Consider the following 57,537-nt stretch of genomic DNA (forward strand, 5'->3'; position numbering starts at 1 on the left):
TGACCGAGCATGCTGCGTCCGCACAGCTCGTGCAGGACCTTGGACTTGCGGGACTTCATGCGGGTGCCCTCACCCGCGGCGAGGACGATCACGGCAGCCGGGCGGCGCGCACTCACGGAGGCTCCTCGGCATCGCGGACTGGGTCGGATGATCGGGCACCGGCGAACGCTATGGAGCTGAAACACTCACGACCTGCATCGACGCAGGCGACCAGCACAGGCCCGACAGCTGCAGGATACCGCCCCGCCTCGTCCTGTCACCCCCGCGGGGTTCCCGGCCCCGCCAGGCCGGGCGTCGCCTGGCGGGGCCGCTCTTCGTCCTGCTCCCGGGGAAGGAATCGAACCCTCATTAGAGCAACCAAAATGCCCTGTCCTGCCGTTAGACGACCCGGGAAGGACCGGTCCCTGTCATCGAGACCGACGTGTCCAAGGATACCGACTGACGCTGCTCGCGGCCTCCCCTTAAAACAGCGCCTCCCGCGGCGGCGGGCGCCGCCGGAGGCGCGGTCCGGTCCGTTCGCGGACGTCTTGCGGACATGCCGTCGGCGCCGTGCCGCGGTGCGGGCGAAGAAGCGGACGACGATGCGGGCGGAGAAGATCGCGGCGGGTCTCCTCGATGCGCGGATCCCCCTCTCCACGACGCCGTTCCCGGCGTCCGCCGCGGTGCCCGGGCGTGTTCGCTCCGCGGTCCGCGGCGTCCGTGGGCGAAGGCGCCGAGGACGGCCCCTCCGGCCCGTCGCCGCCTCCGCCGGAGCCCGTGGGACGGGCTCGCCGCGCCCTCCCCGATCTCCCCGGCCGCGAAGGGACGGAGATTCCTTCTCGCCACCCCTTTCTCCCCGGTTTCTCATCCGCCGTGTCGGCCCGAGGAAAGGACCCGGTCGACGGCGACGCGTCGTCGACCGGGAGGCTCCGGTTTCGCGCATCGCCACCGTTTTCCGCCCATCAGCGGACGAGTGCCGAGATATCTCGCTATCCAGGACTGAGAAGAAGCATTTCACATGCGGTCTCCCGCGCCGATCGGGCGTCGGAGGGCTCAGGGCCCGCCGGACCCCTCGGTCCCGCCCTCCGGTCGCCGGCCGGCGCACCACCGGCCGGCGCCGCGCGGCCCCTGCGCCCCGTCCTCCCCGGAAGTGCCCGTCACGCGCGCGGCCTCCCGGGTGCTCTCCCGGCGGCCCCATGGGCCGCCTCCGACGGGTGGGCGCCCGTCCCGGCGGCGCCGCACCGACGCCCTCCGCGTCCGGCCGCGGGCCGATCCGCAGCCGCCGATCGGGCCGGCGCTCATCGCCGGATGCGCTCCGGAAAGGTCTCCGCCGAACCCCTCTGTGGACCACCCTGTGGATAACACTTTCTCGATTGTGGAAAACCTTCCTCTCAAGGGATCGACGGGCTTTCCGGCGAAGCCCTCTGCGGTCACCGGGGATCCCGGCGCCCGCCCTCATGGCGCGGCGCCGGGATCCCGCGGACCGAAAAGGCGCGCGCCGTAGGAAGAGAACACGGCGGCGGCTCTCTCGGCCGGCCCGCTTTGCAGTCGATCTCCCGTTTCGAAGGAGGAAACGGCCCGGCTCCCGCCTCGTCACCGGTCCGCGCACGAAAGGTCGCCGGTCCGTGCGCGAAAGGCGGCCGTCCGCCGTTCCCGCCGCCGTGCGCCCGGACGCCATAAGGCCTTCCCGATCCGAGCCGAAGGTGCGTCGGATCCCCCGCCGTTCGCCCGCCCGGACCGATCTGGAATCCACGACGCGGAAGGCGAGCGTCACCGGGCGCGCACATCCGGTAGCCGGCGGGCCGGATATGTGTGCGCAATGTCATAGCGCCATGGCGGACCGGGGCCTTCTCCGGATCGGCTCCGGCCGCGCCGGTGCCCTTTCCGGCGCCGTGACGGCGCGGTCACGGCAATGCGGAGCAGGGCGGTTCAGAACGCGCCTCATCGAGCACGCCGTCTGCACCGTCCGCCGTGGGGCGGGCGGCGGGAGGACGAAGGCGTGCGGTTTCGGATGTCCCACAGGAGGTATCGATCCCCGGCATGCGAGCGATCGGCGAACTCGGGACGCCCGCCGGGCGTTGGCCTCAGAGAGGTCGGCCCCGCCGGGCGCAGGCCCGTCCTCGGCGTCGTCGGGGCCGCCGGCCCGGAGTCGGCGCGCGAGGGGCGGGCGGGTGGATCGCTCGCACATGTGACCGGGAAGACAGCACCGGTTTTACCGACGAGGTCTGTCCAACCTACGGATCCGTAGGTTACGGTGGCGTAGGTAAGGGTTCCCGACATGGAGAGCGTTCGTATGACTACTGCCCCGGTTCTTGACCGGCCACGCGCCGGCTCACGGCCCGAACTCGAGTCCGAGCAGACCCCCTTCGGCAAGAAGGTGCTCGTCGCCGTCTTCACCGGCGTCCCGTTCCTGGCCCTGCTCGCCGCGGTCCCGATGGCCTGGGGGCGCGTCCTGGGCTGGACGGACGTGGCGCTGGCGGCGGTGTTCTACCTGGTGACGGCGGCCGGCATCACGATCGGCTACCACCGGCACTTCACGCACGGCTCGTTCAAGGCCAAGCGACCGCTGCGCATCGCGCTGGGCATCGCGGGGAGCATGGCCATCGAGGGCCCCGTCATCACCTGGGTGGCCGACCATCGGCGGCACCACAAGCACTCCGACAAGGAGATGGACCCGCACTCGCCCTGGCGGTTCGGCGACGACTGGAAGGCGCTGGCCAAGGGGCTGGTGTGGGCGCACTACGGCTGGCTGTTCGACGGCGCCCAGACCTCCAAGCGGCGGTTCGCCCCGGACCTGCTGGCCGACAAGGACATCGTGCGGATCCACAAGGCGTTCCCCGCGCTGGTGGCGGTCTCGTTCCTGCTGCCGGCGGTGCTCGGCGGCCTGCTGACCATGTCCTGGCAGGGCGCGCTGACCGCGTTCTTCTGGGCCGGACTGGTGCGGATCGGCCTGGTGCAGCACGTGACCTGGTCGATCAACTCCATCTGCCACACCTTCGGCAAGAAGGACTTCGAGGCCCGGGACGAGTCGCGGAACGTCTGGTGGCTGGCCATCCCGTCGCTGGGCGAGTCGTGGCACAACCTCCACCACGCCGACCCCACGTGCGCGCGTCACGGCGTCCTCAAGGGTCAGGTGGACGTCTCCGCCCGGGTCATCTGGGCGTTCGAGAAGCTGGGGTGGGCCTACAACGTCCGCTGGCCGAACCAGGAGCGGTTGGCCGCCAAGAGGCTGAGGTGATCCCGTCTTCGCGGGATGATTGATGAGTGACTGAACCCGCCCCACGGTCCCGCCGCAAGAGGATGACCGGTAAGGAACGACGTGAGCAGCTTCTCGAGATCGGGCGGACCCTGTTCGCCGAGCGAGGACTCGACGGCACCTCGGTAGAGGAGATCGCCGCCGCGGCCGGGGTCTCCAAGCCGGTGGTGTACGAACACTTCGGCGGCAAGGAGGGTCTGTACGCGGTCGTGGTGGACCGCGAGTTCGAGAAGCTGCTCCGCCTCATCACCGATGCCCTGATGGCGGGCACGCACTATCGGCAAAAACTGGAGAAGGCGGCGCTGGCGCTGCTGGAATACATCGAAGAGTGCAGCGACGGGTTCCGCATCCTGGTGCGCGATTCGCACGGCGGCACCGGCACCGGCAGCTTCGCCAGCCTGCTCAGCGAGATCGCCAGCCAGGTCGAGCACGTGCTGGCCGAGGAGTTCGACCGGCGCGGGTACGACGACAAGCACGCTCCGATGTACGCGCAGATGCTGGTGGGCATGGTGGCGCTGACCGGCCAGTGGTGGCTGGACGTGCGCAAGCCCAAGCGCGCGGAGGTCGCCGCCCACGTGGTGAACCTCGCCTGGAACGGCCTGTCCGGGCTGGAGCCTCGCCCGACCCTGGACCCCAAACGCCGTCACAAGGAGCGCGAACGCCTCAGGCGTCTCCGCGAGAAGGAGGCGGCCAAGGCCCTGAAGGCCGAGGAGAAGGCCGCCGCCCGGGCCGAGAAGGCCCAGCGCAAGGCACGCCGCGAACAGGCCGAACGCGAACAGGCCGAAGAGGACGCCCCGTCCGCCGAGCAGCCGTTCGCCCCGTCCTCGGACCTCTCCTAGCGATTTCGGGTCGCCCCCGCGGCCCGGCCCGCCGGTCGGCGGCGACCGGGGCAGGGTCCCCGCGGCCGGGCGGGAAGGTCGAGGGACGAGCGGCGGATCGACGGGCGCGATCTGAGACGCGATCTGGGACGCGGTCGCACGGGCGGGCCTCAGCGCTGTATTCCGTCACTTCCCCTCTCTAGATTCGAACATACGTTCGACATCGAGAGGAGGGATCCCGATGATCTCGCTCATGGACACCGGGCCGGCGACGTCCTGGCGCCGTCGAGCACGGCGTTCCGGCGACCGGGACCGCCCGGGAGGACGACCGCCCTGGGGAGCGGGCGCACGAAGAGGGGCGAGGAGAGGGGCGACGGCCTCCGACACCGTCGCCGACGAGCGCATCGCCGAGTCCCTGACCGCGCTGGAGGACGCCCTCTGGCTGCTGACGGAGAGCGAGCGCACGCCGGCCTGCGCACTGGAGAACGCGGTCCGGCGCCACGACCACGTCGCGGATCTGCGCAGGCTCGTGCACCGGCTGCAGGAGCTGTTGCTGCGCTGGGAGGGGACTCCTCCGTGAAGTGCGGATCGCGGCGGCCGTCCGGAGTTCGTCCGGACGGCCGCCGACCAGGGCCACCGGCTCGGATCACGAGACCGGAGCTCGACACGGGTGTCGCCCGCCGCATGGAAGTCGCACCGCAGGGGAACGAGAACGCCTTGTTCACACGGCGGGCGGCACCCCGCTCAGGGAGGCGGCTCGCCGCCGTCCTCGGGGCGGCGGGCCACCACGAAGATCCGCCGGAAAGGGAAGACCGTTCCGTGCGGGCCGGGCGGATAGGCCGCACGGAGGGCGGCGCCGTACTCGGCGAGGAAGTCGCGGGCGGCCTCGGGGTCGAGGGCCGAGAGGACCGGACGCAGGGTGGTGCCCTTGACCCACTCCAGGACGGCGTCGTCGCCGCCGAGCACCTGGATGTAGGTGGTCTCCCAGGCGTCCACCGCGCAGCCCAGGTCGGCCAGCAGCGTGAGGTAGCCGGCGGCGTCGCGGACCGGCTCGGCCTCCAGCAGGCCGCCCAGCCGGTCGCGCCAGCGCGGCGACTCGCACAGCTCGCGCAGCAGGACGTGGCTGGGCGCGGCATGGTTGCCGGGCACCTGGAAGGCCAGGCAGCCGCCCGGGGCCAGATGGTCCGCCCAGCGGGCGAGCAGCTCCTCATGGCCGGGGATCCAGTGCAGGACCGCGTTCGAGATGATCACGTCCACCGGGCGGGCGGGGCGCCACCGCCGGACGTCCTGCACGGTGAAGCGCACGGATGCGCCGGCGGCGGAGGCGGCCCGCCGGGCGGCGGCGATCATCTCGGGAGAGGAGTCGAGCCCCTCGACGACGGCGCCGGGCCAGCGCCGGAGCAGCGTCACGGTGCGCTCGCCGGATCCGCAGCCGAGGTCGACCACATGACCGGGATCTCGGACGGGGACCCGCGCGAGGAGCTCGTCGAACGGACGGCCGCGCTCGGCGCCGAAGACGCCGTACTGCGCGGGGTCCCAGACGGCGGACCCGCGTGCGGCGGCCAGTTCTCTCGACATCAAGACATATCATGGCCGGAAAATATCTTGATGTCAAACATTCCGCCGCGTCCCGCCCGCGTCGCCCCTGCGGACCGCCCCTCCGGCCCCGCCCGCGACCAGGTCGCGGCGCCGTCGGACCAGACATCTTGATGTCGAGAAAGGTAGGCTCCTGCCATGGAGGATGAGGTCGATCGGCTGGTCGCGGCATGGCGGGCCGAACGCCCGGACCTGGACGTGCAGCCGCTGCACGTCCTCAGCCGCATCTCCCGTCTGGCCCGTCACCTGGACCGCGCCAGACGCGCGGTGTTCGCCGCCCATGACCTGGAGCCCTGGGAGTTCGACGTGCTGACGGCGCTGCGCCGCGCCGGCCGTCCCTATCAGCTCAGCCCCGGCCGGCTGCTGCGCGCCACGTTGGTCACCTCCGGCACCATGACCAACCGGATCGACCGGCTGGAGGCCGCCGGGCTGGTCCGCCGACTCCCCGACCCCACCGACAAACGCGGCGTCCTGGTGCGGCTCACCGACAAGGGCCGCACCCGGGTCGACGCCGCGTTCGCCGACCTCCTCGCCCGCGAGCACGACATCCTCGCCGGCCTGTCCCCCGCCGAACGCGACACCCTCGCCGGTCTCCTCCGCACCCTCCTGGCGCCCTTCGACCTGTGACGCCCTCCCGGCCCGCGGACCGGAGCGCTCAGCCGGCGGACGGGGTCACTCCACGTCCTCGGCCAGCAGGAGCCACTGCTCCTCCAAGGCGGCGACCTCGGCCTGGACCTCCTTGAGCTGCTCGTTGAGCTCGGTCAGCTTCTCGTAGTCGGTGGCGTGGGCGGCCAGCAGCTCGTGGAGCTCGGCCTCGCGCCGAGCGAGCTTGTCCAGCCGGCGCTCGATGCGGTCGAGCTCCTTGCGGACCTTCCGGAAATGGGCGGCCGGCTTGGGCTTGTCCTGGACGGTCTTGGGCCGGGCCGCGGCGCGGGAGGCCTCGGCGGCGCGGCGGCGGGACAGGTACTCCTCGACCCCGCCGGGCAGCAGGCTGACCCGGCCGTCGCCGAGGAGGGCGACGACGTGGTCGGTGACGCGCTCCAGGAAGTAGCGGTCGTGGCTGACCACCACGAGGGTGCCGGGCCAGCCGTCGAGCAGGTCCTCGAGCTCGTTGAGGGTCTCGATGTCGAGGTCGTTGGTGGGCTCGTCCAGCAGCAGCACGTTCGGCTCGTCCATCAGCAGCCGCAGCAGCTGCAGACGTCGACGCTCGCCGCCGGACAGATCGCCGACGGGGGTCCACTGGGCGTCGCCGCGGAAGCCCAGACGCTCCAGCAGCTGGCCGGCGGTCCACTCGCGCTTGCCCACGGTGATGCGGCGGCGGACCTCCTCGACCGACTCCAGCACACGCCGGGTCGGGTCCAGCTCCGCGAGGTTCTGGGACAGGTGGGCGAGCTTGACGGTCTTGCCGCGGACGACGCGGCCCGCCGAGGGGGCGAGGCTTCCCTCGAGCAGCCGCAGCAGGGTGCTCTTGCCGCTGCCGTTCACGCCGACCACGCCGACCCGGTCGCCGGGGCCGAGCCGCCAGGTCATGTTCCGGAACAGGGAACGGCCGTCCAGCTCCAGCGTCACGTCCTCCACGTCCAGGACGGTCTTGCCGAGCCTGGCGGTGGCGAAGCGGGTCAGCTCGACGGTGTCGCGAGGCGGCGGCTCGTCGGCGATGAGGGCCTGCGCGGCCTCCAGCCGGAACTTGGGCTTGGAGGTGCGGGCCCGCGGGCCGCGACGCAGCCACGCCAGCTCCTTGCGGAGCAGGTTCTGCCGCTTCTCCTCGGCGGCGGCGGCGAGCCGCGCACGCTCGGCCTTGGCCAGCACGTACGCCGAATAGCCGCCCTCGTAGCGTTCGACCCGACCGTCCACGACCTCCCAGGTCAGCTCGGTGACCTCGTCGAGGAACCACCGGTCGTGGGTGACGACCACCAGCGCGCCGCGGCGGGCCTTGAGGTGGCGGGCCAGCCAGTCGATCGCCTCGATGTCCAGGTGGTTGGTGGGCTCGTCCAGGATCAGCAGATCCGAGTCGGGCACCAGCAGCCGGGCCAGCGCGACCCGGCGCCGCTCCCCGCCGGACATCTCCTCCAGCGGGGCGTCCAACGACAGCTCGCCGAGCAGCCCCGACACGATGTCGCGGATCCGGGTGTCGCCGGCCCACTCGTGCTCGGGACGGTCCCCCAGCACCGCGGAACGCACGGTCGCCCCCGCGGGGAACTCGTCCCGCTGCGCCAGGTGCCCCAGCCGCAGCCCGCGGGCGTGCGTCACCCGTCCCGCGTCGGGCTCGATCCGCCTCGCCATCAGGGCGACCAGGGTGCTCTTGCCCCCGCCGTTGCGGCCGACGATCCCGATCCGGTCGTCGTCGTCCACACCGAGCGACACGGCGTCCAGCAGCGGCTCGGGCCCGTAGGCCTTGGTGACTGTCTCCAGATTGATCAAGTTCACGGCAGCACCAGGCTAGTGGCTCCCCGGCGCCGACCGGCCATCCGCGGACCGACCGGCACGAGCGGAGGCCCCTGCCCGCAAGGCGCCGACGCCCGCACGCGGCATCCCGGAAGCACGATCCCCGAACACGCCGGCTGCCTCTCTTCGGGCGGGACGGCCGCCGGGGCGCGCCTCACCCGGCGCGTCGCGTCCTCATGTCGCCGTCGGGGCCGGACCCGCCGTCACCACGACGAGGAGCCGCTGTCGGACCCGGAGGACCCGCTGTCGAACCCCGACGAGCCGCCGGAGGAGCCCCAGTCGGAGGCCATGCCGCCGAGCGCCGACCCCATCCCCGGATCCGACGACGAGGAAGAGGAGGGGGGCGCGGAGAAGGACGACGAGGAGTGGTTCCAGGACGACGACCACGTGCCCGGGTGATGCGAACTCCTCGACGCGCCCTTCGCCGTGCCGCCCATCGTCGCCAGGGCGAAGCACGCGCACAGCAGGCCCACCAGGACCCCCACCACCACGACGACCGCCACGATCGACCCCATCGCAGATCCCTTCATCAGGCGTATGCACCTGTTTTCGACGTGCCGACGGGGTCTCCCGTTCGGTCCACGGCGGCGGAGAACGACGGCGGCGGGGGCGGGCCGCCCATGGACGGTCCCGCCCCCGCCGCCGAACGCGCCGTCACCAGGAGGACGAGGAGCCGCTGTCGGACCCCGAGGAGCCGCTCGAGAAGCCGCCGCCGGAGAAGCCGCCGGAGGAGCCCAGATCGGAGGCGATGCCGCCGAGCGCCGACCCCACCCTCGAATCCGAAGACGACGAAGAGGAAGACGAAGAGGAAGAGGAGGCCAGCGTGGAAGACAGCGAGGGGTCCTCCGAAGAGGAGTACGGGGCGGAGGACGAAGACGAAGAGGAGGACGAGGAAGAGCGCGAGGACGACGAAGAACGCGACGAGGACGATGAGGAGCGGCCGTGGGAGCCCCGGGTCCGCGCGCCCGATGAGGGGCCCGGAGACTGCGGGCTCCGGGAGGACGAGGACGCGGTGCCCGGCCGGTACACCGTGTACCCCGGCGTGCGGCCCCGCATGCTCCCCGCCCGGCGGGCCGTCGCGATGCGGTGCATCGCGACCAGGACCCCCGCCAGCAGTACCACCCCGATCAGGACCAGTACGAACGTCACCATCGCAGATCCCTTCGCCAGGCGTATGCATCCGCCTTCGACGCCCCGACGCGCCCTTCGGTTCGGCTCACGGATCGTGGAGAACGACGGCGCCGCAGGCAGGGCATGGGCCGGGGCCCACCGTGCATCGCGCCGGAACCGAACGCCCCGTCACCACGAGGACGCGGAACCGCAGGAGCAGCCGTCGTACCCCGGCCGAGGCCATGCCGTCGACGAAGCTCACCGCAGACGGACAAGGAAGCCCACCAGCAGCAACACCGCCGTCGCCACGATCGCGAGCTCCATGATCCCGATCCCCGCCATCGCCGCTCCCTTCAGGCGGACACGTCCGGTCATGTCCGGTGCGATGCGCCGGCGGGGCCGCTCGTCCAGTCCGCGTCAGAGAACGGTGGCGCCGGGGACAGGGCCGTGGGCGGTGACCACGCTGCGCGCGACGCCCGCCTCGGTGAGGGCGGCGGCCAAGGACTCGGCCCGGTCGGCGGAGTCGGCGAGGAACGCACAGGTGGGGCCCGAACCGGAGACCAGGGCCCCGAGCGCGCCGAGGGCGCGGCCGGCCTCCAGGGTGTCGCGCAGGGAGGGGCGCAGCGACAGGGCGGCCGGCTCCAGGTCGTTGGCGAGCTCGGCGCCGAGGGCCTCGGCGTCTCCGGCGGCCAGCGCGGCCAACAGACCGGGCGACGCCTGCGGAGGGCCGGGCCGCTCACCCCTCAGCTCCCGCAGCCGATCGCATTCGGCGTACACCGCGGGCGTGGACAGGCCGCCGTCGGCGAGCGCGAACACCCAGTGGAAGCGACCGGACACCGTCACCGGGGTGAGCACCTCGCCTCGGCCGGTGCCGACGGCCGTGCCGCCGAGCAGCGCGAACGGGACGTCGCTGCCCAGCCGGGCGGCCAGGGGGTGCAGGTCGGTCTCGGCGCCCCACAGGCGGGCGCAGGCGACCAGGGCGGCGGCGGCGTCGGCGCTGCCGCCGGCCATGCCCCCGGCGACCGGGATGGACTTGCGGATGGTCAGCGCCGCACGCGCCGGCACGCCGAGCCGCTCCGCCAGCAGCCGGGCGGCGCGGACGGCGAGGTTGTCCTCCCCGGTGGGGACGCCGTCGATCGAATCCCCTTCGACCCGCAGCGTGAGGTCGTCGGCGGGTTCGGCGACGACCTCGTCGAACAGCGAGACCGCATGGAAGACGTTGGCCAGGTCATGGAAACCGTCGTCGCGGAGCGGTCCCACCGCGAGCTGGAGGTTCACCTTGGCGGGCACGCGAACGGTCACGGTGGTCACGGCGCGATCGTAGCGATCCCGGCTCAGCCGCTCGCCGCCACCGGCAGGTTGCGGGGGTTGAAGAACGGGGCGGTGGCCACCTCCCGCAGCGCCGACAGCGCCGCGGCGTCGCCGCCCAGGGAGAACTCATACCGGGGCTGGCCCGAATCGTCCCGCCCGCCCTTGTCGGAGTCGAAGTACACGACCGCCTTGATCTGCGGATGCTGCAGGTAGGTGGCGGCCTTGCGGAGCCACTCGGCGCGGCGCTCCCCGTAGGAGCGCGGCACCCCGAACTCGGAGATCATCACCGGCTTGGGACGGTGCCGGGCCCAGTCCATGAAGCCCGCCGCAGCCTCGGAGAAGTCGCGGTACTCGTAGGCGCCGCCGGGGTAGATGTCGGCCGCGATCCAGTCCACCTGGTCGTCCCCCGGGTAGTAGGTGTGGGCGGTGCCGCCGTTGAATCCGGCGGAGGTGGGGCACCACACCCAGGCGACGTTGTCGACCCCCTCCTGCCGGAAGATCTCCCGCAGGTGCCGCCAGGCGGCGATGTAGTCGGCGGCCGAGTGGACCTTCTCCTGCTGGGAGGTGGCGTCCATGCGGGGGTGCCAGCGCAGGAACACCGGCTTGCCGAGCTCCTTGAGCGCACGGGCGCGGGTCCGGATGCGCTCGTCGTACCGGCCGGCGACGATCTCGCGGGTGTCGGCGCCCTTCCAGGTCAGCAGCAGGTAGCGGTCCTCGGCGGCCAGGTCGGCGTCGGCCCGGCGCGGGAACTCCTGGCTCCAGGAGCGGTAGACGGCGGCGATGTCCAGCCGCCGCCCCAGGCTCCGTTCATAGTCCCGCACCACCGTCACCTGATCGTCGTCGGCGGGCGAGGGGGTCGGGGACGGGCTCGCCGAGGCCGAGCCGTCGGGCGGGTAGTGGCGCACCGGGTCCACCCAGGCGCCGAAATAGGCGCCCTCGGCGGGCGGGGTCGGCGCGACGCCGGCCCGCACAGTGGTTTGAATCTTCGGGGGTGCCTCCCGTTCCCCGCTACATCCCGGAAGCGCCAGCAGCGCCGCGAGCATCATCGCCCCGAGGGCCCGCGACCGCCCCTTCACCATGTTCCTCCGTACGTTCGCCGGTGACGAGAGGACGATACTGGGCGATACGCGCGAAGGCGCCGATATCCAGCGCCTCGCCCCTGGCCCGGGGATCGACGCCCGCCGCGCGCAGCACCCGCTCGGCGGCCTCCGCCGAACCCGCCCAGCCCGCCAGCGCCGCCCGCAGCGTCTTGCGGCGCTGGGCGAACGCCGCGTCGACGACCGCGAAGACCTCCTCGCGCGGCACGCCCGGCACCGGCGGCTCCCGCCGGGTGAACGCCACCAGCCCCGAGTCCACGTTCGGCACGGGCCAGAACACGGCACGGCCCACCGGCCCGGCCCGGCGCGCCTCGGCGTACCAGGCCAGCTTCACCGACGGCACCCCGTACACCTTGCCGCCCGGCTCGGCCACCAGCCGATCGGCGACCTCGGCCTGCACCATCACCAGGCCGCGGCGCAGCGACGGGAAGGCGGCCAGCAGGTGCAGCACGACCGGCACGGCCACGTTGTAGGGCAGGTTGGCCACCAGCGCGGTCGGCTCGGGCCCGGGCACGCTCGTGACCCGCAGCGCGTCGTCGTGGACGACGGTCAGCCGGTCGGCGCGCCCGGGGGCGCGGGCGGCCACGGTCTGCGGCAGCGCCTCCGCCAGCACCGGGTCGATCTCGACGGCGACCACCCGGTGCCCCTGCTCCAGCAGCGCCAGCGTCAGCGAGCCCAGCCCCGGGCCCACCTCGATCACCACGTCCCCGGGGTCCAGGTCGGCGGAGCGGACGATGCGCCGCACGGTGTTGGCGTCGATGACGAAGTTCTGGCCGAGCGTCTTGGTCGGCCGCACGCCGAGCCGTGCGGCGAGCCGTCGGATGTCGGCCGGTCCCAGCAGCACCTGTGAGTCCCCCACCCGCCCAGTGTCCCAGCCCGCGCCGGGTGACCCGGACGGCGGACGGCTCTCCGGTCAGCTGAACAGGTACTTGCCGCAGTGCGGCCACTGGCCCTGCCAGCGGCCGTTCACCTTGTTGTAGAGCAGCTGCGCGCGGTAGGTCTGCTCGGCGGCGGACGCCTCGGACGGCAGGCCGGTGCCGCCGACCGAGGCCCAGGTCTGCCGGGAGAACTGGTAGAGCCCGTAGTAGCCGGCGGGGTTGACGGCGTTGGGGCGTCCGCCGGACTCGCACTTGGCCAGGGCCGCCCAGTTGAGGCGCGCGGCCTCGCCGCCCACGCTGGTGGGCTGAGGGCCGATCTCCACGATGCGGGCGACGGGCTTGCGGAGGATCTTCTGCTCGATGACCGCCTTGACGCGTCCGCCGTTCTTGCCGCGGACGTAGGCGACGGTGACGAGCTTCTCGCCCGCCCGCCCGTTCCTGACGACCTTCTCGCTCCAGGCGGCCAGCTTGGAGTTCTTCCGCTTCCGGACCGGCGGATCGATCTTGATCGTGCGGGTGACCGGCTTGGACAGCAGCCGCCGGACCCGCACCGCGTCCACCGCGGGCTCATCCAGGTCCGGCCTGACCAGGTAGTACCGGCCGAGCCGGACGTTCGCCTGGGCGAGGACCTCGCGGACGGTGCGACCGGTGGTCGTCACCGTGGTCCTCTTGCCGTCCACCGTGAGCACGATCTGCCGGGGCGTGACGGTGGGCGTGGCCTTCGGGGCGTCCGCGGCGGCCGGACGGGTGCCTCCCTCGTCGCCGCCACAGGCCGTCGCCGACGCCGCGAGCAGCGCGACCGCGAGCACAACAGCGGGGATACGGCGCACCAACGGGTCCTCCTGGCAAGACGGCATCAACCGCGCCAGACGATAGGGGCACCCACCGCCCCACCGCTACCGAAACCGGGACACTTCACTGCCCTCACCGCTCAGCGGGACGAGCCCTCCAGTGCCTCCTATAGCGTCCTGTCATGCTGCTCGCCCGTCTGGCCCTGATCGCGGTGGCGGTGGCCGTCGTGGGGGTCGTCAACGCCCATCCCGCCCGGCTGATCTACAACCACGTCGCCGGAGAACGGGTCACCGTCCACGTCACCGACTGCGACCGCGAGCGCAGGAGGCTGGACTGCCGCGGCACCTGGCGCGACTCGGCCGGCCGGACGCACGAGGGCCGCGTCCACGGCGCCCACTCCCACGAGGTCGGGCGCCGGGTGAGCGCGCAGGCCGGGCCGGTGGGCGTCTACGTGGGCGGCCTGGCCCGGCAGTGGGTCTGGTTGGCCGTGCCCGTCATCACCGTGCTCGCCCTGCTGGGGACCGCGGTCGCGGTGGTCTGGCTGGGGCTGCGCACCCGAGCCCACGGGCGCGAGCTGCTGGCCCGGCCGGGCGCGCTGCTGGCCGAGCCCCGCCGCATCCGCCGCGCCGCCGACGGGCGGACGCTGGTGTCGCTGCGGCCCGCCGCGGCCCCGCCCCGGCACGACCCGACGCCCCTGCCGGGCGGGAAGCCCCGGGAGAAGACCTCTCCCGTGCTGGACCGGGTGCTCCGCCTGGCCGCCAACCCGGCGCGCCGAGAACGCTTCATCGCCGCACGGGACCCCTCGGGCGCGGTGCGGTTCATCATCGAACGCCGTCCCACCGGGGCGGACCAGCCGGAGACCTGGCTGCTGGCCCCCGACGGCGAGGCGCGCGGCCTGGTGCGGCGCCTGGAGGGGAACCCGTTCCGCGCCCAGTTCCTGCGCGCGGACGGGGAGCGGGTCGGGTCGGTGAAGCCCGACCCGCAGGTCCCCGAGACGATCAACCGGTTCATCGTCCGCGACCGGTCCGGCCGCCGCGTCGCCACGGTCGGCCCCGGCACGTTCCTGCGGTGGGCCTGCCACATCGAGCCCGACGCCGACCCGCTGGTGCGCGATCTGACGCTGGTCCTCACCGTCGACCTGATCCGCCTCGTCCAGGCCTAGCGCCGGTCCCGGCGCATCGGAGCGGGGCCGGTCACCAGGGGCCGAACAGGCGCTCCCCGGTGGCGGCGATGGCGGCGCACAGCTCGGCGACCTCCACGCCCTTCACCTCGGCCATGAAGCGGACCGTCAGCGGGATCAGATAGGAGGCGTTGGGCTTGCCCCGGTAGGGGACGGGCGTCAGGAACGGCGCGTCGGTCTCCACCAGGATCGAATCCAAGGGCGCCGCCCGCAGCGCCTCGCGCAGCGGCTCGGCGTTCTTGAACGTGACGTTCCCGGCGAAGCTCATCACATAGCCGCGGTCGGCGCACTTCTTGGCCATCTCGGCGTCGCCGGAGAAGCAGTGGAAGACGACCTTCTCGGGGGCGCCCTCCTCCTCCAGGACGGCCAGCACGTCCTCGTGGGCCTCCCGGTCGTGGATCATCAACGGCTTGCCGGTGCGCTTGGCGATGTCGATGTGCGCCCGGAAGGAACGGTGCTGGTCCTCCTTGGGCGCCCAGTCGCGGTAGTAGTCCAGCCCGGTCTCCCCGACCGCCCGCACCTCCGGCCGCTCCGCCAGCCTGGCGATGTCGTCCAGGACGTCGTCGTCGATCCCGGCGGTCTCGTTGGGATGGATGGCGACGCCGGCGTACACGTCCGGGTTCTCCCGGGCGGCCTGAGCCGCCCAGGACGAGGACTTCAGATCGCAGCCGATGGTGAGGATGCGGCGGATGCCGACCGCGTGCGCGGCCGACACCGCCCGCGGCACCGGGACCTCCAGCAGGTCCAGGTGACAGTGGCTGTCGAAGACGTCGACCGGCAACGCCTCCGGCAGGGGAGGAAAGCTCGCACCGATGAAGCCGTCGCCGGCCCGTTCGCTGATCATGACCCACTCCGTGTGAGACCGTGGCCGCCGGGGAACGGCCACTCGTCCACTGTGTGCAACGACGTGCCGGTCAGGACTGTTCCAGCCGGCGCAGCTCCTCGTCCACGATCGAGGCGTCCAGCTTGGCGAACAGCGGCTTGGGCTTGCTCAGCGGGGTGCCGGGACGGATCGGCCGGTGCTCCCAGCGGGCCTGCTCGGCGCCGTAGTCACCGGTGATCACCGGGTAGGACGGGCCGCCGTCCTCGTCCACCTCGCGGATCTCCGGCATGGCCGCCCAGACGCCCTCGCCGCCCAGCATCTTGTGCACCTTGTCCGAAGACTTGGGCAGGAAGGGGGTCAGCAGCGTCTTGGCGTCGTCGACGACCTGCAGCGCCACGTGCAGGACGGTGCCCTTGCGGGCGCGGTCCTCCTCCTTCCACGGCTGCTGCGTCGACAGGTAGCCGTTGGCCTCGCGGACGACGTCGAAGGCCGCGGTGACGGCGTTCTTGAACCGGGAGCGGCCCAGCTCGGCGCCGACCCGGTCGAAGGCGGCGCGGCTGTGCTCCAGCAGCGCCCGGTCCGCGTCGGTCAGCTCACCGGCCTCGGGGATGGCGCCGAACTCCTTGGCCGCCATGGTCACCGAACGGTTGACCAGGTTGCCCCACTGGGCGACCAGCTCGTTGTTGTTGCGCTCGCGGAAGTGCTGCCAAGTGAAGTCGGTGTCCTGGGTCTCCGGGCCGGCCACCGCGACGTAGTAGCGCAGAGCGTCCACGTCGTAGCGCTCCAGGAAGTCCTTGACGTAGATGACCACCTGGCGGGAGGAGGAGAACTTGCGGCCCTCCATCGTCAGGAACTCCGAGGCCACGACCTCGGTGGGCAGGTTGAGCGGCCCCAGGGAGCCGGGCTTGCCTCCCTTGTCGCCCTTGCCGCTGTAGCCCAGCAGCATGGCCGGCCAGATCTCGGAGTGGAAGACGATGTTGTCCTTGCCCATGAAGTAGTACGACAGGGCGTTCGGGTCCTGCCACCAGGCCCGCCACGCGTCGGGGTCGCCGGAGCGGCGGGCCCACTCCACCGAGGCGGACAGGTAGCCGACCACCGCGTCGAACCACACGTACAGCCGCTTGTCGGGCCGGTCCCGCCAGCCCTCCAGCGGGACCGGGACGCCCCAGTCCAGGTCGCGGCTGATCGCCCGGGGCTGCAGGTCCTCCAGCAGGTTGAGGGAGAACTTCAGCACGTTGGGCCGCCACCGGTCCTGCTTGCCGCGCAGGAAGTCGCCGAGCGCGTCGGTGAACGCCGGCAGGTCGAGCATGAAGTGCTCGGTCTCGACGAACTTGGGGGTCTCCCCGTTGATCCGCGACCGGGGATTGATCAGGTCCACCGGGTCGAGCTGGTTGCCGCAGTTGTCGCACTGGTCGCCGCGCGCCCCGTCGTAGGAGCAGATCGGGCAGGTGCCCTCGATGTAGCGGTCGGGCAGGGTGCGGCCGGTGGACGGGGAGATCGCGCCGAGGGTGGTCTTGGGGAAGATGTAGCCGTTGTCGTACAGGCCCTTGAAGATCTCCTGGACGACCGCGTAATGGTTGCGGGTGGTCGTCCGGGTGAACAGGTCGTACGACATGCCGAGCGCCTGCAGGTCGGAGGCGATGACCCGGCTGTAGCGGTCGGCGACCTCGCGGGGGCTGACGCCCTCCTTGTCGGCCTGCACCAGGATGGGGGTTCCGTGCTCGTCGGTGCCGCTGACCATGAGTACCTGGTTGCCCGCCATCCGCTGGTAACGGCTGAACATGTCGCAGGGCAGCGCGAAACCGGAGACGTGCCCGATGTGACGGGGCCCGTTGGCGTACGGCCAGGCGGGCGCGGCCAGGATGTGCTGACTACTCGACGAGGACATGTCACCAAGCCTAGAGGCCCGCGCAGGCGGGCTCAGCACGTTATCGCCGAGGGTCATCGCCGGGCCCGTCGCCGAGGTCGTCGACGAGGTCGTCGCCGAGCGCGGCCCGGGCGCGGACGCCGATACGCTAGCGGCGGTTTCCCGCATCCCACGTGACGGTCCCCGACGCAGAGGTTGAGATCCGGCATGGTCCCCACGACGGTCCGCGAGTCCGCTCCGGAACGCCCCGCCGCGGCGGGGGCGCCCCGCAGGCCGTGGTGGCGGCGCCGGGTGGCGGGGCTGGCGGCGCTGGTGGCCGCCTGCTCGGTGGTCGTGCAGTGGATCGTCATGACGCCGCCGCTGTACTACGACCCCTACTACGTGTTCGAGGGGGCGCGGCGCTGGCCGGACATCCCGCTGGACCGCTGGCCGTTCAACGAGGTGCCGCACCAGGTGTCGCGGATCGGCCTGCTGCTGCCGGCCCGGCTGATGCAGGAGCTGCTGGGGCCGGGGCAGGCGGCGTACTTCGCGATGGCGGCGCTCGGCGGGATCGTCTTCTACGTCGGCTGCTACCTGCTGGTGCGGTCGCTGCTGGGGGACCGGATCGCGCTGCCGGCGACGCTGCTGCTGATGGTCCACCCCTTCTTCCTGCTGACCAACCCGTTCAGCGAGCAGGAGATCACCTGGTCGATGGGGGTGATGCTGCCGGACATGCCGGGGGCCGGCCTGTTCGCGACGGGGGTCGCCGGCCTGGTCGTGGCGAGCCGCCGCACCGGACGCCGGCAGACGGCGCTGCTGGCGGCGGCGGGCCTGTGCATGGGGTATGCGTTCCTGATCCGCGACTTCGCGGCGTTCATGTACGCGGGGATCCCGGTGTTCTTCCGGCTGCTGGGGATCCCCTGGCGGCGGCTGTGGGCGGTGGCCGCGCCGATGCTGGGCGTGCTGATCGCCAGCATGATCCACAACCAGCTGGTGTGGGGGAACGCCATGTCGGCGATCCGGTCGGCGGCCGGGCACGGCGGGGAGCCGAGCGAGCCGGTGACGCGGATGCTGGCGCTGCGGTCGTTCGAACGGGCGATGACCGACTGGCATCCGCTGGGTTGGATCTTCGTCGCGTTGCTGCTGCTGAACGCGATCGGCTGGGTCGTGACCCGGGACCGGCGGCTGGCGCTGACGCTGGTGTGGTTCGTGACGCTGGCGGTGCCGCTGACGCTGCTGTCGGGGGTGCTCGACCCGCACCACATCACGCTGCGGGGCTGGCTGCTGCGGTACTGGTTCCCGGTGCTCCCGGCGCTCCTGGCCGGCGGGCTGGGCGCGTTGACGCTGCTGCTGGCCCGGATCCCCGCCGCCGGGGTGCGGACCGCCCTGGCGGCGGCGTGCTGCGCGCTGGCCGCGGTGTACGCGCCGGCGGCGGTCGCGCAGGTGCCGGACCTGCCGCGCGACAAGGCCTGGCGGGAGCTGCGGGGATGGCTGGCCGGCCGGGACGATCTGCCGGTGATCTGGTCGGACCATCGGCTGGCGCAGACGCTGACCTTCTACACCCGCGACGTGTGGGGCCGAAAGCAGTGGCACGGGCGGATCCGGTCGTTCCCGCACGAGTACCGGGCGATCCCGGTGATCGCCGAGGACGGGCCGTTCCTGTACACCCGGTGGCGCGGGATGGAGCCGGCGATGGTGGCGAACACGCGCCTGTCGCCGGAGAACGGCTACCGCCTGCTGTGGCGGTCCTCGGACGGGCTGCTGGAGCTCTGGGCCCGGTAGCCCCGGTCACCGCCGCCAGGCGACCCAGTCGCCCTCGACGGTGCGGCGGCTGTCGACGACGCGCCAGCCGGGCGGTGCGCCGCCCGGCCAGGTGCGCTCGGCCGGCGTCCCCGGCTCCCAGCGGAACAGCACCAGCTCCGCCTCGGCGGGCGGCCCCTGGCGGACGTCGAAGAACGTCACTTCCTCCCACGACACCAGGTACAGCTGGATGACCCAGATCTTCCACTCGATGGCGCCGTCGACGGCGACCCGGGGCCGGGATCCGGCCGGGCCGATCGACCCGCTCAGGTCGGCGGCGGCGGCCATCTGCCGGACGAACGGGCGGGAGATGTTCCAGGCGGCGGCCGCGCTCGCCGCCAGGTCGACCACGAGCAGCCCGCACACCAGCGCCACGGCGCCGCGTCGTCCCCGCAGCGCCGCCGCGATCGCCAGGCCCAGCAGCGCCAGCCCCGCCAGCGTCGCCGCCCACAGATGGAACCCGTCCCAGGTCCAGGTCAAGAACCCGGTCTCGGGAAAGTCGAAGGGAAAGTGCACATATCCGGCGAACTTGCCGCCGGCCCGCCATTCGATCAGGACGGCGAGCGCCGCCGTCACGGCGGCCGTGGCGGCCCCGGCCGCCGCCACGGTCCGGCGGGCGGCCGTGAGCAGCACCGCCACCCCGACGGCGACCAGCGTCGGCGCCAGGCACGCCAGATAGCGGCCATAGGCGTGGTTGGCGATCCGCTGCTCGTCGGGCAGGGCCGCGGCGGTGGCGAACGCGATCCCCGCCACCGTCGCCAGCACCGCGCACGCCAGCGCCCGCACCTGCGGCGCGGCGCCGCGGCGGACGGCGACGCCGAGCACGGCCGCCAGCCCGATCCCGGCCAGCCCCCACGTCCCGACCACCAGGTACCAGATCTGGCCGAGGCCGACCGGGATCGTCCAGCCGTAGCCTGAGGGGGTGGTGATGCGCTCGAGCAGCATCGCCCCCATCTCATAGGAGCCGCGCGGGTAGAGCCGGGGCCAGATCCAGCCGTTCAGCGCGCCGCCGGCGAGGGCGACGCCGCCGGCGGCGGCGGCGCCGACGGCGGCCGACCACCACGGCCGCCAGCGCGCGACGACCGCGACCAGCACCAGCACCAGGTGGACGGCGAGGACGACGGTGCCGCGCGAGTGCGTCGCGTAGGCGTAGCCGGCCAGCAGGCCCGCCCCCGCCCCGTGGAGGGCGACCCTGACCGGGCCGGCGGAGCCGGGGTCGGCGGTCAGCCAGGAGTGCGTCAGCAGCAGCCAGCCCAGCAGCACCACCGGCAGGATCGCGTCGGTCAGCGCGTACTGGGTGAAGAAGACCGCGGCCGGCAGCAGCGCCACGGCGTGGGCGGCCCCGTACGCCCACGGCCCGCTCAGGCCCAGCCGGCGCAGCAGCACGAACAGCGCCACCAGCAGCAACGCGCCGACCAGGGCGTTGATGACCATGACGATCCGGTACACCGTCACCGGGTCGTCGGCCAGCCAGAACGCCGGGAGCAGCAGCAGCGGATAGCCCCCTCGGTAGGGGGTGCTGTGGGAGATGTCGGCCGCGGGCCCCCCGGTCAGCAGCCGCGCCGCGAACAGGTAACCGGTCTCGTCGGGGTTGGCGACCGGGATGGTCTGCCCCGCCGCCAGCGCGACCCGGATCCCGGCCTGCACCAGCCAGCCCACCAGCAGCCACAGCCCCCACCGGCGGGCGGGGGCGGACGGGGGCGGGGAGTCCGGCGAGGCCGCCCGGGCCGGATGCGGAAGGGGCGGCGGGGATGCGGCCTTCACCGGCCGCGGGGGCGCCGGCGAGGGCCCGGCCCGGTCACGGCGGTCGGGGGGCCGTCCGCCGCCGTCAACGTTCCCCGCCCGATGCGCCGGCGGAGGCCTCGGCGGCGTCCTCCTCCGCGGCCCGCTCGGCACGTCCGGCCTGCTCGGCCTCCTCGGCGGCCACCCGGTCGGCGGCGGCGTCCACCACCACGGCGGCCTCGTCGGCGGCGTCGGTCAGCGGCGGGTGCTCGCGGCGGCGGATGTGCAGGATGCTGACGAACATCGAGGCGAAGATCGCCTGGAAGCTCATCACCAGCGCGGTCGCCGCCGGCACCACCATGCGCAGCGACTGACGCGGGTCCAGCTCACCGAAGTTGTTGACCCGCCAGTGCAGCAGGGAGGCCACCAGCCCGGTCAGACCGGCCAGGGCCAGCAGGCCGCCCAGCACCAGCCCGCGCTCCATGGTCCACCAGGACACCAGCCGGTCCACCCGGCGGTCCCGCGGCAGGAAGCCCTCCTGCATCGCGTACACCTTGGTGAACAGCGCGAACAGCACCGACTGGAAGCCGATCACCATCGCCGCGCCCGCGCCGACCAGCGTGTCGACGTCGAACGCCACATCGCCGACCCGCACCGGCCCGAACGACAGCGCCACGCCGGCGACCAGGCCGACCAGCATGAACGCCAGGCCCGGGATGAGGAACAGCCAGCGCGGGCTGTACAGCAGCAGGAAGCGCAGGTGCCGCCAGCCGTCCCGCCAGGTGTTCAGGTGCGGCGGGCGGGAGCGGCCGTCCTTGGACAGGGTGGTGGGGACCTCGCGGACGTCGTAGCCGGCGAGGGTGGCCTTGACCACCATCTCGCTGGCGAACTCCATCCCGCCGGTCTGCAGCCCCAGCCGCATGATCGAGTCCTTGCGGAAGGCGCGCAGCCCGCAGTGGAAGTCGCCGATCTTGCTGCCGAAGAACAGCCGCCCGATGAAGCTCAGCACCGGGTTGCCCAGGTAGCGGTGCAGCGGCGGCATGGCGCCGGGCTCGATCCCGCCCTTGAAGCGGTTGCCCATCACCAGGTCGGCGCCGTCCCGCAGCTGCTCCAGGAACGGCATCAGGGCGGTGAAGTCGTAGGAGTCGTCGGCGTCGCCCATCACCACGTACCGGCCCCGCGCCGCCCGGATGCCGCCCATCAGGGCGTTGCCGTAGCCCTTGTCGGCCACCGGCACCACGCGTGCCCCGGCCGCCCTGGCGAGCTGCTGACTGCCGTCGGTGCTGCCGTTGTCGGCGATGACGACCTCGCCGTCGATGCCGTGCTCCTCGAGGAAGCCGATCGCCTTGCGCACGCAGGTCTCGATCGTCTCGGCTTCGTTCAGACACGGCATCACCACGGAGAGTTCCACGGAGATCTCCTTCGCTACCGCTGGTGACCGTCTTGAGTGCTCGTCATCTGCTCTCGATGCGTTCCATGGGCGGCCGCACTCCATGATGCACGCCCCGTGGAGCGGCCGGAGCAGGTGTCCGCTCCGCCCGCCGGCGCCCGTATCGTGTTGCGCAGTCGCGACACGATCGCCCTCGCCGCGACAGCGACAGGCGGCAAGCTTGAGGGACAAGCATACGGGCAGCACGGCCCGGAGAGGTTAGGGTCGGCAATTGAGCAGATCGGCTGAGCAGATCGGCGGCCACCGGGATGAGCGGTGATCCCTTCCGGTTCGCCCTGCCGGCGCGGGTGTCCGCTCTGATCAGGCGGCACCCGGCGTTCAGCGTGCTCATCGCCGTGGCGGCGCTGGTGCGGCTGACGGCGATGGCGGCCTACCGGCCGGCGCTGTTCTTCAACGACAGCTTCGACTATCTGCACGCGGCGCTGAACCCCTATCCCCATCCGCTGCGTCCCTCCGGGTACTCGCTCCTGCTGCTGGCGCTCAGGCCGCTGCACAGCTTCACGGCGGTGGCCGCCGTCCAGCACCTGATGGGGCTGGCCACCGGTGTGCTGATCTATGCGCTGCTGCGGCGCAGGTTCGGGCTGCCCGGATGGGGCGCGACGCTGGCCGCCGCCCCCGTCCTGTTGGACGCCTACCAGGTCCAGCTGGAGCACCTGGTGCTGTCGGACGCCTCGTTCATCTTCTGGGTGACGGCGGCGGTGACGCTGCTGCTGTGGAACGAGCGGCCCACCGTGCCGGCCGCCGCCGGCGCGGGCCTGCTGGTGGCGCTGGCCTGGCTGACCCGGTCGGTCGGCATGCCGGTGCTGCTGGGGATCTGCGTGTTCATGGTGCTGCAGCGGGTCGGCTGGCGGGCGATCGCGGCGACGCTGACGGCCTGCGCGCTGCCGGTGGTCTGCTACATGGGCTGGTACTCCCAGGTGCACGGCCCGTTCGCGATGACCGAGAGCAGCGGGGTGTTCCTGTTCGCCCGGGCCTACAAGTTCGCCGACTGCCGCAAGATCCCGAACCTGACGGTCGACGAGCAGCAGCTGTGCGTGCTGCCGGACCACAAGCTGCCCAACTCCCAGGACGGCATCTGGGACCGGCGCTCCCCGCTCAAACGCGTGGTGGACCTGCGGTTCGGGCCGCGGCAGAACGCGATCGCCGGGAGCTTCTCCCGCAAGGCGATCATGGCCCAGCCGGGGGACTACGCCGCCGTGGTGGCCGGGGACTTCTTCCGGGCGTTCCGCTGGGAGCGCGAGGTGTTCCCGGACCTGAAGACCTACCGGCTGTATGAGTTCGAGGAGACCGTCCAGCCCCTGCCGGTCTGGTCGATGGACGCCCACTCCACCGCCGCCGACGTGGCCGACGCCTACGAGCAGGGGAGGGCGCAGCCCCGGGTGGTCGAGCCGTTCGGGAAGATCATCCGGACTTATCAGGACCACGTGTACCTGCGCGGCACGATGGTGGGGGCGCTGCTGCTGGCGGGGCTGGCGGGGATGATCCCGCTGTGGCGCCGGTTCGGCGGGGCGGCGTTCCTGCCGTGGACGCTGGCGACCGGGCTGCTGCTGGCGCCGGCGGCGACCGCCGAGTTCGACTACCGGTACGTGCTGCCGGCGGTGCCGCTGGCCTCGCTGGCGGCGGGCATGGCGTTCGCCGGCCCGCTGGGGAGGGCGCTGACGCGACGGCGGGAGCGGAGGGGCACGACGGCCGCCGCGGAGGGCGAGACGCACGAGGGGACGCACGAGGGCTCGGCGGAGCGGTCCGCCGTCGCCTCGTCCTGACCGGCGGCGGACGGGTCAGTACGCCCCCATCCGGCGCAGCCTGGAGACCAGGGCCAGGTCCTTGGCGCGGCCGCGGTTGCGCACCTGGATCGGCTCGTCCCAGAACCCGGTGAACGCCCTGACGTTGGCGCTGTGGCACTTGGGGCACTCGTGGTCGTACCAGGGCGGCGTGGTCTGCTGCCCGGCCCGCCGGTAGACGGACGCCTCCCGGCCGTGCCCGTCGTCGAAGTGCCGGACGTCGTAGTCCTCGTGCCAGATGGCCGAACACCGGCAGCATTGGTAGACCCAGCTCTCGCGGCTGGTCCACATGTCGCGCACGAGCCCTCACCTCCGGTGACGGCCCGTCGCATCGCCCGTCTCCTCCCATTGTCCCTCTTTCCGGGGCGCGATGACAGCGGCGGGCGCGGGCGAAGGCCGCCGGATCCGCCGGCCGGGCGCGTCAGCGGCGGGCGGCCACGACGGCGTCGTAGACGACGCGTTTGGGCAGCCCGTCGCGACGGGCGACCTCGGCGATGGCCGCCTTGCGGGGGACGCCTCGGCGCTCCAGGTCGGCGACGGCGGCGGCCAGCTCGGCGGGGTCGGCGGTCTTCTCCGGGGCGGACGCGCCGCCGACCACCACGGTGATCTCGCCCTTGACGCCCGGTTCGGCCCAGGCCGCCAGCTCCGCCAGCGGGCCGCGGCGGACCTCCTCATAGGTCTTGGTGAGCTCGCGGCAGACGGCGGCGGGCCGGTCCGCGCCGAACGCCTCGACCATCGCCGTCAAGGCGGCGGGCAGCCGGTGCGGGGCCTCGAAGAAGACCATGGTGCGGGGCTCGTCGGCCAGCCGGGCCAGGGCGCGGGCGCGCTCGGCGGGCCTGCGCGGCAGGAACCCCTCGAAGCAGAACCGGTCGCACGGCAGCCCGGAGACCACCAGCGCGGTCGTCACCGCCGACGGCCCGGGCAGCGCGGTCACCGGGACGCCCGCCTCGACCGCGGCCGTCACCAGCCGGTATCCGGGGTCGGACACGCCGGGCATGCCGGCGTCGGTGACCACCAGCACATCGCGTCCGGCCCTCAGCTCCTCGATCAGCTCGGCGGCGCGGCTCCGCTCGTTGTGGTCGTAGTAGGACACCACCCGCCCGGCGGGCCGAACCCCCAGCTCGGCCGTCAGCCTGCGCAGCCGCCGGGTGTCCTCGGCCGCGATCACCGCAGCGTCCGCCAGCGCCGCCCGCAGCCGCGGCGAGGCGTCCTCGGCCCGCCCGATCGGGGTCCCGGCCAGGATCAGCGTTCCGGTCCGTTCGGTCACCCGTCGAGCTTAGGCCGGGTCCGGGCGGCGCGGCGGGGGCGGGGGGCGGCCCATGGACGCGGGCGGGGGCGCGCGAGGGGGCCCGTACGATGCTGGGGTGGCGATGACGCAGACCCAGCCCGTGAAGGCCGAGCCGGTGCGCGTGCGAGCGTCCCGGTTGAGGGACTGGCTGGCCCCGCCGGTCACCGAGAGCCGGGCGTGGGGCTGGATCCTGCCGCTGCTGGTGACGGCGTTCGCCGGGTTCCTGCGGTTCGACCGGCTCGCGGTGCCGAACGCGGTGGTGTTCGACGAGACCTACTACGCCAAGGACTCGCTGGCGCTGCTGGAGTTCGGCTGGGAGCACAACGCGGTCAAGGACGCCGACCGCATGCTGATCGAGCAGGGGCCGAACGCCGACATCTGGGGCGAGGGCCCGGCGTTCATCGCCCATCCCCCCGCCGGCAAGTGGATGATCGCGATCGGCGAGTGGCTGTTCGGGGCGACCCCGTTCGGCTGGCGGTTCATGCCGGCGCTGATCGGGACGCTGTCGGTGCTGATCCTGTGCCGGGTGGGCCGCCGGATGACCGGCTCGACGCTGCTGGGCTGCGCGGCCGGGTTCCTGCTGGCGCTCGACGGGCTGGCGTTCGTGACCAGCCGGACGGCGCTGCTGGACATCTTCGTGATGTTCTGGATCCTGGCGGCCTTCGCCTGCCTGCTGATCGACCGGGACGTCTCCCGGCGCAGGCTCGCCGACCTGGTGGAGCAGGGCAGGGGCGGGCCGCTGGGGCCGTTCGTGATGCACTGGTGGCGGATCCCGGCCGGGATCTGCCTGGGGCTGGCATGCGCCACCAAGTGGACGGGGCTGTACTACATGGCCGCGTTCGGGATCATGGTGGTGCTGTGGGACATGGGCGCCCGCCGCGCCGCCCGGGTCCCCAACCCCTACGCCGGGGCGGTCCTGCTGGACGGGATCCTGGCGTTCGTGCTGCTGGTGCCGCTGGCGGGCCTGGTCTACCTGGCGACCTGGTGGGGCTGGATCCTGCGGCCGGGCGGCTGGGGCCGCGGCACGGTGGCCGACAACCCGCTGCTGCGGCCGGTGGAGGCTTTGCCGGACCTGTGGAACTACCACAAGGAGATCTTCAACTTCCACAACGGGCTCTCGACCCCGCACACCTACCAGTCGTGGCCGTGGGACTGGCCGATCCTGCGCCGGCCGGTGGCGTTCTACTACACCGAGCCGCGGGAGGGGTGCCACGTCGACCGGTGCGCCAAGGAGATCCTGGGCATCGGCACCCCGGTGTTCTGGTGGGGGGCGCTGATCGCGCTGGCGGTGCTGATCGTGGTGTGGCTGGCGCGGCGGGACTGGCGGGCCGGGGCGATCCTGGCCGGCTATCTGGCGGGCTGGCTGCCGTGGTTCGTGCCGGCGCTGCGGGACCGCACGATGTTCCTGTTCTACGCCACGCCGATGCTGCCGTTCATGGCGCTGGCGGTGGTGCTGGTGCTGGGGATGCTGATCGGGCCGGCCCGGCCCCGCCCGGTCAGCCTGGCCAAGGGGCCGCAGCTGCTGCACCCCGAGCAGCGGCGGATACTGGGGGCCGCGGTGATGGGGGCCTACCTGCTGCTGGTGCTGATCAATTTCGCCTATCTGTATCCGGTGCTGGCGGCGAAGGTGATCCCGTTCGGCGAGTGGGACGCCCGGATCTGGTTCGACTCCTGGATCTGACGGCGCGGGCCTGAGCCGCGGCTTCGACGGTGCGGCTCCGGCCGGGCCGCCGTGATCGCACGGCTCCGACGGCGCGGCCCGGTCGCGTCCGGCGGCCGACCGGGGTGGCCGCGGCCGGGGCCGGATCAGGCGATCCGGCCCGCTTCCTCGCCCGCCCTGTCGCTCTCGTCCGCCTCGTCGGTCGCCGGGGACGGCGACGGGTCCGCCGGGGCGGGGCGCAGGGTGCGCCGGGCGGCCAGGCAGGCGAGCAGGGCCAGCAGGCCGCCCGCGCCCGCGCCGGCGAAGGCCCCGGGGACGTCCGCCAGGTCCTGCCCGACGCCCGAGACCGCGGAGCCCAGGGCGGCCCCCGCGCCGATGGCGGCGACGATCCAGGCGAACGCCTCGGTGACGGTGCCGCGCGGGGCCAGCCGGTCGACGAGGGTGAAGCTGCAGGCCAGGGTGGGGGCCAGGAAGATCCCGGAGGCGAACGCCAGCGGAAGCATCAGCTGCGGGGCGGGGGCGAGCATCAGCGGCAGGTAGCCCGCCGCCAGCCCGGTCAGCAGCCAGGGCAGGCGGCGGTGGTCCTCCCCCGGCCACGACCGGGCGCCGTACACCAGCCCGCCGGTGAGGGCGCCGGCCGACATGGCGGCCAGCAGCAGGCCGGAGGCGGCCTCCATGCCGATCCGTTCGGCGTAGGCGACGACCGCCACGCTGTAGACGCCGAGGGCGATGCCCGCGCAGCCCAGGCAGACCAGGATGGTGCGCAGCCCCGCCGAGCGCAGCGGCCCGGCCCAGTCGGCGGCGCGCGGCTCGCCGCGCCAGGTGCGGGACGGCCGGGAGGAGGCGACCACGGCGGTGCCCGCGACGCCGAGGGCGCCGGTGAGCCACAGCGCGGTCTCGGTGGACAGCGCGGCGGCGGCCACCACGATGAGCGGGCCGACGGTGAACAGCACCTCCTGAGAGGCCGCGTCCAGCGCGTAGGCGGCGCGGACGTGGGCGGGGCCCGGCAGGACGGCGGGCCACAGCGCGCGCAGCCCGGCCTCCAGCGGCGGGGTGGCGAACCCGGCGAGCACCACCGCCGCGACCGCGAGCGGCGGCGGGTCGACGCCGATCAGCGCCAGCAGCGCGAAGCCCGCGGCGGCGGACCAGGCGGAGACGGTGAGCACGCGGGGCTGGCCGAGCCGGTCCATGGCGCGGCCGAGCACCGGCTGGCCCGCGGCGGTGGCCAGCCCGTAGACGGCGGCCAGCGTCCCGGCCAGCGGATAGCCGCCGCCCTCGGCCCGGACGTGCAGCACGATCGCCAGCGCGCCCATGCCGTTCGGCAGCCGTCCCAGCAGTGTCCCGCCCAGCAGCCTGGCGGCGTACGGCAGCCGCAGGAAGGTCAGATAGGCGCGCACCGTCCCCCTCGTTCCGAGATCAGATAGTCATACGTATTACTTCCGTTTCGTCATACGTATCACTGAACACGGCCCCGGCTCTACTCTGTTTCTCGTCCGCTCACCCAGGAGGCCCCCGTGACGAGCCGTTCGGCCGCCCGGCCGACCAGCCGGGACGTGGCGCAGCTGGCCGGCGTGTCACAGTCCACCGTGTCGCTGGTGCTGGCCGGCAAGTGGACGGGACGGGTGTCGGCGGCCACCGCCGCGGCCGTCCGGGAGGCCGCCGCCCGGCTCGGCTACCGCCCCAACCAGGCCGCCCGCAGCCTGCGGCTGGGCCGCACCCGCACCGTGCTGCTGATGCTGCCCACCCTCTCCAGCCCGTTCTTCGGCGCCCTCTACACCGGGGCGGCGCGGGTGGCGGCCGAGCACGGCTTCCGCATCGTGGTCTACCCCTGGCCCGACGGCTCGGGCCCCGCCGACAGCCCGTTCGCCGCCCCGCAGGAGGCGATCGACGGGCTGCTGGCCTCCTCCATGGCGGTCGAGGCGCTGGGGGAGTTCGCCGGGACCCCGGCGGTGATGCTCGACAGCGACCCCGCCGGACCGGCCCCGACGGTGGACTTCGACGTCGCCGACGGCATGCGGCGGGTGGCCCGGCACGTGCTGGAGCTGGGACACCGCCACGTGGGGCATGTGGCCGCCGAGGTGGACGAGTGGACGTTCCGCTCGCGGGGCCGCGCGCTGGCGGAGACGGTGGCGGCGGCGGGCGGGCGGCTGACCCGGGCGGCCACGGCCATCGACGTGGCCGCGGCCCGCCGGGCGGCGACCGCGCTGCTGGACCGCCCCGACCGCCCCACCGTGCTGGTGTGCGACGACGACCAGATCGCCGCCGGGGCGTACAAGGCCGCCCGGACGCTGGGGCTGGAGGTGCCCTCCGACGTCTCGGTCACCGGGTTCGACGACATCCTGCTGGCCACCGCCCTGGAGCCGGAGCTGACCACGGTCGCCCTGCCCGCCGAGGAACTGGGCGCGGCGGGCATGGCCACCCTGCTGGAGCTGCTGGAGGGCCGCACCCCGCCCTCCCGCTCCCTGCCCGGCGAGCTGGTCGTCCGCGGCTCCACCGCTCCCCCGCCCCGAGCGGCGGCTCCCGCCCGCCCCGCGCAGGCCCGCACCGGCGCTCGGTCCGGCCCCGCCTCGGAGATCCCGCCCTTCCCCCTGAGTTCCTCAGATCACAGCGGACACGGCGAATCCGATCGGTCTCCTTGATCGTCAAACGTCGTGTCCAGACCGCTCTGCCAGGGTGATACGACGTGGAAGATCGACTTCTCTCCGAGAACAAGCTCGCCGCCCCCCAGTCGTGGCTGCACTCCCTGCACCCCCGGCGCGGCGGCGTCCCCGTGCCCACGGTGACCCCGAACCGACGGGCGGTGCGGACCGTCCGCACGCTGATCGAGGAGACGGGCGAGGTGATCCGGGCGCTGCTGGAGGGTCGCGACAGCGACCCCGCCCTGTCCGAGGCGGCCCGGCGACATCACGGCGGAGAGCCCGACCCGGCGGGGGCGGCGGCGATCGCGGCCCTCGCCGTGGAGGGCGGAGGGCTGCCGGAGCGGGAGAGCAGGCAGCCGTACACGGCGTTCCTCGACGCCTGGGTCATCGAACACGGGCTGCCGTTCGCCGTGTGCGCACTGGCGGAGCTGGATCGGACCCGCGTGAGGCACGAATGGATCCACCCCGAAAACGGACCCTCGCGGAAACAGCCGGTGGGGGTCGAGCGCGGTGAGCGCGAGACCTCGGAGGAGCTGTTGCGGCGGGCCCGCACGCTGCTGGCGCAGGCGGACGAGCCGGTCCACCGGGAGGCGGTGGACCGGCTGGCCCGCTACCGCGATCCCGGGGCGCCCCGGACGCTCTGGCTGGCGTCCTACCTGACGCCCACCCGAGTCGACTGGATGGACGAGTGCTGCGCCCGCCCGCCGGCCACCGGGACGCGGGAGTGGCGCCTGCTGTGCCACTCGGTCAGCGCACCCGACCACCTCACCCGCCTCGGCAGCCCCCTCGACGTCCTCTCGCCGTACCGCGGGTTCCCCCGACCGATGCTGGTGACCCTGGCGGACGGGCTCGGCGCGGACCTGCTGCCCTTCCTGCTGTCCCCGCTGCAGCGGTACCACCACCTCGAAGCCGAGAACCGCAGGCTGATCTACGAGGTGATCGCCGCCCTGCCCTCGGACGAGGCGTTCACGGCGCTGATGGAGCGCTCGGCGGACCGGCACGCGCGGGCCGCGCTGCGGACGGCGGCGCAGAACTTCCCCCTGCGGGCGCTGCGGCTGCTGGCCACGGCGGAGACGGCCGACGCGCGGGCGTTGCTGGCCGAGCTTGTGGCCGCCGAACGCGACCTGGCCAAGGCGGCGCTGCCGGAGCTGCCCGAGGAGGTCCGCCGCGTGGTCGAGCCGCTCACGGCGGCACCGGACCTCCTCCCCGACGCCCCGCCGCAGGCGGTGCCCGCGGTGCTGACCGAGCGCCCCTGGCGGCGGCCGTCCCGGCCGGTCATCACCGGGCTGGAGCCGCCCGCCGGGGTCGAGATGGTCTGGGCCGACGGCGAGCGGGAGGAGTGGCTGGCCGTCGAGCACCAGGTCCCCGTGCCGGCGGATCCCGACTGGGAGGAGCTCGCTCAGAGGGTCCGAAGATTCCCGACGTCGCATCGCGCCCTCGAGCTCATGGTGCACGGACCGCAGGAGCTGGTCCGGTCGATGCTGGCGGACTGGCAGGGCTATGACGGCTACCACAGCATCGGCTGGCTGGGGCTGCTCATCGCCCGGTACGGGCGGGAGGCGCTGCCGGTGGCGCTGCGCATGGCCGAGCGGAACCCGCAGAACGTGGGCGACCGGCTGCTGCCGTTCCGCTCCGCCGAGGTCGCGCTGCTGATGGCCGCGTGGCTGGCCCACGGCAAGAAGGGCCTGGACGCCGCCGAGGCATGGCTGGACCGGCACGGCACGGCGGCGGTGCCGCTGCTGGTGCCGGCGGCGCTCGACAAGCCCGCCAAGCGGTGGCGGCCGGCCGAGGCGGCGCTGCGTCACATCGCGGACCGGCACGGGATCGCCGAGGTGGTCCATGCCGCGCGGGCCGCCCACGGGGACGAGGCCGCCGACGCCGTGGAGGCGGTGCTGCGCGTCCACCCCGCCTGCACCGGCCTGGTCAAACCCGCCAAGATCGGCGACTGGGTGCGGCCGGCGGCGCTGCCCCAGGTGCTGCTGCGGGACCGGAGGCACGCGCTGCCCGCCGAGGCCGTGCAGATCCTCCTGGAGGCGCTGGCCCTGCCCGTTCCCTACGGGATGGAGGAGATCAAGGAGGCGTGCGCCCCGGATTCGCTGGCGGAGTTCGGGTGGGCGCTGTTCACCGCGTGGCGCGACCACGGCGGACGCTCGGCGGACGGCTGGGCGTTCCGGCAACTGGGCCGGACCGGCGACGACGAGACGGCGCGCAGGCTGACCCCCGTGATCCGGGCCTGGCCCGGGGAGGGCGGGCACAAGCACGCGGTGACCGGCCTGGACGTGCTCGCCGAGATCGGCACCGAGACGGCCCTGCTGAGCCTCAACGGCATCGCCGAGAAGGTCAAGTTCAAGGGGCTGCGGGAGGCGGCGCGACGCAAGATCCGCCAGGTCGCCGACTCCCTCGGGCTGAGCACCGACCAGCTCGCCGACCGGCTCGTGCCCGCCTTCGGACTGGACCCCGACGGCACCCTGACCCTCGACTACGGCCCGCGCCGCTTCACCGTCGGGTTCGACGAGCAGCTCAAGCCGTATGTGACCGACGAGTCCGGCAAGCGCCGCAAGACGCTGCCCAAGCCCGGCGCCAAGGACGACCCACAGCTGGCGCCCGCCGCCCACAAGCGGTTCACCGAGCTGAAGAAGGACGTCCGGACGGTGGCGAGCACCCAGGTGCGGCGGCTGGAGCGGGCGATGGTGCTGCGGCGCCGCTGGACGCCCGAGGAGTTCCGCGAGCTGTTCGTGGAGCATCCGCTGGTGTGGCACATCGCCCGCCGGCTGGTGTGGCTCGCCGAGACCGGCGAGGGCGCGACGGCGTTCCGCATCGCCGAGGACCGCACCTTGGCCGACGCCGAGGACGAGACGCTGACCCTCCCCGCGCAGGCGACGGTGGGGATCGCGCACCCGATCGACCTGGGCGAGGACGTCCCCGTCTGGTCGGAGGTGTTCGCCGACTATGAGATCGTGCAGCCGTTCCCGCAGCTGATGCGACAGGTCCATGCGCTCACCGACGAGGAGCGCACCTCGGGACGCCTGCCCAGGTTCGAGGGGGTCACCGTCCCGGGGTACACGGTGCTCGGGCTCACCCGCCGCGGCTGGGAGCGCGGCGCCCCCCTGGACAACGGTGTGGAACGCTGGATCTCCAAGCCGGTCCCCGGCGGCCTGCACGTGGTGATCGATCTGGATCCGGGCATCTGGGTCGGGGTCAGAGGCGACGACCAGGAGGATCAGACGCTCGACACCGTGTGGATCAACGACCGTCCCGACGACTTCTGGTCGGACGACCGGATCAGGCATTCCTTCGGCGAGCTCGACCCCGTCACCGCCTCGGAGGTGCTGGCCGACCTCGCCTGGCTGGCCGGGCACGCGCGGTGACCCCCGCCGTTCCCCGCGCCGGGCGGCGCGGGGAACGGCACGACGACACGACGACGAGAAGAGACGATGACGGCACAGACCCAGCAGACCCCCCACGATGAACGGGCGCTGCAGCGCCCGCCCGCCGAAGTGCGGTTCGCCGACGAGCTGGAACGGCTGCGCGCCGACGACACCGGGCCGCGCCCGCCCGGCTGGGCGCTGAGCCTGCAGGCGGCCCGCCGGTTCATCATGGGCGACGAGCGGCTCGGCATCGCCCGCAAGTTCGTCGGCGACCCGTCGCTGATCGACCGGGCGCTGGTCACGCTGGCCACCAACCGCGGCCTGATGCTGGTGGGCGTCCCCGGCACCGCCAAGTCGCTGCTGTCGGAGCTGATCGCGGCGGCCGTCAGCGGCGACTCCACCCTCACCATCCAGGGCGGCGCGGCCACCACCGAGGACCAGATCAAGTACTCGTGGAACTACGCCCTGCTGGTCTCCGAGGGGCCGTCGACGCGGTCGCTGGTGCCCGCCCCGCTGCTGCGCGGCATGGCCGAAGGCAAGATCGTCCGGTTCGAGGAGATCACCCGCTGCCCGCTGGAGGTGCAGGACTGCCTGCTGAGCCCGCTGTCGGACCGGGTGCTGGCCATCCCCGAGCTGACCGGGCCGGAGTCGATGGTGTTCGCCCGGGAGGGCTTCAACGTCATCGCCACCGCCAACACCCGCGACCGGGGCGTCAACGAGATGAGCGCGGCCCTCAAACGCCGGTTCAACTTCGAGACGGTGTTCCCGATCGCCGACTTCGACACCGAGCTGGACCTGGTGCACACCGAGGCGGCCCGGCTGCTGAAGCAGTCCGGGGTGGAGGCCCCGCCGCGCCGGGAGCTGACGGAGGTGCTGGTCACCATGTTCCGGGAGCTGCGCACCGGGACGACCGGCGAGGGCCGCACCATCGACCGGCCGTCGACGGGGATGAGCACCGCCGAGGCGGTGTCGGTCGCGCACGCGGTCGGGCTGCGCGGCTGGTTCCTGCGCGGTGAGGAGGGCAACGCCGAGGATCTGGTGGCGTGCCTGGCCGGCACGGTCGCCAAGGACAACGCCGAGGACCTGGCCCACCTGCGCCGCTATCTGGAGCAGCAGGCCTCCCAGCGGCGGGGCCCGCAGTGGAAGGCCCTGTACCGGGCGCGGCACGCCCTTCCCGGCTGATGGCGGTCACCTTCATCGGCGTCCGGCACCACTCCCCCGCCTGCGCCCGACTGGTGCACCGCACCATCGAGCGGCTGCGCCCGGCGTACGTGCTGGTGGAGGGACCGGCCGACTTCAACGAGCGGCTGGACGAACTGCTGCTGGGGCACGAACCGCCGATCGCGATCTTCAGCCATCACCGGAACGGCCCCCTGGTGCACACCGCCTGGTCTCCGCTGTGCGCGCACTCCCCGGAGTGGGTGGCGCTGAACACCGGGCGGGCGTGCGGGGCCGAGCTGCGGTTCATCGACCTGCCGGTGTGGCACCACGCCATGGCCGGCCGCCGCAACCGGTACGCCGACGCGGACGAGCGGTACGCGGAGGTCACCCGGCGGCTGTGCCGGGAACTGGCCGTCGACGGCATCGACGCCCTGTGGGACCACCTGTTCGAGATCCCCGACGAGGCGGACCTGGCCGAACGGCTGGAGGCCTACTTCGACCTGCTGCGCGGGGAGTCGGAGGCGGGCAGCGAGGACACCGCCCGCGAACGCTACATGGCCCGCTGGATCCGGGCGGCCGAGGCCGCCGCGGACGGCCGTCCGGTGGTCGTGGTCACCGGGGGGTTCCACACCCCGGCGCTGCGCGCCCTGGTCGCCGAGCCGGCGGCCGACCCCGACGACGGGGGGTGGCCGCAGGTCCCCCGGCCCCCGGAGGGGTCGGTGGGCGGCAGCTTCCTGGTGCCGTTCTCCTTCCGGCGGCTGGACTCCTTCTCCGGCTACCAGTCGGGGATGCCCTCGCCGGAGTACTACCACCGGCTGTGGGAGCACGGCCCGCGCGAGGCCGCGGACGGCCTCACCGAGGCGGTGGTGCGGCGGCTGCGGAAGCGGGGCGTGGCGGTGTCGACGGCCGACCTGATCGCCGCCCGCGCCCTCACCGAGGGGCTGGCCCGGCTGCGCGGACACCGCCATCCCGGCCGCACCGATCTGCTCGACGGGCTGGTGTCGGCGCTGGTCACCGAGGACCTGGAGGACCCGCTGCCGTGGTCCTCCCGCGGCCCGCTGCGTCCGGACGCGCACCCGGTGGTGGCCGAGATGGTCGCCGCGCTCAGCGGCGACCGGACGGGACGGCTGCACCCCGACACCCCCGCCCCGCCGCTGGTGGAGCGGGTGCGGGCCGACCTGGAGCGCCTGGGACTGGAGGGGGCCGAGCCGGTGACGCTGCGGCTCACCGATCGGGAGGACCTGGAACGCAGCAGGCTGCTGCACCGGCTGCGGGTGCTGGGCGTCCCCGGGTTCGACCGCGAGTCGGGGCCCGACACCGGCACCGAGGAGGTCCTGGAGGAGCAGTGGACCCTCCATCCGGGCGAGCATCGACTGCCGGCGCTGATCGAGGCGGGCGCCTACGGCGCGACGCCGGCCGACGCGGCGCTGGCGGCGCTGGAGGAACGGGCCGCCGAGGCCGGAGGGGATGCGGCGGCGCTGGCCGACGTGCTGTTCGACGCGGTGTTCTGCGGCTGCGGGGAGCTGCCGGACAAGATCGCCGAGAGTCTCTCCGCCGGCCTCGACGCCAGCCCCGACATCGGGGCGCTCGGGAGAGTGCTGGAGACCATGCTGGCGCTGTGGCGGCACGACCGGGTGCTGGGCCTGGCCCGAAGCCCGCTCCCCGCCCTCGTCATCGAACGCTGCGTCACCCGGCTGCTGTGGCTGGTGGAGAGCGTGCGCGGCGGCCCCGCCCCCGCCGAACCGGCCCGGCTGGCCGCGATGGCCGCCGTCCGCGACGCGCTGCTGCACGCGGCCGAGCCGATCGGGCTGGACCGGGAGGCCGCGCTCGCCGTGGCCGCCCGGGTCGGCGCCGACCCGCAGGTCCCGCCGGACCTGCGCGGCGCCGCGTTCGGACTGTGCTGGGCGCTGGGCGAGCCCGCCGACCCCGCCCGCGCGGTGCTGGGCGTGGCCGCCCCCGCCACCCTGGGCGACTGGCTGGCCGGGCTGTTCGCGCTGGCCCGGGAGCAGGTGCTGGCCGCCGAGGAGACCGGCGAACGCACCGTGCTGACGGTGCTGGACACGCTGATCGGCGAGCTGACCGAGGAGGAGTTCCTGGTGGCGCTGCCGGCACTGCGGCAGGCGTTCGGCTACTTCCCGCCCCGGGAACGGGAGATCATCGCGCGGCGGCTGCTGGAGCTGCGCGGGGTGCGCGGCTCGGCCGGCTCCCTGCTGCGCTCGGCGCGGTCGCTGCTGCGCACCACCGCCGATCCGATGGCGCTCGCGGAGGCCGGCGCATTGGAGAAGACGGTGGATCGGCTCCTCACCGACGAAGGACTGATCACGACATGACGGCGCCGGACACCGGGCCGCGGCGTCGGCGAGAGACGCGGGAAGACGGATCGGCCACCGACCGAGGAGAGGCGACGAGCGGAATGAGGCTGCCGGACGCCGGGCTGGAACGCTGGCGGCTGGTGCTGGGCGAGCCCGCCGAGGAGCACCTGGGCGGGCTGAGCGAGACGGCCGCCGCCCGCGACCGGGCGCTGGACTGGCTGTACGGGCGGGACCCCGAGCACGCCCGCCGCGGCATCCGCCGCGGCGGCCTGCGCGGGCCCGGGGGCGAGGACCGGAGCGGGGGCCTGGGCGCGGCCCAGGTGACCCCGGTGGACTGGCTGGACGACGTGCACCGGCTGTTCCCCAAGGAGACGATCGAACGGCTGGAACGCGACGCCGTCGAACGCTACGGGATCACCGAGATCGTCACCGACCCGGCGGTGCTGGCGCGCATCGAGCCGAGCCGGACGCTGCTGCGGGCCGTCCTGCGCACCAAGCACCTGATGAACCCCGAGGTGCTGGAGATGGCGCGGCGGATCGTCGCCGCGGTCGTCAAGGAGCTGCTCGAACGACTCGCCGTCGAGGTCCGCCGTTCGTTCCACGGCACGCGCTCCCGACGGCCGAGCCCCTGGCGCCGCGCCCGCGACTTCGACTTCCACCGCACCCTCCGCGCCAACCTGGGGCACTACCGGCCGGAGGAGCGCAGGCTCTACATCGAGCGCCCCCACTTCCTCTCGCGCACCCGCCGCCACATGGAGCGCTGGCAGCTGATCCTGCTGGTCGACCAGTCCGGGTCGATGGTGGACTCGGTGATCCACTCGGCGGTGACCGCCGCCTGCCTGTGGGGGCTGCCGGGGCTGAAGACCCATCTGGTCACCTTCAGCACCTCGGTGGTCGACCTGACCGAGGAGATCACCGACCCGGTGGAGGTCTTGATGAGCGTGCAGCTCGGCGGCGGCACCGACATCGCCGGCGCCGTCCGCTACGCCGCCGGGCTGGTGGACAATCCCCGCCGCGCCATCGTCGCCGTGATCAGCGACTTCTACGAGGGCGGGGACGAGCAGCTGCTGCTCCACACCGTCCGCGGCCTGGTGGAGCAGGGCACCCGGGTGCTGGGACTGGCGGCGCTGGACGAGGACGCCGAACCCGACTACGACCGCGCGCTGGCGCAGCGGCTGGCCGACCTCGGCGCGCACGTCGGCGCGATGACCCCCGGTCAGCTGGCCTCTTTCGTCGCGGACGTGATGGGCTGATGAAACGGACCGATCTGCTCACGCTGACCCCGCAGGCACTGGCCTCCCTGGCCAACCGGGGGCTGGTCAAGCGGGCCACCAAGGACGTCGAGGCGGGCAAGGCGCCCGTCCCCTCCACCGACCCCGACGGCACGGTGCGCGGCGACTTCGGCGACGGGGTGGCCGCGTCCCTGCCGACGGGCGCGGGCCTGGAGGGGGCGAGCTGCACCTGCGCGGCGACGGGGATGTGCCGGCACATCATCACGCTGGTGCTGGCCTACCAGCGGCACGAGACGGAGACCGCCCCCGAGACCGCCGCGGATCCCGCCCCGGGGGCCGCCCGGGACGCGGACCGGCGCGAGCCGGAGACCGCCGAGACGGCGGGCCCCGGCTCGCAGTGGTCCCCGGGGGCGTTCGAGGACGAGGAGCTGGCCCGGCTGTTCGGGCGGCACGCGATCACCGGCGCCCGCCGGACGTTCCGCGCCGGGTACGCGGCCCGCATCCATCGGCCCACCGCGGACGACCCGGTCGCGACGGTGGAACTGCCGACCTGCACGGTCCGCTTCCTGGTGCCGGGCGAACTGGGGTATGTGGACACCGACGCGGCCGCCGCCTCGCGCGGCCAGATGATCACGCTGGCGGTGTGGGCGTTCCGGGCGGCGGACGAGGCGGGGCTGACCGACCGGGAGGTCCGGCTGGACGTCGGAGGCGCGGCCACCGTCACCTCCTCCGGTCTGGAGCCGGCGTTGGAGGTGGTCGACGAGCTGCTGCTGGACGGGGCGATGAACACCGGCCGGCTCCCGGCGAACACGCTGCGCGCGGCCGCCCGCGACCTGACCGCCGCCGATCTGCACTGGCCCGCCGCCGCGCTGGAGGACCTGGCCGCCCAGATCGTCGCCTACCACGACCGCGACGCCCGCTACGCCCCCGAGCGCTTCGCCGAACTGGTGGCCGAGCTGCACGCCCGGCACCGCGCCGCCCTGCACCCCGCCGGCAGCCCCCGCTCCCAGATCCTGGGCACCGACGAACGGGCCTCGACGCCGCTGCGGCACGTCCGGCTGACCGGGGTGGGCTGCCGGGTCGGCGGCACCGACCGGGAGCGCACCGTCTCGATCTGCCTGGCCCAGGCCGACTCGGGGATCGTGCTGGTGCTGCGGCGCGCGGTGCAGGTCGCCGAGGAGGAGATCGTCACCGGCCACGACCTGGCCTCCCGCAGGGTCGCCGGGGCCGCCCTGCGGTCCCTGGCCGCCGCCGTGGTGGTCTCCCAGACCGCCTCCCGCAGCGCCGGCCGCGTCATCAAGCTCGGCGGCGGCCGGCTGGGCGGGTCCCTGGTCACCCCGCTGGACCCCGCCACCGCCTGGTCGGACCTGCCCGAGCCGCTGCTGGTCCGCGACCTGGCCGCCCTGGACCGCGCGATGACCGCGCTCCCGCCGCGCCTGATCCGCTCCCGGGTGGCCGCCGAGCTGGTGCGCGTCATCGAGGTCGACGCGGTCCGCGAGCTGCGCTACGACCCCGCCGCGCAGCGGCTGGAGGCGGTGATCGCCGACCGCGCCGGCGCCACCGCCGTGGTCTCCGCGACCCACTCCCCGCACGCCCCGGGGGCCCTCGACGCCCTGGCCGAGGCGCTCAAGGACGACCCCCACCATGTCAGCGGATCGGTCGGCCGGGTGGGCGGCGCCCTGGTCATCGACCCCCTGGCGGTCGCGACCCCCCGGGCCGTCGTCCTCCCCGACCTGGCCCCCGGCGACGGCGACGCGGCCCTGGCCTCCGGCGGCCGCACCGATCCCCCTCCCCTGACGGCCGCCCTGGAGGGCGCCGTGGCCGCCTCCGCCGAGGTCGCGCACCGCGGCCTGCGGCATGTCACCGACGGTGTGCGCGGCCGCGTCGCCGAGGCCGCCGACGCCCTCCGCCGGGTCGGTCTGGCCCGCGCCGCCGGTTCCCTCACCGCCCTGCACGCCGCGTTGTCCGCCGGAGACCCCGGCCGCATGATCACCGCCTGGGTCGACGCCCACATCCGTCTGCTGACGACCCTCGAACGCGCCTGACGGCGCCCCGTTCTCGCCCGCGGCCTTTCGGCGACACTCGAGTCGGCCGTTCGGGGCCGGGGGCGAGGACGCCGGTCGTCCCCGCGCGGCGGGGCGGGGGCGTCACGCCGCGGTCGATCCGGTGGTCCGGCTCCCGGTCGTGGTGCTCAGCAGGACCGGGACGAGGACCGCCGCGACCGCGATGTGCGCGAGCGAGAGCACCGTCTTGCTCCCGCCGGTCGCCTCGACACCGGCCACCGGGACGAACGACCCCACCAGCATGAGCACGGCGACGATCGTCCAGATCAGCCCGGCCCGGGCGGTCAGCCGTTCCAGGACGGCCAGCAGCGCCCATCCCGCCAGGGAGAAGATCAGCGAGGCCACCGCGATGGCGCCCGCGCCGACGTCCGCGGTCCCCCGGCCGGGCTGGGTGACCACCAGGTCGTGTCCCAGCACGGGCTCGCCCACCGCCCATACCGCGAGAGCCGCCGCCACCGCTCCGGCCACGCCCACGAGGCGACGACCGCGTCGGGCTCTGGCAGACAGCCGGGTCACGCTCACCGGAACACCTCCTTGAGGTCATCAATATTTGACGACCTCAACCATATGGCCATTACTTGAGATCCTCAACAATCAACGGCTCCAAGGGGACTCGTATGATCGGTCACATGAGCGGGGATGCCGATCCGGTCGCCGCCGAGCTGGCCGACCTCGTCTTCCAGGTGGCCGGACGCCTGCGCGTGAGCTTCAACGCCAACGCCGCCGAGTTGGACCTGCCCCCGACCCAGGCCCTGGCCCTGACCCTGCTGGACTCCCCCACCCCCATGCGCGACCTGGCCGACCGGCTGTCCTGCGACGCCTCCAACGTGACCGGCATCATTGACGGCCTGGAACGCCGCGGCCTGGTCGTCCGCCGCCCCTCCCCCACCGACCGCCGCGTCAAGCACCTGGTCCTCACCGAGGAAGGCGAACGCCGCCGCGCCGAGCTGCGCGCCCGCAACCACGCCAAGGCCGCCGAACTGTTCGCCCTCCCCCCTCAGCAGCGCCGGCAGCTCCGCGACCTGCTGGCGGCCCTGCTCCCCGCCGAGGACTGACCCCCGCGGCCCGCCCCGACACGCCGCCGCACCCCGCACGCCGCCCGCACGATCATCCGCGCGGTCCCCGCGGGCACCCCCCACGAGCCCCGACGCACGCCCCCGCCCCGCCGCGCCCCGGGCAACGCGGTCGACGACCGGCACCTTCCGCGGGGCCCGCACCCCGCACCCGCCGCGCGCCCCTCACGGTCAGCGGCGCAGCACCAGACGGGTCCAACAGACCCCCGGCCGCCGCCCCAGATCCGCGGTCCGCCGCACCTGGACGGCCCGCAGCCCGTGCGCGGCGGCCGTCCCGATCACCTCCTCGGCCGGGACCTGGAACATCCGGCGCCCCTCGGGCACCGGGCCGTGCCGCAGCGTCAGCACGACCGTGCCGCCCGGGGCCGTCAGCGCGGCGACCCGCGCCATCCCCGCCGCCCGCTCCCCCTCATCCAGGTGCATCCACACCGCGCTCAGCAGCACCAGATCGAACGTCCCCCGCACGCTCCCCAGCTCGGGAAGCGCATCGTCGACCCAGACGATGCCGAGCCCGCCGTGCGCCCGCCGCGCCCACTCCCGCAGCCGCGCCACCGGCTCGACCGCGGTCACCGCATGCCCCATCCGGGCCAGCGCCGCCGCGTCCCGTCCGCTTCCGGCCCCGATGTCCACCGCCCGCGCGGGCGGGGGCGGCAGCATCGGAAGCAGATCCCCGTGCAGGTCCGCGAACGACACGCTCTCGTACGCCCGCACCAGCCGCGCGGCGTCCTCGGCGTACCCCTCGGTCCCGCCGACCGCCCGCATCGGCGCCGTCAGGTGAAGAAGCCCCGCCTGCGGAAGCGCTCCAGCTCCCTGCGCTCCCGCTTGGTGGGCCGGCCCGCGCCGCGTTCGCGCTGGGCGACCGGGAGCAGGGCCTCGCGCGGCGGCGGAGGCGGGCTCTTGTCGATGAGGCATTCGGCGGCGACGGACGCGCCGACCCGCTTGCGAATGACCCGCTGCACGACCACGATCCGCTCCCGGCCGTTGAGCCGCAGCCGCACCTCATCGCCGGGCCGCACCGGGGTGGACGGCTTGACCCGGGTGTCGTTGACCTTGACGTGCCCTCCGCGGCAGGCGGCGGTCGCCATGGAACGGGTCTTGACCAGCCGCACGGACCACAGCCACACGTCGACCCGCACGGAGTCCTGCTCATCCGCCATACCGCCGACCTTAACCGCCGCACGGACGAAACGGGCGTGCGATATCGGTCCTCTCTCCATCGGTCCTCTTTCTCCGCACGACGACGCCACCGGGGTCGTCCCGGCTCCGGCGTGGAAGAGGGCCGGATCCCTCGTCGATGCGCCGGGCGTCCCGGCGGCGGGTTCCCCGGCCGGGGTGAGCGTGCGGCCGGGGAGCCCGCCGGTCGGTCCTCGGGGTCCTTCAGGTGAGGAAGAGCCGCGCGGGCACCGTGGACGCGGCCGCCCTGAGCAGGCCCGGGTCGAGGCCTTGTGCGACCAGCTCGTCGATGAGCCGATGCAGCGCGTGCGGCGGAGACGGGGAGTCCGGCTGACCGGCGTCGGAGGACAGGACCAGGCGGTCTGCGGCGGCGCGGGCGACCTCGGCGAGCCGTTCGGCGGTGCAGCCCGGCTGGTGCAGCAGCTGGTAGGCGGTGATCTCGACATGCCCTCCGGCCTCGGCCAGCTCACCGATCTCGGCGGGGGTCAGCCCGGGAACGGTGTAGGACGGGTGGGTCAGCAGAACCCGCCGGATCCCGAAACGCCGCGCGCGTTTCAGCAGCCAGGCGCATTCCGGGCCGCTGAGATGCCCGGTGGCCAGCACCGCGTCATGGTCGGCGATCAGCGCCAGGACCAAGTCGACCACGGGCTGGGCGTCCGGTTCGACCGGGGGCACCGCGAAGACCCGGCGTTCCAGCCGCGCATCACGGTCGCACAGCCGGGGCAGCCCGGCCCGCTCCTGGGTGTGCGCATCGGCCGTGGGCATCCACACCACCCGGCCGCCGGCGGCGAGGGCGGCCGCCACGGCGGCGGGGTTGATCCCGCCCGCGGCCTGGTTGAGCGTGACGCCGCCGAGGACGGGCATGCCGTGGCGGGCCAGGGCGCGGGCCCTGCCGACCGTCGACTCATAGTGCCCCTTGAGGACGAACCCCTCGAACCCGCTCTCGCGGTAGGCGTGGAGGATGTCGGCGTCCTCTCCGATCCGCGGCACGATGTCGGGCGCGGCGTGCACATGGCAGTCGAACATCTCACTCTTCCTCGGCGGCCAGCCGTGCGGCCTCGGCGGCCACGAGCTCGAACCTGGACTCCCGCAGCAACGGCCAGCGTCGACGCAGCGCGCGCAGCGCCTCCAGGTCGAGGTCGACGACGGCCTGGTCCTCGTCCGGGCCGAGCCGGAGCAACGCCTCGCCGTCGGGACCGACCACGCACGATCCGCCCCAGAACCGCCGGCCGCACTCGACGCCGGACCGGTTGACGAACACGACATAGGTCTGCAGCGTGACCGCGGCGTGCACGAGGAGGATGTCCCACGCTCGCTGCACGGGAACGGCGGCCCGGCTTTCGACGCTGTTGGCGATGACCACGAGGACCTCGGCGCCGCCGTGCGCGGCGAGCCACGCCAGCGGCGGCTGCCACAGGTCGTTGCAGATCAGCACGGACATCCGGGCGCCGCGGACGGCATGGCGGCGCAGCCGGGTGCCGGGGCGGAAGTGCTTGCCCTCCTCCCAGTCGCGGTAGGTGGGCAGATACAGCTTGCGCTGCACCTCCACCCGCTCGCCGTCCACGATCGCGGCGCTGTTGTAGTGGTGGTGGCGGCGGGCCTCGACGAATCCGACGACCGCGGCCGGCCCGTGCCCGCCGAGCCCGGCGATCCGTGGGTCGGTGGCCGCCAGGGCGCGGGGGTCGTCGAGTTCGCCGAGGTGATAGCCGTGGGTGGCCAATTCGGGCGCCACCGCCAGGTCGGCGTCGGCGACCCGGCGGAGCCGGCGGTCCAGCTCCGCCAGGTTCGCCTCCACCGCACCGAGCCGGGGCGCGCTCTGCAGCAGGGCGACCCGCAGCGACGCGGCGGTCGCCGTCATCCGATGAAGCCCTTGTCCCGCAGCCAGTCGCGGGCGACCCGCTCGGGGGTGTCGCCGTCGACGTCCACCTTGGCGTTGAGCCCGCGCAGCGTCTCATCGTCGAGCGCCGCCGAGACCGGCGCGATGATCTCGGCGAGCTGCGGGGCCTCGTCCATCACCTGCTTGCGCACCGTCAGCGACGGGTTGTAGGCGGTGAAGAACCGCTTGTCGTCCTGGAGCACGGTCAGCCCCAGCGCCTTGATCCGGCCGTCGGTGGCGAACACCTCTCCGAAGTTGCACGGGGAGGACTTGTCGATGGAGTTGTAGACCGCGCCGAGCGCGAGCTCGGCGGTGGCCGACCGGGGCAGGTCGAAGCCGTAGGCGCTCTTCAGCCCCGGCCAGCCGTCGTTGCGGCCGAAGAACTCCGAGGCGCCGCAGAACGTGGCCTGCTTGGCGTCCTTCTTGGCCAGCGCGGCGTAGTCGGAGATGGTCTTCACGCCGAGCTCGGCCGCCTTCTCGTTGCTCGTGGCGATGGCGTAGGTGTTGTTCGCCGGGGCGGGGGCGAGCCAGCGGACGCCGTTGTGGGCCAGGTCGGCCTTGGCGACCTCCTCGTACTGCCGCCCGGGGTCGGTGATCGGCGTGGTCTTCTTCAGGTGAGTGATCCAGCCGGTGCCGGTGTACTCCCAGTACATGTCGATCGACCCGCTGGTCAGCGCGTTGCGGACGGTGTTGCTGCCGGACATGCCGCAGCTCCGCTTCACCTCGGCGCCGACCGACTCCAGCGCGACGGCGGTGATCTCGCAGAGCACGAGCTGCTCGGTGAACTCCTTGGAGCCGACGGTCACGGTGACGCCGTCGAGTCCGCCCTTGTCGGCCAGGGAGCCCTTGGCCACATCACCGCCCGGCGACTGGCTCAGGGCGCAGCCGCCCAGGGTCACGGCGGTCAGACCGGCGAGCGCGAGGGTGCGCAGTGTGGGGTGCATGGCGTTCCTTAACGGGGTGAGGAGTGTCGGATGGGGGTGTCACAGGCCGCGAGGGCGAAGGAACCGTTCGGCGAGACCGGCCAGCCAGTCCACCATCAGGGCGAGCGCGATGGTCAGCACGCTGCCGGTCATCAGGACCGGCATGCGGTTGAACACGATGCCGCTTTCGATCAGCGATCCCAGGCCGCCGGCGTTGGTGTAGGTGGCCAGGGTCGCGACGCCGACGTTGAGGATGAGGGCGACCCGGATGCCGGCGATCATCACCGGGACGGCCAGCGGCAGCTCGATCTTCATCAGCACCTGCAGCGGGCTCATCCCCATCCCCCGGCCGGCGTCGATGACGGAACGGTCGACCTGCCGCAGGCCGACCATCGTGTTGCGCAGCACCGGCAGGACGGCGTAGGCCACCAGGGCGATCACCGCCATCGTGAATCCGACGTCGAACAGGATCGCCAGCAGCACCAGCACGCCGATGGACGGGATGGCCTGGCCCGCGTTGGCCAGTCCGAGGACGGGGGGAGCCAGCAGCCTGGCCCGGCGGCGGGTGAGCAGCACGCCGAGGGGGACGGCGATGGCGATCACCGCGATCGTCGACACCGCCACCAGGCGCACATGCTCGACCGTGCGGGCGAGGATCTCGTCGGTGGCCAGCAGCCGCGCCTCGATCGAGTCCAGCTCGGCCGTCTGCAGATAGCCGAGCATGCCCGCCACCAGCGCCGCCGCGATGAGCGGCAGGACCCAGCCGCGCGCCGGCGCACCGGCCTCGACGGTCACCGCGTCGGCGGCGCTCATCGCGCCTCCCCCTTCGCGCGGGCCGCCGCGAGCAGCAGATCCCGCATGGTCAGCGACCGCTCACCGCGGCCGTCGGCGGAGGCGACCACGACCTCGTCGGCGCCCGCCTGGAGCATCTCCTCGAGCGCCGCATGCACGGTCTGGTCCTCGGTGAGGCGCACCGCGCCCCGCCCGGCCGGCTCGGGGGCGCCGCCGGGGATGTCGGCGATCCGCAGCAGCCCCAGCCGGCGGATTCCGGTCCCGGCGCCGACGAAGGAGCGGACGTAGTCGTTGGCCGGTTCGGACAGGATCTCCAGCGGGGTGGCGAACTGCTCCAGCCGCGACCCCTCCCCGAAGATCGCGATGCGGTCGCCGAGCTTGAGCGCCTCGTCGATGTCATGGGTGACGAAGACGATGGTCTTGCGGATGCGCTCTTGGAGCTTGAGGAACTCCTCCTGCAACCGGTCCCGGGTGATGGGGTCGATCGCCCCGAACGGCTCGTCCATCAGCATGACCGGCGGGTCGCCCGCCAGGGCGCGCGCCACTCCGACCCGCTGCTGCTGCCCGCCGGACAGCTGCTTGGGATAGCGGTCGCGGAAGGCGGCCGGGTCGAGCCCGACCAGCTCCAGCAGCTCGTCGACGCGGTCGCGGATGCGGGCCTTGTCCCAGCCGAGCAGCTTCGGCACCAGCCCGATGTTCTGGGCGATGGTCATGTGCGGGATCAGGCCGATCTGCTGGATGACATAGCCGATGCGCCGGCGCAGCCGGTCGGGGTCGACGTCGGTGACGTCCTCCCCGTCGATCCAGATGCGTCCCGAGGTGGGCTCGACCAGCCGGTTGATCATGCGCAGGGTGGTGGTCTTGCCGCATCCGGAGGGGCCGACGAAGACGACGAACTCACCGCGGCGGATGTCCATCGACAGCTTCGACACGGCGTCGGTGGACTGACCGGGGTAACGCTTGACCAGCCCTTCCAGGCGGATCATCACCTCGGGAGGCGGGGGGCTGGCGGTGGGATCAGTCATGGAGACCTCGCGGGGTTGTGAGCCGGCCGATGAGGACGAACACAAGGTCGAGCACCAGCGCGACCAGGACGACCCCGGCCACGCCGCTCATCGCCTCGTTGAAGGCGTTCGCACCGCCGATGCGGGACAGTCCGCGGAAGATCAGCTCGCCGAGTCCCGGTCCGCGGACGGCCGCGCCGATCGCCGCGATGGCCACGACCATGATCGTCGCCACTCGGATGCCGTTGAGGATCACCGGCCAGGCGAGCGGCAGCCGCACCATCCACAGCCGCTGCCCGGCCCCCAGGCCCATCCCGCGGGAGGCGTCGACGACCGCGGGGTCGACGATCTGCAGACCGGTGACGGTGTTCCGCAGGATGGGGAAGACCGCATACACGGTGAGCGCCGCCACGGTCGGGGCGAGCCCCAGTCCCAGCAGCGGAATGAGCAGGCCGAACAACGCGAACGACGGGATCGTCAGCAGCGTTCCGGTGATCCCCAGCAGCACCCGGCGCAACCGGGGGGTGCGCTCGGTGGCGATCCCCAGGCCCACCCCGATCACCGCGGCGATCGCGACGCTGAGCAGCACCACCTGCACGTGCTGCACGGTGAGGAACGCGATCCTGTCGAAGTTGCGGTCGACGTACTCGACGAAGGACATGACGGCCCCGGTTCACTCGACGGCGGCCGTCGATCCGGTCGCGAACGCCTCGGCCAGGAAACCGTCGATGAGCTCGACCACCCGCAGGAAGGTCGGGTCGTCGTCGAACATCCACTCGGTGTGGCCCTTGCCTTCCAGCAGCTCCAGCCGCTTGGGCTCGCCGGCGGCCTCATACAGGTGCCGCGCCTCCTCCGGCAGGTGCAGCCGGTTCTCCGCACCGTGCACGATGAGCAGCGGCCGCGGCGCGATCCGGTGCACGACGTCGACCGGGCGGAATCGCAGCAGGTAGTCGGCCGACTCCAAGGTCACCCCCGAGCCGAACCCGGGCGCCTTGTAAAGCTCCTCGTCGACGTAGTCGTCGGTGCGCCGGTCCAGATCCAGGCGGACGATGTCCCACGGCGAGGTGATCTCGGAACGGCCGTGGGCGGCGCGGTGGACACGGTCCGCGGCCACCCGCTTGAGCAGGCTCTTCCAGGACTCCTCATCGTGCATGTTCCGGGTGGACCGGTGCCCGTCGGCGATCCCGTTGCAGGTGATCACCGCGCGGACCCGGGGATCGTCGGCCGCCGCGGCGACGACGACCCCGCCGCCCAGCCCCCAGCCGAGCAGGGCCAGGCGGTCGGCGTCGAGATCGGGGTGCCCGGTGACCCGGTCGACCGCGGCGCGCAGGTCCTCGGCCCACTCCTGGGGCACCAGACGGCCGCGCTCCCCTTCGCTGAGGCCGAATCCGCGGTAGTCGAAGGCCAGCACGGCGTATCCCCGCCGGGTCAGCGCACGGGCGAACCGCTCGGGATGGATGACCTTGAGTCCCTGGAACCCGCTGGCGGGGATCACGATCGGGTACGGCGCGCCCGCACCGCCGTCATCGGGCAGGTGCAGGTCGGCGTCGAGCCGGTGGCCGTTGCTGAAGAAGGGCAAGGGTGTCGAGTGCATGCATGTGCTCCTGATGAGCCGGGGGCGGGCGGTCAGTTCTCGGGAGGGGCGGAGGAGATGGCCCGTGACAGGTGGGCCGCGGCCGCCGCGACCTGCTGGCCGACCGCGGTGAGCCGGTCCTGCAGGCGGTAGGCGGGCGCCGAGACGTTGAGCGCGGCGATGATCTGGTTGCGGAAGTCCCGCACCGGAGCGGCCGCGGCGACCAGATCCCGGTCGAACTCCCCGTCCACCACGGCGAACCCGCGCCGCCGCGCCTGGTGCACGCGGCGCAACAGGTCGTCGATGTCCTTGGGCGCCTTCGGTCCCGGTCCCGGGAACGGCACGTCCGCCAGCAGTTCGCGGATCTCGTCGTCGGAATGGTCGATCAGCAGGGCGCGCCCGGACGAGGTGCAGTGCACCGGCGACGTCCGGCCCACCCAGCCGACCGCCTCGATGGTCCGTCGTGAGCTCTCCGAGAGGATCGTGAGCGCCTCGCGACCGTGCAGCACCGTCAGGTGCACGCGCTCCTGCGTCACATCGGACAGCCGTCGCATCACCGCCGGAGCGAGCAGCAGCAGCCGCTGGTCGCCGGCCCGGGCCGCCAGGGTGAACAGCCGCCACCCCAGCCGGTGCCGCCCTTTGGCGCTGCGTTCCACCAGGCCCAGCTCGACCAGGGGACGCAGGCCCCGGGACACGATCGACTTGTCCCGGCCCAGGGCGCGCGCCAGCTCGGCCACCGTCATGCCGTCGCTGTTGCCGTTGCCGGCGCTCAGCGCTTCCAGGACCGCCAACAGCCTGGCCGCTGATGTGCGCTCCGTCTCACTCATGTTCGGGATGGTGGGGGAGCGTAAACCGATTGCGCAACGCACCATTGCATTCAATGCAACGGTGAAAGCCGCTGATAGACGACACAATCGGACCCCAGCAGGGCCTCGGCGGCGCGTCAGAACCCCGGCCCCTGCGTCGATGACGACCGGCGGGCCCGGTCTCGGCGGAGTCGTGACGATGACCGACAAAGGACGCAACGGGCGGCCCGCGCGGTCACGGCGGCGCGCCCAGGGTATGCGCGACCGGCACGTGCTCCGGCCGGGGCGCCCCCATCGGACCGTCCCGCCCGCCCGGCGGCCCCGATGCCCGCCCTCAGGTCGACGGCGCCCCAGGCCCTCGGCGCCGGTGGAGATCCGCATGAACGGCCCGTCCGGCGAACACACCGGCCCGCCGAGCCGCACTACGTCTCAGCCGAGGGCCGAAGGCCCCCGCCCCGCCGTCCCTCCCGGACCGTTCACGGCTGCCCTGGCCCCGGGGCGTTCGCGCATCGCGGGGGAGGCCCCACGTCGACGGCGGGGCCTGTCTGAAGGACCGCTCACCGCTGAGCGCCGTCCGCCGCCTCGTCCGACGCCGACCGCGGCTCGTCGCGCCGGACCCATCGTTCGACGACGGGACGGGTGAGCAGGAAGCCGCCGCCCGCCAGCGACAGCGCCCAGACGGCCACCCTGGTCAGGAGAGGACCGAGCTCGCCCGTCTCCGCGAACGCCACCGGAACGGCGGTCAGCATGGCCACCAGCGGGACGCCCCCCACCAGCAAGGAGGCCATCACCAGGCCGACATGGGATCGACCCACCCGCCGACCCCGCCAGACCTTCCAACCGGCGAACCAGACCGGCAAGGTGAGGACGCCCAAACAGGCGAGGAAGACCTCGGCTCGCCCTCGCCCGTGCAGTTGACCCTGACGTACTGCAAGGTCATGATCAGCCAGTCCACGGCGATCACGGGCACGGCCACCGTGACCTGCAAGGGGCGGCTGATGTCGTCTCCTCCACCGGAGGCCCCGCTCACCCGGCACAGGGTGAGTGGATCATCCACGGCGGTGATCGTTCGCCGACCGGTCCGGACATAATTCCGATCGTGGAGCAGCGGCACATCGAGCGGCTGGGCCGCCGGGTCTCGGTCGTGGGACTGGGCACCTGGCAGCTGGGCGCGGACTGGGGACGGATCGAGGAGAAGGACGCGCTGGCCGTCCTGGAGGCGGCGGTGGAGACGGGGGGTGACCTTCCTCGACACCGCCGACGTCTACGGCGACGGACGCAGCGAACGGATCATCGGCCGCTTCCTGCGGAATCACCCGGGCCTGTTCGTCGCCACCAAGATGGGACGGCGGGTGGCGCAGATCCCCGAGAACTACACCCTGGACAACTTCCGGGCCTGGACCGACCGATCGCGCACGAACCTGGGCGTGGACCGGCTCGACCTGGTGCAGCTCCACTGCCCGCCGACCCCGGTGTTCTCCTCCGACGCGGTGTTCGACGCGCTGGACACCCTGGTGGCGGAGGAGCGCATCGCCGCCTACGGCGTCAGCGTGGAGACCTGCGACCAGGCGCTGACCGCCATCGCCCGCCCGGGCGTGGCCACGGTGCAGATCATCTGCAACGCGTTCCGCCACAAGCCGCTGGAGCGGGTGCTGCCCGCCGCGGCCGAGGCCGGGGTGGGGATCATCGCCCGGGTGCCGCTGGCCTCGGGGCTGCTGTCGGGCCGCTACCGGCACGACACCGAGTTCGGCCCCGACGACCACCGCACCTTCAACCGGCACGGCGAGGCGTTCGACGTGGGCGAGACGTTCTCCGGCGTCGACTACGCCACCGGGGTGGAGGCCGCCCGGGAGTTCGCCGCCCTGGCCCCGCCGGGCGCCACCCCGGCCCAGACGGCGCTGCGCTGGGTCGTCCAGCAGCCCGGCGTGAGCACCGTCATCCCCGGCGCCCGCACCCCCGAGCAGGCCCGCGCCAACAGCGCCGCCGCCGACCTGCCCCCGCTGCCCGAGGACACCCTCGCCGCGATCCGCGACCTGTACGACCGCAGGATCCGCCCCCTGGTCCACCACCGCTGGTGACCCCGCCCCCGCGGACCGCGCTTCGCACCGCGGACACGCCGGACCCGGCCTCCGGCGAAACGGCAGGCGACGCCCGGCGGTGAGCGGTCCCCGACGCGGGCCCCGCCCCTCGCCCTGCGGGACGCCGCCGGGCCGCCGCGGCGGTGAGCACGGCCGACCCGCTCATCCCGAGCGGGGCGAACGGGACCGTCGGCATGCGCGACCTCTCCCCGCCCGTCCGCCCCCGCCCGCCGACGCACCGACACCGTTCGTATACGGAATGTGCACAGATGGCGGCGGCGTTCCCCTGCGGTGATTACGATGGGTGACGGACCGACCGTACGCGCACCGCTTCGGCGGACCAAGGGGGTGAGGTCCATGGGCATCGTCTCGCCCGGATTCTCCGGCCGCCGCCGCACCGCCGACCTGCCGCCGGGCCAATACCTGACCGACGACTTCCCCGTCCTGTCCGCCGGGCCGACCCCGCGCGTCCGCCCGGAGGAGTGGAGCTTCACCATCACCACGGAGACCGGGCGGGAGCACCGGTGGACATGGCGGGAGTTCCGCGCGCTGCCCACCGAGCGGCCGACCGTGGACCTGCACTGCGTCACCCGCTGGTCCAAGCTCGGCACCCACTGGGAAGGCGTCTCCCTGGACACCCTGCTGGCGGGCGTGGAGACCACCGCCGACCACGCGCTCGCCCACTCCTACGGCGGCTACACCACGAACATGCCGCTCGCGGACCTGCGCGACGGCAAGGCCTGGATCGCGTTCCGGTTCGACGGCGAGGCGCTGGCACCGGAGCACGGCGGCCCGGCACGGCTGCTCGTCCCGCACCTGTACCTGTGGAAGAGCGCCAAATGGGTCCGCGGCATCACGCTGCTCACCCACGACCGGCCGGGTTTCTGGGAGTCCGCCGGCTACCACGACTACGGAGACCCATGGCGCGAGCAGCGGTACTGGGGCGACTGACCTGGCGGGTCGGCGAGGTGCGCGCCCTGCGGGAGGAGACCCCCACGGCGCGCACGCTGATCCTCCACGTCCCCGGCTGGCCGGGACACCAGGCCGGCCAGCACGTGGACGTCCGGCTCACCGCACCCGACGGCTACACGGCCGTCCGGTCCTACTCCCTGGCGAACTCCCTGGCGAACGCCCCGGACGCCGAACGGGTGGAGCTGACCGTGCAGCGGGTCCCGGACGGGGAGGTCTCCCCCTACCTCACCCGGATCCTCGCGGTCGGCGATCCGCTGGAGATCCGCGGCCCGGTCGGCGGCTGGTTCGTCTGGCGGCCCGACCGGCCCGAACCGGTCCAGCTCGTGGCCGGCGGCTCGGGCGTCGTCCCGCTCATGGCGATGATCCGCACGCACCGGGCCGCCAGCAGCCGGGCGCCCATGCGGCTGCTGTACTCGGTCCGCGACCCGGAGGCGGCGCTGTACCGGGAGGAGCTCGCGGACCTGGCGGCGTCCGAGGACGGACCGGAGGTCACCTGCGTCTACACCCGGGCCGCCCCGCCGGGCCGGTCCCGCGCCCCGGGCCGGATCGACGCGGACCTGCTGGCCGCGGCGACCTGGCCGCCCGAGGCCGGGCCCTCGTGTTACGTGTGCGGGCCGACCGGCTTCGTGGAGCGGGCGGCCGACCTGCTCGTCGCGGCCGGGCACGAACCCGCCCGGATCAGGACCGAACGCTTCGGACCGAGCGGAGGATCCCGATGAACACCCCAACGCCTGCTCATGTGGACGGGAACGCGGCCGCGGGGGTGCTGCGCGAGGTGTTCGCGGTCGACCTCACCGCGGCCGTCGGACAGTGCGACAACTGCGGCTGCGCGGTGGTGCTCGCCGAGGCGCGGCTGTACACGCGGGCGCCCGGCATGGTCGGCCGGTGTCCGGGGTGTCAGGCCATCCTCTTCCGCGTGGTCCGCGGCCCCGACCGCACCTGGCTCGACCTGCGGGGCCTGCGGTGCATCGAGGTGAGCCTCCCGGACTCCTGACCCGGGCGGCCCCGCCCTCTGCCCGACCCGCTTCCCGGCGTGCCGGCTCCCCGGCCGACGGACCGCGGCCCGCGAGCCGCGACGCCCCGCGGCGTTCCGGGACGTTGCGCGGTGACCCGCGGTGACCCGTGGTATCCCGTGGTGCCCCGTGGGTTCAGCGAGGGTCCTGCGGACGACCGCGACGGCCCGCGCCGTCCTGCGGTGACCGTTCCGCAGGTGCCCTGCGGCGATCTGCGGACGATCGGCGCACCGGGCGCCCCGCCCGCGCCCGGGCGGAGGGGACGCACGACCGCACGATCTACTACAGAAGTAGTAGCATCGTGGCGGAAAATCACCGATCAGCGGGAGGGCACGTGGTCTTCAAACGGATGCTGGGAGCGCTCGGGATGGGCGGTCCCTCAGTGGACACCGTCCTGGCCACCCCGTCCTGCCGGCCGGGCGACCGACTGGCCGGCGAGGTGCGCATCATGGCCGCCGAGTACGACGTGGAGATCCAGCGGGTCACCCTGGCGCTGGTCACCCGGGTCGAGGTCGAGAGCGGCGACCACGAGCGCACCGGCGGCATGGAGTTCCACCGCGCCGACGTGTCGGGCCCCTTCCGGCTCCCCAAGGGACAGAACCGGACCATCCCCTTCCAGCTGGAGGTGCCCTGGGAGACTCCTCTCACCGAGGTGTACGGGCAGCACCTGCACGGCATGGCCATGGGAGTGCGCACCGAACTGGCCGTCGCCAGGGCCGTCGACAAGGGCGACCTGGACCCGGTCTCGATCAGCCCGCTGCCGTCCCAGCAGCGGGTGCTGGACGCCTTCGGGCAGCTCGGCTTCATCTTCAAGAGCGCCGACGTGGAGTACGGCCAGATCGCCGGGCTGCACCAGATGCTGCCGTTCTACCAGGAGATCGAGTTCTACCCGCCGCCCTCGCACCAGGGGCGGATCAACGAGGTGGAGCTGACGTTCGTGGCCGACCCGCACGGGCTGGCGGTGGTGCTGGAGGCCGACAAGCGCGGCGGCCTGTTCTCCCCCGGCGGCGACGTCTTCGGACGCTTCCAGGTCAGCCACGAGGAGGCCATGCACACCGACTGGGCCGCGGAGATCTCCGGCTGGCTGGACGCCGTGGCCGAACGCATCGGCCCCGGCGGCGCCTTCCACCAGCCCCACGACCCCTACGGCGGCCACGGCTTCGGCCACGGCGGGCACGGCCACGGCTTCGGCCACGGCGGGCCCGATCACGGCTTCGGTCACCACGGCCACCACGGGCACCATGGTCACCACGGCGGTCACGGTCCGGGCTGGGGCGGGGTGGCCGCCGGAGCCGCCGCCGGATTCATCGGCGGCATGGTCGCCGGCGAGATCATGGAGGAGATCTTCGACGGCGACGACGAGGAGGAGTGAACCGGCCGCGACCGCCCCGGGCCGCGGCGGCGCGCAGAGCGTCCCCGCCGGCACCCGGAGACCCCCGGGACGCCCGGGGATCGGTCACGGCGGAGCGCCGGCCCGGCTAAGGGCCGACGGTGGTGTCGGGCGTCGCCACGGCGTCGCCCTCGCCGTCCCGCTCCCGGGATCGGCCGCGCTCCTCGCACAAGGCGCGGATCTCGGCGCGGAGCGCGGCGATCTCGGCGAGCAGCATCGCGGTGGTCTCGTCGCCGGAATCCTTGCGCACGGGGACGGGCCGCCCGGCCTTGGCGGCGTCGTCCTCCATGGCGTTGACGATGACGGCGATGAACAGATTGAGCACCACGAAGGTGCACACCAGGATGAAGCCGACGAAGAACAGCCACGCCCACCGGTGATGGACCATCACGGCGCGGGCGACGTCCGACCACCCCTCACCGCTCATGATCCGGAACAGGGTGAACAACGACGACCCCAGATCCCCGAAGTGCTCGGGAGCGGTGGCGCCGAACAGCTTGCTGGCCATGACCGCGGCGACGTACAGCACCAGGGCGAGCAGGACGGCGATGGAGGCCACCCCGGGCATCGCGCCCAGCAGGGCCGACACCACCCGGCGCAGGCTCGGCACCGTCGAGATCAGCCGCAGCGCCCGCAGGATCCGCAACGCCCGCAGCACCGTCAGGCCGCCGGAGTGCGGGATCAGCGAGACGCCCACGATGGCGGCGTCGAACAGGTTCCACCGGTCGCGGACGAACCCGGCACGGTACGCATAGACCTTGGCGGCCAGCTCCGTCACGAAGACCCCCAGCGCGACCCGGTCGATCGCATGCAGCAGCGGGCCATGGCGCTGCAGCACCTGCGGAACCGTCTCCAGCCCGAGGGCGGCCGCGTTGACGACGATGACCGCGACGATCAGCCGCTGGGTGCGCCGGGACTCCAGCAGGGCGCGGACGCCGGCACGGCCCGATGGCAGGCTTGTGACGATCGGCATTCGGTCGTTCCCCGCGCGATGCACGTCGAGGACGGCGCCGGCCGCGCCGCCCTCGACGTCCGGATCGGTCAGTCCTCGTCCTCGAAGTACTCCGTCGCCTCCTCGTAGGCGGCCTCATAGGCGTCCGCGTAAGCGTCCTGGTAGGCCTCCTCCACGGCCTCCTCGATCGCGTTCTCCACGGCCGCCTGGTAGGCGGCCTGGTAGGCGGTCTCGGCGATCCCCTGGTAGACGTCGCCCTGCCCGTCCTCGCCCTCGTCCTCCTCGGAGTCGTCGTCGAGCATCTCGTTGACCACCGCCCCGGCGACGAACCCGGCGGCGGCCCCGGCGGCCACCCCCGCCCAGCCCGGGCCGCTGCGCCCTCCGCCGTGCCCGCCGTGGCCGCCGTGCCCCTCGACGTATCCGCCGTGGCCGTGGTCTCCGGCGTGGCCGTAGGCGGCGTGGCCGCCGGACAGGTGCCCTATGACGGCCTGCAGCCAGGTGGTGATCTCGTGCTCCCACGCCGTGTACAGGGCCTGCTCGTGGGAGACGTGGAACCGGCCGAGGACGTCCCCGCCGGGGGAGAACAGATCGCCGCGCTTGTCGGCCTCCAGCACCACCGCCAGCCCGTGCGGGTCGGCCACGAACGTCAGCTCCACCTCGTTGATGTGCCCGCTGTACTGCGCGGGGACGTGGAACTCGATCTCCTGGTAGAACGGCAGCTCCTGGTGCAGCCCGGCGATCTGACCGTGCTCCAGGTCGGCGCTCTTGAAGATGAAGCCCAACTCGGCGAAGGCGTCCAGCACGCGCTGCTGGGACGGCAGCGGGCCGACCGAGATCGGGTCCAGGTCGCCCTTGTCGAGCTGCCCGGCCACCTCCACCTCGGTGCGCACCCCCATGACCATGCCGTCCAGGTGCCGCCCGTACACCTCCGTGATCGGCAGCTCCCACGGGACCGGCAGCTGGAACGGGATCACATGGAACTGGCCCGCGCCCACGGCGAACCCTCCGGTGATCGCCCCCCGGTGGAACTCCAGGCCGGTGACGCCCTCATGGTCGTCGTGCTCGACCTCCACCTCGGTGAGCAGGCTCAGCACGACCTGATCGATGAAGGCGTCCCGTTCGCCGCCTTGGATGCGCACCTCCCCGGACAGCACCTCGCCCGGCCGGCAGTGCGCGGACGCCAGCACCGTCTCCACCGAAGGGCCGCCCACGCCGAACGCGCCCAGCAACGGCCTGAAGATCATCGCTCCCCCACTCGTCTGCGATCGGTGATGTGACTGCGCGCGGCGTCCTCGATGCCGGCCTCGCGGCGGCCCCGGCCACGGCGCAAGCACGCCTTCACGGCAGGCCTCCGGGCCGACGGCGACCGCCACCGGGCCGGAGCCTTCTCGCTCGGCGGCACACGGCCGCCACTGGGCCGGGCGACGTCCAAAGGACGCTCCTCCACGCTCGGATCCTGGACACGGGCGAGCCGCCCGGTCCGGCGCATCGCCATCGCTCCGCCCCTCCGGAGGGAATCAACCTTCGGAAGGGGCAGGATGACGGCAATATCCACTACGACACTTGTAGCAGATCAGCCGAGGTCCCGGCACACCGATTCTCCCGGCTCGCTCCCCCGGCCCGCCGGCGCCCGACGCCCCACCGCCGGCCGTCCCGGCACCGGCAAAGAAGGCGACCGGGCGACCGCCGCCGCAAGTCCCGCAACCGCGCCCCGCGCCGACCGGACCCGTTCACGACGCGGAAGGCCTCACAAGGGCACGAAGACCCACGAGACCCATGGGGACACGACCCCGCGAAGACCTGCGGGCATCCCGCCGAAAAACAGGAAAAGACCAACGGCGAGCCGTCACCGACCCCGGCGACTACTGCGAGGAGGAGTCGAGGATCTGCCGCAACGCCTCTTCCTCATCAGGGCTGAGCGTCTGCACGAACCGGCTCAGCACACTGCGCGGATCATTGGCGTACCGCAGATGGTCGTACATGCGATCGGCCACCAGCCGGGACTCGTCGACCGCCAGCCGATACAGATACCGACGGCCGTCGCGCACCCGGGTGACGAGCTTCTTTTCGTGCAGCCGGGACAAGATCGTGTTCACCGTGGTGTGCGCAGGCTCACCGGCCAGCCGAGTGCGCAGCTCGGCCGCTCCGACGGGACGCCCCACGGCCGCCAGCGCGGCCAGCACTTCGGCCTCCAGTCGCCCCAGTGGTCTACGCGCCAAGGTCTCCGGCCTCACGAGCTCGCTCGTTGAATCACATTCACAATCAGCCTAATGGACATGGCCGACCCGTCACCTTTTCGAACATG

General features: G+C 73.3%; 49 protein-coding genes, 1 tRNA gene and 1 pseudogene (1 of these 51 cut by a window edge). 20 read left to right on the forward strand and 31 right to left on the reverse strand.

What is annotated here, in order from left to right:
- Both glmU and EIO00_RS08815 read right to left on the reverse strand, forming a co-directional pair.
- Positions 1-116, reverse strand: the 5' portion of a protein-coding gene (gene glmU / locus EIO00_RS08810) for a bifunctional UDP-N-acetylglucosamine diphosphorylase/glucosamine-1-phosphate N-acetyltransferase GlmU (RefSeq protein WP_140177030.1). The gene continues 1,351 nt to the left of window position 1, outside the view; the window shows 116 of its 1,467 coding nt (coding positions 1-116); it begins with the start codon at positions 114-116; the stop codon falls past the left edge of the window.
- A 206-nt stretch (positions 117-322) separates the two neighbouring features.
- Positions 323-393 (reverse strand) — tRNA-Gln (locus tag EIO00_RS08815).
- 1,879 nt (positions 394-2,272) lie between these two features.
- Between EIO00_RS08815 and EIO00_RS08820 the strand changes: the two genes are divergently transcribed.
- The 3 genes from EIO00_RS08820 to EIO00_RS08830 all read left to right on the forward strand — a co-directional run bounded on the left by EIO00_RS08820 (position 2,273) and on the right by EIO00_RS08830 (position 4,633).
- Complete coding sequence (locus EIO00_RS08820) at positions 2,273-3,217, forward strand: acyl-CoA desaturase (protein WP_140177032.1); 945 nt, start codon at positions 2,273-2,275, stop codon at positions 3,215-3,217.
- 26 nt (positions 3,218-3,243) lie between these two features.
- Positions 3,244-4,074, forward strand: coding sequence for a TetR/AcrR family transcriptional regulator (locus tag EIO00_RS08825; protein ID WP_422100036.1), 831 nt, complete (start codon positions 3,244-3,246; stop codon positions 4,072-4,074).
- 220 nt (positions 4,075-4,294) lie between these two features.
- Entirely contained in the window at positions 4,295-4,633 is a 339-nt protein-coding gene (locus tag EIO00_RS08830) for a hypothetical protein (protein ID WP_140177034.1), read from the forward strand.
- Positions 4,634-4,797: 164 nt separating this feature from the next.
- Here the strand turns inward: EIO00_RS08830 and EIO00_RS08835 are convergent, their stop codons facing one another.
- On the reverse strand, positions 4,798-5,631 hold the full coding sequence (locus EIO00_RS08835; protein WP_140177036.1) for a trans-aconitate 2-methyltransferase: 834 nt from the start codon (positions 5,629-5,631) through the stop codon (positions 4,798-4,800).
- Positions 5,632-5,787: 156 nt separating this feature from the next.
- Here EIO00_RS08835 and EIO00_RS08840 point away from each other — a divergent pair, with 156 nt between their 5' ends.
- Positions 5,788-6,276, forward strand: a complete 489-nt coding sequence (locus EIO00_RS08840; RefSeq protein ID WP_140177038.1) for a MarR family winged helix-turn-helix transcriptional regulator — start codon at positions 5,788-5,790, stop codon at positions 6,274-6,276.
- 45 nt (positions 6,277-6,321) lie between these two features.
- On the opposite strand, the gene EIO00_RS08845 is transcribed toward EIO00_RS08840, so the two are convergent.
- The 6 genes from EIO00_RS08845 to EIO00_RS08875 all read right to left on the reverse strand — a co-directional run bounded on the left by EIO00_RS08845 (position 6,322) and on the right by EIO00_RS08875 (position 13,320).
- Positions 6,322-8,076, reverse strand: a complete 1,755-nt coding sequence (locus EIO00_RS08845; RefSeq protein ID WP_140177039.1) for an ABC-F family ATP-binding cassette domain-containing protein — start codon at positions 8,074-8,076, stop codon at positions 6,322-6,324.
- A gap of 221 nt (positions 8,077-8,297) precedes the next feature.
- Entirely contained in the window at positions 8,298-8,609 is a 312-nt protein-coding gene (locus EIO00_RS08850) for a hypothetical protein (RefSeq protein ID WP_140177041.1), read from the reverse strand.
- A 1,012-nt stretch (positions 8,610-9,621) separates the two neighbouring features.
- The gene (locus EIO00_RS08860) at positions 9,622-10,515 is read right to left on the reverse strand and encodes a 4-(cytidine 5'-diphospho)-2-C-methyl-D-erythritol kinase (protein WP_140177043.1); all 894 of its coding nucleotides are present in this window, start codon (positions 10,513-10,515) and stop codon (positions 9,622-9,624) included.
- 23 nt (positions 10,516-10,538) lie between these two features.
- On the reverse strand, positions 10,539-11,486 hold the full coding sequence (locus tag EIO00_RS08865) for a glycoside hydrolase family 26 protein (RefSeq protein WP_241661230.1): 948 nt from the start codon (positions 11,484-11,486) through the stop codon (positions 10,539-10,541).
- Between the two features lie 37 nt (positions 11,487-11,523).
- Complete coding sequence (gene rsmA, locus EIO00_RS08870; RefSeq protein WP_140177045.1) at positions 11,524-12,471, reverse strand: 16S rRNA (adenine(1518)-N(6)/adenine(1519)-N(6))-dimethyltransferase RsmA; 948 nt, start codon at positions 12,469-12,471, stop codon at positions 11,524-11,526.
- Positions 12,472-12,525: 54 nt separating this feature from the next.
- Entirely contained in the window at positions 12,526-13,320 is a 795-nt protein-coding gene (locus EIO00_RS08875) for a resuscitation-promoting factor (protein WP_140177215.1), read from the reverse strand.
- Positions 13,321-13,463: 143 nt separating this feature from the next.
- On the opposite strand from EIO00_RS08875, the gene EIO00_RS25575 reads away from it, so the two are divergent.
- Positions 13,464-14,444 carry a hypothetical protein gene (locus EIO00_RS25575; RefSeq protein WP_140177047.1) on the forward strand — a complete coding sequence of 327 codons (981 nt, stop codon included), beginning with the start codon at positions 13,464-13,466 and terminating at the stop codon, positions 14,442-14,444.
- A gap of 31 nt (positions 14,445-14,475) precedes the next feature.
- Here EIO00_RS25575 and EIO00_RS08885 read toward each other — a convergent pair whose 3' ends face one another.
- A complete protein-coding gene (locus tag EIO00_RS08885) occupies positions 14,476-15,306 on the reverse strand; it encodes a TatD family hydrolase (RefSeq protein ID WP_140177048.1) in 831 nt (276 codons plus the stop codon).
- A 70-nt stretch (positions 15,307-15,376) separates the two neighbouring features.
- Entirely contained in the window at positions 15,377-17,173 is a 1,797-nt protein-coding gene (metG, locus tag EIO00_RS08890) for a methionine--tRNA ligase (RefSeq protein ID WP_140177050.1), read from the reverse strand.
- 186 nt (positions 17,174-17,359) lie between these two features.
- Here metG and EIO00_RS08895 point away from each other — a divergent pair, with 186 nt between their 5' ends.
- Positions 17,360-18,913: a glycosyltransferase family protein gene (locus tag EIO00_RS08895; RefSeq protein ID WP_140177052.1), complete on the forward strand. Its 1,554-nt coding sequence runs from the start codon at positions 17,360-17,362 to the stop codon at positions 18,911-18,913.
- Between the two features lie 6 nt (positions 18,914-18,919).
- Here the strand turns inward: EIO00_RS08895 and EIO00_RS08900 are convergent, their stop codons facing one another.
- Positions 18,920-20,695, reverse strand: a complete 1,776-nt coding sequence (locus EIO00_RS08900) for a hypothetical protein (RefSeq protein WP_140177054.1) — start codon at positions 20,693-20,695, stop codon at positions 18,920-18,922.
- Between the two features lie 64 nt (positions 20,696-20,759).
- Positions 20,760-22,064, reverse strand: coding sequence for a glycosyltransferase family 2 protein (locus EIO00_RS08905; RefSeq protein ID WP_140177056.1), 1,305 nt, complete (start codon positions 22,062-22,064; stop codon positions 20,760-20,762).
- A 287-nt stretch (positions 22,065-22,351) separates the two neighbouring features.
- Here EIO00_RS08905 and EIO00_RS08910 point away from each other — a divergent pair, with 287 nt between their 5' ends.
- Positions 22,352-23,866 (forward strand): hypothetical protein, encoded by a 1,515-nt coding sequence (locus tag EIO00_RS08910; RefSeq protein WP_175596163.1) that lies wholly within the window; start codon positions 22,352-22,354, stop codon positions 23,864-23,866.
- 15 nt (positions 23,867-23,881) lie between these two features.
- Here the strand turns inward: EIO00_RS08910 and EIO00_RS08915 are convergent, their stop codons facing one another.
- Positions 23,882-24,184, reverse strand: a complete 303-nt coding sequence (locus tag EIO00_RS08915) for a hypothetical protein (protein WP_140177058.1) — start codon at positions 24,182-24,184, stop codon at positions 23,882-23,884.
- A 121-nt stretch (positions 24,185-24,305) separates the two neighbouring features.
- Positions 24,306-25,151, reverse strand: coding sequence for a 16S rRNA (cytidine(1402)-2'-O)-methyltransferase (gene rsmI, locus EIO00_RS08920; RefSeq protein ID WP_140177060.1), 846 nt, complete (start codon positions 25,149-25,151; stop codon positions 24,306-24,308).
- Positions 25,152-25,254: 103 nt separating this feature from the next.
- Here rsmI and EIO00_RS08925 point away from each other — a divergent pair, with 103 nt between their 5' ends.
- Positions 25,255-26,853 (forward strand): dolichyl-phosphate-mannose--protein mannosyltransferase, encoded by a 1,599-nt coding sequence (locus EIO00_RS08925; protein ID WP_140177062.1) that lies wholly within the window; start codon positions 25,255-25,257, stop codon positions 26,851-26,853.
- 125 nt (positions 26,854-26,978) lie between these two features.
- Here EIO00_RS08925 and EIO00_RS08930 read toward each other — a convergent pair whose 3' ends face one another.
- Positions 26,979-28,229 (reverse strand): MFS transporter, encoded by a 1,251-nt coding sequence (locus EIO00_RS08930; RefSeq protein WP_140177064.1) that lies wholly within the window; start codon positions 28,227-28,229, stop codon positions 26,979-26,981.
- Between the two features lie 117 nt (positions 28,230-28,346).
- Between EIO00_RS08930 and EIO00_RS08935 the strand changes: the two genes are divergently transcribed.
- The 6 genes from EIO00_RS08935 to EIO00_RS08960 all read left to right on the forward strand — a co-directional run bounded on the left by EIO00_RS08935 (position 28,347) and on the right by EIO00_RS08960 (position 39,589).
- On the forward strand, positions 28,347-29,471 hold the full coding sequence (locus EIO00_RS08935; RefSeq protein WP_140177066.1) for a LacI family DNA-binding transcriptional regulator: 1,125 nt from the start codon (positions 28,347-28,349) through the stop codon (positions 29,469-29,471).
- 44 nt (positions 29,472-29,515) lie between these two features.
- Positions 29,516-32,839, forward strand: a complete 3,324-nt coding sequence (locus EIO00_RS08940; RefSeq protein ID WP_140177068.1) for a DUF4132 domain-containing protein — start codon at positions 29,516-29,518, stop codon at positions 32,837-32,839.
- A 66-nt stretch (positions 32,840-32,905) separates the two neighbouring features.
- The gene (locus tag EIO00_RS08945) at positions 32,906-34,021 is read left to right on the forward strand and encodes an ATP-binding protein (RefSeq protein ID WP_140177070.1); all 1,116 of its coding nucleotides are present in this window, start codon (positions 32,906-32,908) and stop codon (positions 34,019-34,021) included.
- Positions 34,021-36,330 (forward strand): DUF5682 family protein, encoded by a 2,310-nt coding sequence (locus tag EIO00_RS08950; RefSeq protein WP_140177072.1) that lies wholly within the window; start codon positions 34,021-34,023, stop codon positions 36,328-36,330. The genes EIO00_RS08945 and EIO00_RS08950 overlap by 1 nt, the downstream gene beginning before the upstream one ends.
- A gap of 83 nt (positions 36,331-36,413) precedes the next feature.
- Entirely contained in the window at positions 36,414-37,565 is a 1,152-nt protein-coding gene (locus EIO00_RS08955) for a VWA domain-containing protein (protein WP_140177074.1), read from the forward strand.
- Complete coding sequence (locus tag EIO00_RS08960; protein ID WP_140177075.1) at positions 37,565-39,589, forward strand: hypothetical protein; 2,025 nt, start codon at positions 37,565-37,567, stop codon at positions 39,587-39,589. Before EIO00_RS08955 ends, EIO00_RS08960 begins: the two co-directional genes overlap by 1 nt.
- 102 nt (positions 39,590-39,691) lie before the next feature.
- Here EIO00_RS08960 and EIO00_RS08965 read toward each other — a convergent pair whose 3' ends face one another.
- Positions 39,692-40,129, reverse strand: coding sequence for a DUF6069 family protein (locus tag EIO00_RS08965; RefSeq protein WP_140177077.1), 438 nt, complete (start codon positions 40,127-40,129; stop codon positions 39,692-39,694).
- 107 nt (positions 40,130-40,236) lie between these two features.
- Here EIO00_RS08965 and EIO00_RS08970 point away from each other — a divergent pair, with 107 nt between their 5' ends.
- A complete protein-coding gene (locus tag EIO00_RS08970) occupies positions 40,237-40,662 on the forward strand; it encodes a MarR family winged helix-turn-helix transcriptional regulator (protein WP_206664086.1) in 426 nt (141 codons plus the stop codon).
- A 189-nt stretch (positions 40,663-40,851) separates the two neighbouring features.
- Here EIO00_RS08970 and EIO00_RS08975 read toward each other — a convergent pair whose 3' ends face one another.
- From EIO00_RS08975 to EIO00_RS09025, 11 genes are all read right to left on the reverse strand, one after another.
- Positions 40,852-41,442 carry a class I SAM-dependent methyltransferase gene (locus EIO00_RS08975; protein ID WP_140177081.1) on the reverse strand — a complete coding sequence of 197 codons (591 nt, stop codon included), beginning with the start codon at positions 41,440-41,442 and terminating at the stop codon, positions 40,852-40,854.
- Between the two features lie 8 nt (positions 41,443-41,450).
- Positions 41,451-41,837, reverse strand: coding sequence for an RNA-binding S4 domain-containing protein (locus EIO00_RS08980; protein WP_140177084.1), 387 nt, complete (start codon positions 41,835-41,837; stop codon positions 41,451-41,453).
- Between the two features lie 220 nt (positions 41,838-42,057).
- Positions 42,058-42,879: a DUF6282 family protein gene (locus EIO00_RS08985; protein WP_140177086.1), complete on the reverse strand. Its 822-nt coding sequence runs from the start codon at positions 42,877-42,879 to the stop codon at positions 42,058-42,060.
- A 1-nt stretch (position 42,880) separates the two neighbouring features.
- Positions 42,881-43,711, reverse strand: coding sequence for a carbon-nitrogen hydrolase family protein (locus EIO00_RS08990; protein WP_241661231.1), 831 nt, complete (start codon positions 43,709-43,711; stop codon positions 42,881-42,883).
- Positions 43,708-44,673 (reverse strand): glycine betaine ABC transporter substrate-binding protein, encoded by a 966-nt coding sequence (locus tag EIO00_RS08995; protein ID WP_140177088.1) that lies wholly within the window; start codon positions 44,671-44,673, stop codon positions 43,708-43,710. The genes EIO00_RS08990 and EIO00_RS08995 overlap by 4 nt, the downstream gene beginning before the upstream one ends.
- Positions 44,674-44,712: 39 nt before the next feature.
- On the reverse strand, positions 44,713-45,465 hold the full coding sequence (locus EIO00_RS09000) for an ABC transporter permease (protein WP_140177090.1): 753 nt from the start codon (positions 45,463-45,465) through the stop codon (positions 44,713-44,715).
- Positions 45,462-46,469 carry an ABC transporter ATP-binding protein gene (locus EIO00_RS09005; RefSeq protein ID WP_140177092.1) on the reverse strand — a complete coding sequence of 336 codons (1,008 nt, stop codon included), beginning with the start codon at positions 46,467-46,469 and terminating at the stop codon, positions 45,462-45,464. Before EIO00_RS09005 ends, EIO00_RS09000 begins: the two co-directional genes overlap by 4 nt.
- Positions 46,462-47,109 (reverse strand): ABC transporter permease, encoded by a 648-nt coding sequence (locus EIO00_RS09010; RefSeq protein ID WP_140177094.1) that lies wholly within the window; start codon positions 47,107-47,109, stop codon positions 46,462-46,464. Before EIO00_RS09010 ends, EIO00_RS09005 begins: the two co-directional genes overlap by 8 nt.
- Positions 47,110-47,121: 12 nt before the next feature.
- Positions 47,122-48,042: an alpha/beta hydrolase gene (locus tag EIO00_RS09015; protein ID WP_140177095.1), complete on the reverse strand. Its 921-nt coding sequence runs from the start codon at positions 48,040-48,042 to the stop codon at positions 47,122-47,124.
- A gap of 32 nt (positions 48,043-48,074) precedes the next feature.
- Positions 48,075-48,848 (reverse strand): IclR family transcriptional regulator, encoded by a 774-nt coding sequence (locus EIO00_RS09020; RefSeq protein ID WP_140177097.1) that lies wholly within the window; start codon positions 48,846-48,848, stop codon positions 48,075-48,077.
- 536 nt (positions 48,849-49,384) lie between these two features.
- Complete coding sequence (locus EIO00_RS09025; RefSeq protein WP_140177099.1) at positions 49,385-49,642, reverse strand: hypothetical protein; 258 nt, start codon at positions 49,640-49,642, stop codon at positions 49,385-49,387.
- 284 nt (positions 49,643-49,926) lie between these two features.
- On the opposite strand from EIO00_RS09025, the pseudogene EIO00_RS09030 reads away from it, so the two are divergent.
- The 5 genes and pseudogenes from EIO00_RS09030 (at position 49,927) to EIO00_RS09050 (ending at position 54,262) form a co-directional block, all read left to right on the forward strand.
- Positions 49,927-50,905, forward strand: a pseudogene (locus tag EIO00_RS09030) (aldo/keto reductase).
- Positions 50,906-51,262: 357 nt separating this feature from the next.
- On the forward strand, positions 51,263-51,856 hold the full coding sequence (locus EIO00_RS09035; protein WP_140177101.1) for a sulfite oxidase-like oxidoreductase: 594 nt from the start codon (positions 51,263-51,265) through the stop codon (positions 51,854-51,856).
- Positions 51,826-52,596, forward strand: a complete 771-nt coding sequence (locus EIO00_RS09040; protein WP_140177103.1) for a ferredoxin reductase — start codon at positions 51,826-51,828, stop codon at positions 52,594-52,596. Before EIO00_RS09035 ends, EIO00_RS09040 begins: the two co-directional genes overlap by 31 nt.
- Complete coding sequence (locus EIO00_RS09045; RefSeq protein WP_140177105.1) at positions 52,593-52,871, forward strand: DUF6510 family protein; 279 nt, start codon at positions 52,593-52,595, stop codon at positions 52,869-52,871. Before EIO00_RS09040 ends, EIO00_RS09045 begins: the two co-directional genes overlap by 4 nt.
- A gap of 353 nt (positions 52,872-53,224) precedes the next feature.
- Positions 53,225-54,262 carry a sporulation protein gene (locus EIO00_RS09050; protein WP_140177107.1) on the forward strand — a complete coding sequence of 346 codons (1,038 nt, stop codon included), beginning with the start codon at positions 53,225-53,227 and terminating at the stop codon, positions 54,260-54,262.
- Positions 54,263-54,368: 106 nt separating this feature from the next.
- On the opposite strand, the gene EIO00_RS09055 is transcribed toward EIO00_RS09050, so the two are convergent.
- The 3 genes from EIO00_RS09055 to EIO00_RS09065 all read right to left on the reverse strand — a co-directional run bounded on the left by EIO00_RS09055 (position 54,369) and on the right by EIO00_RS09065 (position 57,451).
- A complete protein-coding gene (locus tag EIO00_RS09055) occupies positions 54,369-55,253 on the reverse strand; it encodes an ion transporter (RefSeq protein WP_140177109.1) in 885 nt (294 codons plus the stop codon).
- 68 nt (positions 55,254-55,321) lie between these two features.
- The gene (locus tag EIO00_RS09060; protein ID WP_140177111.1) at positions 55,322-56,476 is read right to left on the reverse strand and encodes a sporulation protein; all 1,155 of its coding nucleotides are present in this window, start codon (positions 56,474-56,476) and stop codon (positions 55,322-55,324) included.
- Between the two features lie 618 nt (positions 56,477-57,094).
- Positions 57,095-57,451 (reverse strand): BlaI/MecI/CopY family transcriptional regulator, encoded by a 357-nt coding sequence (locus tag EIO00_RS09065; protein WP_140177113.1) that lies wholly within the window; start codon positions 57,449-57,451, stop codon positions 57,095-57,097.
- Positions 57,452-57,537 lie beyond the last annotated feature (86 nt).

Source organism: Thermomonospora catenispora (genome assembly GCF_006363815.1).
GTDB lineage: Bacteria > Actinomycetota > Actinomycetes > Streptosporangiales > Streptosporangiaceae > Thermomonospora > Thermomonospora catenispora.

Excerpts from the sequence above, each read along its gene's own strand:
- EIO00_RS08820 (WP_140177032.1), top strand. The coding sequence starts at position 2,273 with ATGACTACTGCCCCGGTTCTTGACCGGCCACGCGCCGGCTCACGGCCC.
- EIO00_RS08830 (WP_140177034.1), top strand. The coding sequence starts at position 4,295 with ATGATCTCGCTCATGGACACCGGGCCGGCGACGTCCTGGCGCCGTCGA.
- EIO00_RS08835 (WP_140177036.1), bottom strand. The coding sequence starts at position 5,631 with ATGTCGAGAGAACTGGCCGCCGCACGCGGGTCCGCCGTCTGGGACCCC.
- EIO00_RS08840 (WP_140177038.1), top strand. The coding sequence starts at position 5,788 with ATGGAGGATGAGGTCGATCGGCTGGTCGCGGCATGGCGGGCCGAACGC.
- EIO00_RS08850 (WP_140177041.1), bottom strand. The coding sequence starts at position 8,609 with ATGGGGTCGATCGTGGCGGTCGTCGTGGTGGTGGGGGTCCTGGTGGGC.
- EIO00_RS25575 (WP_140177047.1), top strand. The coding sequence starts at position 13,464 with ATGCTGCTCGCCCGTCTGGCCCTGATCGCGGTGGCGGTGGCCGTCGTG.
- EIO00_RS08885 (WP_140177048.1), bottom strand. The coding sequence starts at position 15,306 with ATGATCAGCGAACGGGCCGGCGACGGCTTCATCGGTGCGAGCTTTCCT.
- metG (WP_140177050.1), bottom strand. The coding sequence starts at position 17,173 with ATGTCCTCGTCGAGTAGTCAGCACATCCTGGCCGCGCCCGCCTGGCCG.
- EIO00_RS08895 (WP_140177052.1), top strand. The coding sequence starts at position 17,360 with ATGGTCCCCACGACGGTCCGCGAGTCCGCTCCGGAACGCCCCGCCGCG.
- EIO00_RS08910 (WP_175596163.1), top strand. The coding sequence starts at position 22,352 with ATGAGCGGTGATCCCTTCCGGTTCGCCCTGCCGGCGCGGGTGTCCGCT.
- EIO00_RS08925 (WP_140177062.1), top strand. The coding sequence starts at position 25,255 with ATGACGCAGACCCAGCCCGTGAAGGCCGAGCCGGTGCGCGTGCGAGCG.
- EIO00_RS08945 (WP_140177070.1), top strand. The coding sequence starts at position 32,906 with ATGACGGCACAGACCCAGCAGACCCCCCACGATGAACGGGCGCTGCAG.
- EIO00_RS08950 (WP_140177072.1), top strand. The coding sequence starts at position 34,021 with ATGGCGGTCACCTTCATCGGCGTCCGGCACCACTCCCCCGCCTGCGCC.
- EIO00_RS08955 (WP_140177074.1), top strand. The coding sequence starts at position 36,414 with ATGAGGCTGCCGGACGCCGGGCTGGAACGCTGGCGGCTGGTGCTGGGC.
- EIO00_RS08960 (WP_140177075.1), top strand. The coding sequence starts at position 37,565 with ATGAAACGGACCGATCTGCTCACGCTGACCCCGCAGGCACTGGCCTCC.
- EIO00_RS08970 (WP_206664086.1), top strand. The coding sequence starts at position 40,237 with ATGAGCGGGGATGCCGATCCGGTCGCCGCCGAGCTGGCCGACCTCGTC.
- EIO00_RS08975 (WP_140177081.1), bottom strand. The coding sequence starts at position 41,442 with ATGCGGGCGGTCGGCGGGACCGAGGGGTACGCCGAGGACGCCGCGCGG.
- EIO00_RS08980 (WP_140177084.1), bottom strand. The coding sequence starts at position 41,837 with ATGGCGGATGAGCAGGACTCCGTGCGGGTCGACGTGTGGCTGTGGTCC.
- EIO00_RS08985 (WP_140177086.1), bottom strand. The coding sequence starts at position 42,879 with ATGTTCGACTGCCATGTGCACGCCGCGCCCGACATCGTGCCGCGGATC.
- EIO00_RS08990 (WP_241661231.1), bottom strand. The coding sequence starts at position 43,711 with ATGACGGCGACCGCCGCGTCGCTGCGGGTCGCCCTGCTGCAGAGCGCG.
- EIO00_RS08995 (WP_140177088.1), bottom strand. The coding sequence starts at position 44,673 with ATGCACCCCACACTGCGCACCCTCGCGCTCGCCGGTCTGACCGCCGTG.
- EIO00_RS09000 (WP_140177090.1), bottom strand. The coding sequence starts at position 45,465 with ATGAGCGCCGCCGACGCGGTGACCGTCGAGGCCGGTGCGCCGGCGCGC.
- EIO00_RS09005 (WP_140177092.1), bottom strand. The coding sequence starts at position 46,469 with ATGACTGATCCCACCGCCAGCCCCCCGCCTCCCGAGGTGATGATCCGC.
- EIO00_RS09010 (WP_140177094.1), bottom strand. The coding sequence starts at position 47,109 with ATGTCCTTCGTCGAGTACGTCGACCGCAACTTCGACAGGATCGCGTTC.
- EIO00_RS09015 (WP_140177095.1), bottom strand. The coding sequence starts at position 48,042 with ATGCACTCGACACCCTTGCCCTTCTTCAGCAACGGCCACCGGCTCGAC.
- EIO00_RS09020 (WP_140177097.1), bottom strand. The coding sequence starts at position 48,848 with ATGAGTGAGACGGAGCGCACATCAGCGGCCAGGCTGTTGGCGGTCCTG.
- EIO00_RS09035 (WP_140177101.1), top strand. The coding sequence starts at position 51,263 with ATGGGCATCGTCTCGCCCGGATTCTCCGGCCGCCGCCGCACCGCCGAC.
- EIO00_RS09040 (WP_140177103.1), top strand. The coding sequence starts at position 51,826 with ATGGCGCGAGCAGCGGTACTGGGGCGACTGACCTGGCGGGTCGGCGAG.
- EIO00_RS09045 (WP_140177105.1), top strand. The coding sequence starts at position 52,593 with ATGAACACCCCAACGCCTGCTCATGTGGACGGGAACGCGGCCGCGGGG.
- EIO00_RS09055 (WP_140177109.1), bottom strand. The coding sequence starts at position 55,253 with ATGCCGATCGTCACAAGCCTGCCATCGGGCCGTGCCGGCGTCCGCGCC.
- EIO00_RS09060 (WP_140177111.1), bottom strand. The coding sequence starts at position 56,476 with ATGATCTTCAGGCCGTTGCTGGGCGCGTTCGGCGTGGGCGGCCCTTCG.